49 protein-coding genes and 1 pseudogene (1 of these 50 running past the window's edge) are annotated in these 57,671 nt (G+C 59.5%); 32 read left to right on the top strand and 18 right to left on the bottom strand.

The features are described from left to right. From ASG35_RS09895 to ASG35_RS09885, 3 genes are all read left to right on the top strand, one after another. A protein-coding gene (locus ASG35_RS09895) for a 4-hydroxyproline epimerase (protein WP_056356059.1) crosses the window boundary here: on the top strand, positions 1 to 166 show its end. 788 nt of this gene lie to the left of the window's left edge; only the last 166 of its 954 coding nucleotides appear in the window; its start codon lies off the left edge, out of view; the stop codon is at positions 164 to 166. A 242-nt stretch (positions 167 to 408) separates the two neighbouring features. Continuing rightward, entirely contained in the window at positions 409 to 1,158 is a 750-nt protein-coding gene (locus tag ASG35_RS09890) for an AraC family transcriptional regulator (protein ID WP_056356098.1), read from the top strand. Between the two features lie 376 nt (positions 1,159 to 1,534). After that, positions 1,535 to 1,945: a response regulator gene (locus ASG35_RS09885; RefSeq protein ID WP_056356096.1), complete on the top strand. Its 411-nt coding sequence runs from the start codon at positions 1,535 to 1,537 to the stop codon at positions 1,943 to 1,945. A gap of 45 nt (positions 1,946 to 1,990) precedes the next feature. Here the strand turns inward: ASG35_RS09885 and ASG35_RS31900 are convergent, their stop codons facing one another. Next, positions 1,991 to 2,161: a hypothetical protein gene (locus tag ASG35_RS31900; RefSeq protein ID WP_162916082.1), complete on the bottom strand. Its 171-nt coding sequence runs from the start codon at positions 2,159 to 2,161 to the stop codon at positions 1,991 to 1,993. Positions 2,162 to 2,366: 205 nt separating this feature from the next. Between ASG35_RS31900 and ASG35_RS09875 the strand changes: the two genes are divergently transcribed. From ASG35_RS09875 to ASG35_RS09860, 4 genes are all read left to right on the top strand, one after another. Continuing rightward, a complete protein-coding gene (locus ASG35_RS09875) occupies positions 2,367 to 3,038 on the top strand; it encodes a glutathione S-transferase family protein (protein ID WP_056356055.1) in 672 nt (223 codons plus the stop codon). Between the two features lie 155 nt (positions 3,039 to 3,193). Then, positions 3,194 to 4,831 (top strand): ATP-binding domain-containing protein, encoded by a 1,638-nt coding sequence (locus ASG35_RS09870; protein WP_056356053.1) that lies wholly within the window; start codon positions 3,194 to 3,196, stop codon positions 4,829 to 4,831. Between the two features lie 4 nt (positions 4,832 to 4,835). Beyond that, entirely contained in the window at positions 4,836 to 5,336 is a 501-nt protein-coding gene (locus ASG35_RS09865; protein ID WP_056356095.1) for a molybdopterin-dependent oxidoreductase, read from the top strand. Then, complete coding sequence (locus ASG35_RS09860; protein WP_056356051.1) at positions 5,333 to 7,141, top strand: ATP-binding response regulator; 1,809 nt, start codon at positions 5,333 to 5,335, stop codon at positions 7,139 to 7,141. Before ASG35_RS09865 ends, ASG35_RS09860 begins: the two co-directional genes overlap by 4 nt. Positions 7,142 to 7,156: 15 nt before the next feature. On the opposite strand, the gene ASG35_RS09855 is transcribed toward ASG35_RS09860, so the two are convergent. Then, the gene (locus ASG35_RS09855) at positions 7,157 to 8,011 is read right to left on the bottom strand and encodes a helix-turn-helix domain-containing protein (protein WP_056356049.1); all 855 of its coding nucleotides are present in this window, start codon (positions 8,009 to 8,011) and stop codon (positions 7,157 to 7,159) included. A 349-nt stretch (positions 8,012 to 8,360) separates the two neighbouring features. On the opposite strand from ASG35_RS09855, the gene ASG35_RS09845 reads away from it, so the two are divergent. The 3 genes and pseudogenes from ASG35_RS09845 to ASG35_RS09835 form a co-directional block, all read left to right on the top strand. Then, the gene (locus ASG35_RS09845; protein ID WP_235527501.1) at positions 8,361 to 8,810 is read left to right on the top strand and encodes a hypothetical protein; all 450 of its coding nucleotides are present in this window, start codon (positions 8,361 to 8,363) and stop codon (positions 8,808 to 8,810) included. A 257-nt stretch (positions 8,811 to 9,067) separates the two neighbouring features. Then, positions 9,068 to 10,018: an agmatinase gene (gene speB, locus ASG35_RS09840; protein ID WP_056356045.1), complete on the top strand. Its 951-nt coding sequence runs from the start codon at positions 9,068 to 9,070 to the stop codon at positions 10,016 to 10,018. A gap of 22 nt (positions 10,019 to 10,040) precedes the next feature. Beyond that, a pseudogene (locus ASG35_RS09835) lies at positions 10,041 to 10,811 on the top strand (class II aldolase/adducin family protein); the annotation flags it as partial. Between the two features lie 6 nt (positions 10,812 to 10,817). On the opposite strand, the gene arsC reads toward ASG35_RS09835, so the two are convergent. Further along, positions 10,818 to 11,240 carry an arsenate reductase (glutaredoxin) gene (gene arsC / locus ASG35_RS09830; RefSeq protein WP_056356041.1) on the bottom strand — a complete coding sequence of 141 codons (423 nt, stop codon included), beginning with the start codon at positions 11,238 to 11,240 and terminating at the stop codon, positions 10,818 to 10,820. A gap of 227 nt (positions 11,241 to 11,467) precedes the next feature. On the opposite strand from arsC, the gene ASG35_RS09825 reads away from it, so the two are divergent. Then, on the top strand, positions 11,468 to 13,192 hold the full coding sequence (locus tag ASG35_RS09825) for a methyl-accepting chemotaxis protein (protein WP_082508306.1): 1,725 nt from the start codon (positions 11,468 to 11,470) through the stop codon (positions 13,190 to 13,192). Here the strand turns inward: ASG35_RS09825 and ASG35_RS09820 are convergent. Both ASG35_RS09820 and dinB read right to left on the bottom strand, forming a co-directional pair. Next, positions 13,189 to 13,782, bottom strand: coding sequence for an alpha-ketoglutarate-dependent dioxygenase AlkB family protein (locus tag ASG35_RS09820; RefSeq protein ID WP_056356039.1), 594 nt, complete (start codon positions 13,780 to 13,782; stop codon positions 13,189 to 13,191). The genes ASG35_RS09825 and ASG35_RS09820 overlap by 4 nt on opposite strands. A 6-nt stretch (positions 13,783 to 13,788) precedes the next feature. Beyond that, positions 13,789 to 14,943, bottom strand: coding sequence for a DNA polymerase IV (gene dinB, locus ASG35_RS09815; protein WP_268761114.1), 1,155 nt, complete (start codon positions 14,941 to 14,943; stop codon positions 13,789 to 13,791). 206 nt (positions 14,944 to 15,149) lie between these two features. Here dinB and ASG35_RS09810 point away from each other — a divergent pair, with 206 nt between their 5' ends. Both ASG35_RS09810 and ASG35_RS09805 read left to right on the top strand, forming a co-directional pair. Next, positions 15,150 to 17,066: a hybrid sensor histidine kinase/response regulator gene (locus ASG35_RS09810; RefSeq protein WP_056356036.1), complete on the top strand. Its 1,917-nt coding sequence runs from the start codon at positions 15,150 to 15,152 to the stop codon at positions 17,064 to 17,066. 15 nt (positions 17,067 to 17,081) lie between these two features. After that, positions 17,082 to 17,501: a hypothetical protein gene (locus ASG35_RS09805; RefSeq protein WP_056356089.1), complete on the top strand. Its 420-nt coding sequence runs from the start codon at positions 17,082 to 17,084 to the stop codon at positions 17,499 to 17,501. Here ASG35_RS09805 and ASG35_RS09800 read toward each other — a convergent pair. Further along, complete coding sequence (locus ASG35_RS09800; RefSeq protein ID WP_056356034.1) at positions 17,491 to 19,446, bottom strand: SMP-30/gluconolactonase/LRE family protein; 1,956 nt, start codon at positions 19,444 to 19,446, stop codon at positions 17,491 to 17,493. The genes ASG35_RS09805 and ASG35_RS09800 overlap by 11 nt on opposite strands. Here ASG35_RS09800 and ASG35_RS31250 point away from each other — a divergent pair. Then, on the top strand, positions 19,445 to 19,639 hold the full coding sequence (locus ASG35_RS31250) for a hypothetical protein (RefSeq protein ID WP_156393070.1): 195 nt from the start codon (positions 19,445 to 19,447) through the stop codon (positions 19,637 to 19,639). The genes ASG35_RS09800 and ASG35_RS31250 overlap by 2 nt on opposite strands. 114 nt (positions 19,640 to 19,753) lie before the next feature. Here ASG35_RS31250 and prpF read toward each other — a convergent pair whose 3' ends face one another. The 4 genes from prpF to ASG35_RS09780 form a co-directional block, all read right to left on the bottom strand. Beyond that, on the bottom strand, positions 19,754 to 20,974 hold the full coding sequence (prpF, locus tag ASG35_RS09795; protein ID WP_200945703.1) for a 2-methylaconitate cis-trans isomerase PrpF: 1,221 nt from the start codon (positions 20,972 to 20,974) through the stop codon (positions 19,754 to 19,756). Continuing rightward, positions 20,974 to 21,702, bottom strand: coding sequence for a Fic/DOC family protein (locus ASG35_RS09790; RefSeq protein ID WP_056356085.1), 729 nt, complete (start codon positions 21,700 to 21,702; stop codon positions 20,974 to 20,976). The genes prpF and ASG35_RS09790 overlap by 1 nt, the downstream gene beginning before the upstream one ends. Beyond that, positions 21,695 to 22,342 (bottom strand): hypothetical protein, encoded by a 648-nt coding sequence (locus tag ASG35_RS09785; RefSeq protein WP_056356032.1) that lies wholly within the window; start codon positions 22,340 to 22,342, stop codon positions 21,695 to 21,697. The genes ASG35_RS09790 and ASG35_RS09785 overlap by 8 nt, the downstream gene beginning before the upstream one ends. Positions 22,343 to 22,455: 113 nt before the next feature. Then, positions 22,456 to 23,367 (bottom strand): LysR substrate-binding domain-containing protein, encoded by a 912-nt coding sequence (locus ASG35_RS09780; protein WP_056356030.1) that lies wholly within the window; start codon positions 23,365 to 23,367, stop codon positions 22,456 to 22,458. A gap of 255 nt (positions 23,368 to 23,622) precedes the next feature. Between ASG35_RS09780 and ASG35_RS09775 the strand changes: the two genes are divergently transcribed. The 10 genes from ASG35_RS09775 to ASG35_RS09730 all read left to right on the top strand — a co-directional run bounded on the left by ASG35_RS09775 (position 23,623) and on the right by ASG35_RS09730 (position 34,852). After that, complete coding sequence (locus tag ASG35_RS09775; protein ID WP_442854822.1) at positions 23,623 to 24,570, top strand: DUF1338 domain-containing protein; 948 nt, start codon at positions 23,623 to 23,625, stop codon at positions 24,568 to 24,570. Further along, positions 24,567 to 25,802, top strand: a complete 1,236-nt coding sequence (locus ASG35_RS09770; protein WP_056356026.1) for an aminotransferase-like domain-containing protein — start codon at positions 24,567 to 24,569, stop codon at positions 25,800 to 25,802. Before ASG35_RS09775 ends, ASG35_RS09770 begins: the two co-directional genes overlap by 4 nt. A gap of 250 nt (positions 25,803 to 26,052) precedes the next feature. Continuing rightward, entirely contained in the window at positions 26,053 to 27,567 is a 1,515-nt protein-coding gene (gene amaB, locus ASG35_RS09765; RefSeq protein ID WP_056356024.1) for an L-piperidine-6-carboxylate dehydrogenase, read from the top strand. 188 nt (positions 27,568 to 27,755) lie between these two features. Next, positions 27,756 to 28,832 carry an ABC transporter ATP-binding protein gene (locus ASG35_RS09760; RefSeq protein ID WP_056356022.1) on the top strand — a complete coding sequence of 359 codons (1,077 nt, stop codon included), beginning with the start codon at positions 27,756 to 27,758 and terminating at the stop codon, positions 28,830 to 28,832. Then, positions 28,825 to 29,739 (top strand): ABC transporter permease, encoded by a 915-nt coding sequence (locus ASG35_RS09755; protein ID WP_056356021.1) that lies wholly within the window; start codon positions 28,825 to 28,827, stop codon positions 29,737 to 29,739. The genes ASG35_RS09760 and ASG35_RS09755 overlap by 8 nt, the downstream gene beginning before the upstream one ends. A gap of 10 nt (positions 29,740 to 29,749) precedes the next feature. Further along, positions 29,750 to 30,544 carry an ABC transporter permease gene (locus ASG35_RS09750; RefSeq protein WP_056356019.1) on the top strand — a complete coding sequence of 265 codons (795 nt, stop codon included), beginning with the start codon at positions 29,750 to 29,752 and terminating at the stop codon, positions 30,542 to 30,544. Positions 30,545 to 30,553: 9 nt separating this feature from the next. After that, on the top strand, positions 30,554 to 30,856 hold the full coding sequence (locus ASG35_RS09745; RefSeq protein ID WP_056356017.1) for a (2Fe-2S)-binding protein: 303 nt from the start codon (positions 30,554 to 30,556) through the stop codon (positions 30,854 to 30,856). Next, complete coding sequence (locus ASG35_RS09740) at positions 30,853 to 32,283, top strand: FAD/NAD(P)-dependent oxidoreductase (protein ID WP_056356015.1); 1,431 nt, start codon at positions 30,853 to 30,855, stop codon at positions 32,281 to 32,283. Before ASG35_RS09745 ends, ASG35_RS09740 begins: the two co-directional genes overlap by 4 nt. Continuing rightward, entirely contained in the window at positions 32,276 to 33,409 is a 1,134-nt protein-coding gene (locus tag ASG35_RS09735) for an NAD(P)/FAD-dependent oxidoreductase (RefSeq protein ID WP_056356013.1), read from the top strand. The genes ASG35_RS09740 and ASG35_RS09735 overlap by 8 nt, the downstream gene beginning before the upstream one ends. Before the next feature lie 393 nt (positions 33,410 to 33,802). Further along, positions 33,803 to 34,852, top strand: a complete 1,050-nt coding sequence (locus tag ASG35_RS09730; protein ID WP_056356011.1) for an ABC transporter substrate-binding protein — start codon at positions 33,803 to 33,805, stop codon at positions 34,850 to 34,852. Between the two features lie 59 nt (positions 34,853 to 34,911). Here the strand turns inward: ASG35_RS09730 and ASG35_RS09725 are convergent, their stop codons facing one another. The 5 genes from ASG35_RS09725 to argH form a co-directional block, all read right to left on the bottom strand. Beyond that, complete coding sequence (locus tag ASG35_RS09725) at positions 34,912 to 35,550, bottom strand: FMN-binding negative transcriptional regulator (protein WP_056356009.1); 639 nt, start codon at positions 35,548 to 35,550, stop codon at positions 34,912 to 34,914. Positions 35,551 to 35,680: 130 nt separating this feature from the next. Further along, a complete protein-coding gene (locus ASG35_RS09720; protein WP_056356006.1) occupies positions 35,681 to 36,517 on the bottom strand; it encodes an ABC transporter substrate-binding protein in 837 nt (278 codons plus the stop codon). A 53-nt stretch (positions 36,518 to 36,570) separates the two neighbouring features. After that, on the bottom strand, positions 36,571 to 37,335 hold the full coding sequence (locus ASG35_RS09715; protein WP_056356083.1) for an amino acid ABC transporter ATP-binding protein: 765 nt from the start codon (positions 37,333 to 37,335) through the stop codon (positions 36,571 to 36,573). A 28-nt stretch (positions 37,336 to 37,363) separates the two neighbouring features. Beyond that, on the bottom strand, positions 37,364 to 38,260 hold the full coding sequence (locus tag ASG35_RS09710) for an amino acid ABC transporter permease (protein ID WP_056356004.1): 897 nt from the start codon (positions 38,258 to 38,260) through the stop codon (positions 37,364 to 37,366). Beyond that, positions 38,254 to 39,687, bottom strand: a complete 1,434-nt coding sequence (gene argH / locus ASG35_RS09705) for an argininosuccinate lyase (protein WP_056356002.1) — start codon at positions 39,685 to 39,687, stop codon at positions 38,254 to 38,256. The genes ASG35_RS09710 and argH overlap by 7 nt, the downstream gene beginning before the upstream one ends. Before the next feature lie 125 nt (positions 39,688 to 39,812). Between argH and ASG35_RS09700 the strand changes: the two genes are divergently transcribed. Beyond that, complete coding sequence (locus tag ASG35_RS09700; protein ID WP_056356000.1) at positions 39,813 to 40,691, top strand: LysR substrate-binding domain-containing protein; 879 nt, start codon at positions 39,813 to 39,815, stop codon at positions 40,689 to 40,691. A gap of 23 nt (positions 40,692 to 40,714) precedes the next feature. Here the strand turns inward: ASG35_RS09700 and ASG35_RS09695 are convergent, their stop codons facing one another. Next, positions 40,715 to 42,562 carry a bifunctional diguanylate cyclase/phosphodiesterase gene (locus tag ASG35_RS09695; RefSeq protein ID WP_235527500.1) on the bottom strand — a complete coding sequence of 616 codons (1,848 nt, stop codon included), beginning with the start codon at positions 42,560 to 42,562 and terminating at the stop codon, positions 40,715 to 40,717. Between the two features lie 743 nt (positions 42,563 to 43,305). Here ASG35_RS09695 and ASG35_RS09690 point away from each other — a divergent pair. The 7 genes from ASG35_RS09690 to ASG35_RS09660 all read left to right on the top strand — a co-directional run bounded on the left by ASG35_RS09690 (position 43,306) and on the right by ASG35_RS09660 (position 54,660). After that, positions 43,306 to 44,886, top strand: coding sequence for a hypothetical protein (locus ASG35_RS09690; protein ID WP_056355996.1), 1,581 nt, complete (start codon positions 43,306 to 43,308; stop codon positions 44,884 to 44,886). A 209-nt stretch (positions 44,887 to 45,095) separates the two neighbouring features. Beyond that, positions 45,096 to 46,280, top strand: a complete 1,185-nt coding sequence (locus ASG35_RS09685) for a glycosyltransferase family 9 protein (RefSeq protein ID WP_056355994.1) — start codon at positions 45,096 to 45,098, stop codon at positions 46,278 to 46,280. Positions 46,281 to 46,543: 263 nt separating this feature from the next. Then, complete coding sequence (locus ASG35_RS09680) at positions 46,544 to 49,747, top strand: efflux RND transporter permease subunit (RefSeq protein WP_056355992.1); 3,204 nt, start codon at positions 46,544 to 46,546, stop codon at positions 49,745 to 49,747. A gap of 15 nt (positions 49,748 to 49,762) precedes the next feature. Next, entirely contained in the window at positions 49,763 to 50,986 is a 1,224-nt protein-coding gene (locus tag ASG35_RS09675; protein ID WP_056355990.1) for an efflux RND transporter periplasmic adaptor subunit, read from the top strand. Next, a complete protein-coding gene (locus tag ASG35_RS09670; protein ID WP_056355988.1) occupies positions 50,986 to 52,476 on the top strand; it encodes an efflux transporter outer membrane subunit in 1,491 nt (496 codons plus the stop codon). The genes ASG35_RS09675 and ASG35_RS09670 overlap by 1 nt, the downstream gene beginning before the upstream one ends. A gap of 49 nt (positions 52,477 to 52,525) precedes the next feature. Next, complete coding sequence (locus ASG35_RS09665; protein ID WP_056355986.1) at positions 52,526 to 53,212, top strand: heavy metal response regulator transcription factor; 687 nt, start codon at positions 52,526 to 52,528, stop codon at positions 53,210 to 53,212. Next, a complete protein-coding gene (locus ASG35_RS09660; protein WP_056355984.1) occupies positions 53,209 to 54,660 on the top strand; it encodes a heavy metal sensor histidine kinase in 1,452 nt (483 codons plus the stop codon). The genes ASG35_RS09665 and ASG35_RS09660 overlap by 4 nt, the downstream gene beginning before the upstream one ends. Positions 54,661 to 55,838: 1,178 nt before the next feature. Here ASG35_RS09660 and ASG35_RS31245 read toward each other — a convergent pair. Next, positions 55,839 to 56,423 carry a hypothetical protein gene (locus ASG35_RS31245; RefSeq protein ID WP_156393069.1) on the bottom strand — a complete coding sequence of 195 codons (585 nt, stop codon included), beginning with the start codon at positions 56,421 to 56,423 and terminating at the stop codon, positions 55,839 to 55,841. Then, the coding region (locus ASG35_RS31745) for a glycoside hydrolase family 19 protein (RefSeq protein ID WP_442854821.1) at positions 56,420 to 57,671 on the bottom strand (1,252 nt) is incomplete at its 5' end. The genes ASG35_RS31245 and ASG35_RS31745, both read right to left, overlap by 4 nt.

Raw genomic sequence — 57,671 nt, 5'->3', positions numbered from 1 at the left:
GGAAAGCATTATTGGCAGCGTGTTCGACGCGTGCTATCAGCGTGCAAACACGGATGAGAAAACGGCGGTAATTCCGGTCATTACGGGCCGCGCGCACATCATGGCGGAAGGTCGCCTTTGTTTCGACGATACCGATCCGTTCGCCAAAGGCATCCGGGCGGCTTGACGCGGCTTGCGGTCATTACCAATTTTGGCGCACGCGTGTCGCCTCTATAATCGGGCGCAACGCAATGCGCCTTGGGTTGAGTTGAAAACCCGGCGCAAATCGCGGACATCGACGACGCCAGCGAGACGCGAATGATCACTACGACGGACCGTCCGGCGCCACGCGCGCATGAGCAAGCGATCAACCGGGCCGGCCTGCATGCCGCGCTGCATTCGGCTGCGGGCGCCTCCACGCTCGACACCATGCTCGAGCATTTCAGGCTGCTTGAGCCGGTCTTCGATGCAATGCCTGACATCGTGTTCTTTGTCAAAGACGAAGAGGCGCGCTACGCGCTGGTGAACCGCGCGCTTGCTTCACGTTGCGGTCTGAAAGAAAAATCAGGGTTGTTGGGCAAGACCGCGGAAGAAGTTTTCCCGCAACGTTTCGGGCGCATTTATACGGCACAGGACCGCTCGGTCATTGCGCAAGGCAACGCGATGATCGACCAGCTGGAACTGCATCTTTATCCGGCACGCCAGCCCGGCTGGTGCATGACGTCGAAACAGCCGCTTCACGATGCACACGGCAACGTGGTGGGTCTTGCAGGAATTTCGCGCGACCTGCAAGCCGATGAAAGCACGCATCCTGCATATAGCAGGCTGGCCGCCGTGGTCCAGCATATCCAGTGCAATTTCGTGCAGCCGCTGAACATGCCGCATCTCGCGTCCATGGCGAACATGTCCATTGCGCAACTCGAGCGCTATTTCCACAAGGTGTTTCATCTGACGCCGCGGCAAGTGTTGCTCAAGACGCGGCTCGATGCAGCCACAGCGCTTCTCGTCACGCACGACAAGGTGACGGACGTGGCGGCGCTGTGCGGCTACACGGATCACAGCGCGTTCACGCGGCAATTCAAGGCGACCGTTGGCCTTACGCCGACCGAATACCGTGCGTTGCTGCGCTCGCATAATCCCGTCATAAAGAACGCCAGCGTTGCACGATCAAGCCAATAAATCTGATCTTTCGATGCAATTTGGTGCACCGAAAGTTACCCGCTTACCAGCGTGCTTATTGTCGTGATGTTTCATTTCAACAAAAGGTAAGACATGGCAAAGCCTTGTGTAGAAAGGCTCCCACCGCCGTTGCTCATGCACTTTCTGCGGTCGGTCTGTTTTTTGCTAAATGGTTGTTCGAAATCGATGAGGCATACTGCGCCCGTTGAAAAATTTGAACCGTGCAACGTTCGACACCGGCGTGCTCGGCTTATAACACGGTGCCGCATGGATCTCGCGCCGTAGTGCTGCAATTGGTAAGTGTTAGCAAAGAGTGAGAAGACGCAGCAGCGACATCGGCACCGAAATCCTGTTTGAGCTGTACGAAAAGATAATGATGAATGATGTAGCGAGACTGGGACATGCCCGGATCGTGCTGGTTGAAGACGATCTGGAAAGCAGGGAATCACTGCGTATGTTGTTGGAGGAAGAAGGCGCGGATGTGGTTGCCGTAGCCGACGCCGAAGAGGGCGCGGAAACCGCCATTCGCGTTCTGCCAGATGCAGTGATCTGCGATATCGACTTGCCGATGATGGACGGCTTCTACCTGATCCAACGTTTGCGCGACCATGAAATTCGAGGCAACTTGACGCCATCGATTGCAATTGCGCTCACAGGCCACGACGGCGACGAGTACCGATTGCGAAGTATCGGCGAAGGGTTCCAGCACTTCATGACCAAGCCCGCACATCCGGATGCATTGGTCACGTTGATCCAGCAGTCGCTGAGCGCGCGGGTTTTGTCGTAGGGCTATTCGAGCGGCGGCAAGCCTTGGCCAGCCGCCGCGATTCGCCTAAGACCGGTCGCGATTGCGTGCCCGGGTGGCACCCGTGATGACCGCGATTCCGAGCAGGATCACATCGACGATCAGGATGGTGTGCTGCGTCACGTGCATGGCGACGAGCGCCCACGAAACGCCACCGATCAAGATCAGCCAGCCGACGAGATAAATCACCAGGGTCATGAAATGTCCTTTGCGTGCGTGCGCGCGTGGTTGTTGGAATTGACATGTAAGCCGGAACATCGCCCACGCATAAAACGCGCCTGGTGCGCAATGCAGCGTAAACAAACCGAGGATCGACTCGGTTTTGCCAATGTCCCGCGCGGGCGCCGGTGTTGTATTCTTTGCGCGTTCGCGCCCGGACCTCAACCCTTATCGCAAAGCCTCCATGCTCATAGTTCACCACCTCAATAATTCCCGCTCACAACGCGTGCTCTGGATGCTGGAAGAATTGGGCGTCGAATACGACATCAAGCGTTATCAACGCGATCCAAATACCATGCTCGCGCCACCCGAACTGCGCGCGGTGCATCCGCTAGGCAAGTCACCGGTCATCACCGACGAAGGGCGCACGCTTGCCGAATCCGGCGCAATCCTGGCGTATCTGAACGAGCGTTATGGCGAGGGCCGCTTCGCGCCGCCGCACGGCATTTCGCCCGAGCGGCTGCGTTACGATTACTGGATGCACTACGCCGAGGGTTCGGCCATGCCGCCGCTGTTGCTCAAGCTCGTAGCGTTGCGCATCGGCAGCGCGCCCATGCCGTTTTTTGTGAAGCCGATCGCGCGCCGGATATCGCAGACCATGCAGGAAAGTTTTATCGATCCGCAATTGAAGCTGCACTTCGGTTATGTGGAAAACGAGTTGTCGAAGTCTGAGTGGTTTGCAGGCGATACCTTCAGCGCCGCCGACGTTCAAATGAGCTTTCCGCTCGAAGCCGCCAGCCAGCGCGCAGGCGCCAAATCCCTGCCGCGCATATCGGCATTTCTGCAGCGGATTCATGCGCGTCCCGCTTATCAGCGAGCACTCGAACGCGGCGGCAAATACGACTTTGCGGACTGATCCGGGAAACGGGCCGGGGACTCGCGCGGCTTGCGTACAATGGCCGCAGATTTCCCGAATCCGGCTTGATCCGGGCGATGTTGCGGCATGCCGAAGGCGCGCGGCGAACACGCTGAACCAAGCCCCGAATCCCGTATTTAGCGCGAAGGCGAAGCATGGCTCGAATCGTCCCCGACGACTGGAAAAACCTGGAAGCAACCGGCGCGGCCGCACGCGAGCTCGATACGCTCGCACTGCTCTCGAAGCTTCCCGACGACTACACCGTGTATCACGGCGTGCACTGGACGCGCATCAACGAAGGCTTTTCCGTTTTCGGGGAAGCGGATTTCGTCGTGGTCGCGCCTTCGGGCCGGGTGCTCGTGATCGAACAAAAGGCCGGGTTTCTGCGTGAGACGCCGGCCGGCCTGATGAAGGTCTACATGCAAAAGGAGCGCAACGTCGCCATTCAGCTGGCGCATACGCTCGAAAACCTGCATCGCCGATTCACGGCGGCGTTCGGCGCCGGCACGTATCGCATTGAAGAGCTGCTTTATTGCCCGGACTACACGGTCAAGGATGCCTCTATTGCGGGTGTTCCCGAATCGCGGATTGTCGATGCGAGCCGTAAATCCAGGCTGCCGTCGGTCGTGCTGGAAATCCTTCCGCCGGATGAACCGCGCTTCGAAGCATCCGCGCGGATTCACCATTTTCTCTCCGATGAACTCGCGCTCACGCCCGACACCAACGCGCTCGTCGGCCAGGCAGACATGCTCGTCACGCGGCTTTCTGGCGGTCTTGCAACCTGGGCGCGACGCCTCGAGTTCGAGCCGTTCAGGTTGCGCGTGATCGGCACGGCCGGTTCGGGCAAGACGCAACTTGCTGTACAGGTCATGCGCGACGCGGTGGCGAAGGGACGCAGCGTGCTCTACGTCTGCTTCAACCGGCCGCTCGCGGATCATATCCGGCTGGTGGCGCCGTCTGAAGCGCGCATTGCCAACTACCATCAGTTGAGCGCCGCGATCACACGCGACGCCGGCACGCCGCCTGACTTCAGCCAGCCGAACGTGTTCAGCACGTTGGAAGACCGCTTCGCAAAAATCGATATTGCCGAGCACTGGAAGTTCGACGTGTTGATCGTCGACGAAGGCCAGGATTTCCATGCGGTCTGGGTCGATGCGCTCGCGCGGCTGCTCAAACCGGAGGGCGCGTGGTGGTGGCTCGAAGACCCCATGCAAAACCTTTATTTCCGCGATCCCGTGCCGCTGCCGGGATGGACCACGTTGCGCGAGACCACGAACTATCGCAGCCCGCGTGATTTGCTTGCGTACATCCGCCGGATCGTGGGACGCGAAGTTCGGCTCGACGCAGGCAGTCCGTTCGATGGTTCCGAAGTGAGCTTGTCCACGTATGAAAACGGTCACCCCGATGAAGTGATCGAGGCGACCAAACGCGCGATCACGCAAGCGCTTGCGCTCGGTTACCGGAAGCAGGATATTGCGGTGCTGTCGTTTCGCGGGCGCGAGGGTTCCGTGCTGACGTCGGTCGAGCATCTCGGGCCGCATCGGCTGCGCAGTTTCACCGGGTCTTATGATTTGTTCGGGAATCCGGAATATCGCGAGGGCGACGTGCTGCTCGAATCCATTTATCGATTCAAGGGGCAATCGGCGCCGTGCGTGATCTTCACCGAAGTCGACTTCGACGCCTTCGACGAACAAGTCGCGCGCAAGTTTTTTGTCGGCGCAACGCGGGCGACCATGAAGCTGATTATCGTGGCTTCCGAACGTGCGGCTCGCGCCTTCGACGAACAACATTGACGCGATGAAAAGCTTCGACTTGATCCGTTGCGTAGTGCTCTTGTTAACGCTCGCCTGCGCGCCGCTCTTGGCGGTTGCAGCGCCGATGACGCTCGATGTAGAAGGCAAGATCGGCCGCACGAACGACCCCGACCGCACGGTGTATCGCATCAGCGAAGCCGAGTTGATGAAGTTGCCGCAGCACACCATCACGACATCGACCACATGGACGCCCAAGTCGGCGTTCACGGGTCCGCTGCTCTCCGATGTCCTGCGGCTCGTGGGCGCGCACGCCGATATGGTGGAGCTGCGCACGCTCGATGACTACGCCTACACCGTGCCGGTTTCCGAAGCCGAGCATTACGGTGCGATCCTCGCGTACAGCATGAACGGTACGCGTTTGAAGGTCAGCAACTTTGGTCCGCTGTTCCTGATCTATCCGCGCGATGCCTACCCGCAAGAATTGACCGGCTCCGTGGCGGACGCGAAATTCGTATGGCAGATCAAGGCGCTGGTCCTTAAATGATCGGTGCGCAGCTTCGTCGTCTGAAGGTTGCGTTGCTGCTCGCGGCAGCCATTGCGCCGCCGCTCGCAGGCGTGGGGTATCTGCTGTATTCCGCCTTGCTCGCGAACCAGAGCAACCAGGAACTCGGCATGCCGTACGACGGTTTCTACTGGGACGGCGCGCAATTCCAGATTGCCTATGGGCGCTTCGGAAACCAGATCCTGCTGTACCGCAGCGGTATTGATGCCAACGTCAGTGAAATCCAGCTGCGCTACGAGATCCTCGAATCGAAGCTCGCCATTGTCACTGCTTCCACGGCAATGCTCGCCGATCGCGAAGCGCTGCGCAGCCGGCAGCAGGAAATTCTCAGGCAACTCGATGCCGCGCTCGATTCCATCGAACCGGATATCGATGCGTTGAGCACCGACCGTTCGCGCACGTTGAGAATTATCGGCGTATTGCGGCAGAACCAGGATGCGGTGAACGAACTGGCGAACGGGCGGCGCGTGGTGGACATTGCAGAACGCGACTACATCGTGCGTGATTTTGTGTCCAAGCGCCGTTATCTGTTCGCGGGCGGCATGCTCCTCGCACTGCTTTCCATGGTCGCCACGGCCATGTTGCTACTCAATGGGTACAGGCGGTCGCGGCTGATCCATCAGCAGCGCGCAGCGCTCGAGGCGCAGCATCAGGCAACGCGCGCCGCGCGCGAGGCGTCGCAGGCGAAGGACGCGTTTCTCGGCATGATCAGCCATGAATTGCGCACGCCGCTGCACGCAATCGTTTCATCGGTGGAATTGCTCGAGCTGAACTTGCATAGCGAAAGCGATCGCAAGATCATCCAGCGGCTGGAAACCGGCGCGCGTCATCTCGAAGCGCAGATGCGCGACCTCACGGATTTCGCGCGGCTTGGCGCGGGCAAGCTCGAATTGCGCCTGACCGTGTTCGATCCTTTGGAACTGCTCGATTCCATTGTCGATGCAAACACGCCCGCCGCAAGCGCAAAAGGTCTAGTGCTGCGCGGCAAGTTCGCGGGCGAGGCGGGGTTGATCGAATCGGATCAGCATCGGTTGCGGCAGATCGTGACCAACCTGGTGACGAACGCGATCAAATACACGGATGCAGGTTCCATCGATGTCCGGTTCGAACGCACGCTGGAACGCCTCGACATCTCGGTGGTGGACACAGGCCCCGGCATTCCGCGCGAACAACTGCCGCTGATCTTCAAGGAATTCACGCAACTGGATTCATCGACCACCCGTCGGTTCGATGGCGCCGGCATGGGCCTCGCCGTGGTCCGCGGACTGGTCGAGCTGCTGGGCGGCGTGGTGAATGTATCGAGCGATCTTGGGGAAGGCGCGGCATTTCGCGTGAGCTTGCCGGCCACGCCCGTGGCGCATGTGCCCGAACGCGAACGCGCGCCGGCCGATCTGCCGCCGTTGAAAAAAGCGCGCGTGCTCGTGATCGACGACCACAATTCCATTCGTGAGTCGCTGTCGGAAATGCTCGCTCACCTGGGTTACACGAGCGTCGCAATGGGCGACGTGGACAGCGCGCTCGCGTGGCTGGAGACGAACCAGGCCGACGTGATCCTGGCGGATCTGCATATGCCGGGGAAGGACGGATATTCGTTCGTGAATGAATACCGGGCGCGGCGGGCGTCGGGCGCAAGTTTGCCCGTGATAGCGGTGAGCGCTTATGCGCCGGATCTCGTCGATCCAAGCGCGGCCATTCTATTCTTCGATTATTTGCTCAAGCCGGTGCGCTACGAGGTGCTGAAAAGTGCGCTGGCGCGGGCGTTATCGGCAACGCGCCGGATTCACTGAGATCCACTAGGTGCCCTAAGCCCTTAACAACCGCTTGGAAAGATCCGCGACGAGAATCGCCATGCGCGCGGGTTTCTCAAAACACGTCACGTTATAGCGCTGGATGATGTCGCTGATTTCCGATTCGCTGGCCTTGCCGGTCGTCAGCTCGCCCGTCAGCACGAACACGGGCGCATCCGGATTGTCCGAGTTGCGCACGGCGCGGATCGCTTCGGCCGAGGTATGCGCGCCGAACAACCAGTCGATAACCACTGCATCGAAGACCTGCGTCTGCAGTGCTTCCGCAAAACCTTCCAGGCCATACAGCGCCACCGCCGCAAAACCGCTGCGCTCCAGGTAATCGTGGAGGTTATCGGCGGACGTCTGGTCGTCGTCGACTACCGCGATCAGCGGCTTGTCCATGTCGGTGCGGCGCGGCTGGATCTCGATCTTGTGCACGTCGTGCGCGGCTTGCAGCAACACGCCTTCATGCGTGGTCACGAGCCACCGGCCGTTCATGTTCTGCGCGATGAAATCCGGCCGGCTGCCAGGTTCGAGCGCGTCGCCTATCCAGGCAACGCAAGCGATTTCGGCGGCGCCGAGCTTGAGAACGGCGTCATGCGCCGTGCCCGCGGTGTCATCGACGTCGGCGTTCTTGGCATCGAAAAGTTGGAGCGCGGGTTCGTCGAACGCTTCGGCCACGCGGCGGATCTGCGCGAGCGTCCAGGGACTGTTGCCACGTAACTTGCGATGCCCCTGGGAAAAACTCAGGTCGAGAATGCGGCATAGCTCGGCGGTCTGCTGCCGCTTGCCAATGCCGTGGCGGTTCATCAGGTCGCGCACGCGCTGGGCGACGGCGAGGGAGTCGGAGGATGAGGTTTCAGTGACCATGCTGCTGCTTACCGGTTAAAGCGCCTGGTTTAGACAGACTGAGAGGGGGGTATTGTAGGCGCAAGCGGGTGCCTCTTTGCAAAACTCTTGAACCGATAAAAGGCTTCGCCCACATGCCGGCGCGTTTTGATTTCGGATCGCCGGAAGCGCTCCGGGTTCATTCTTGCGGCAAGTTAAAAGATGCAAACGTTAGCGTGCTTTCGAAATCACGCGTTCCTGCGATGAACCCGAGGTGTGAGCGCCCGGCCACGTATCGGTTGGGCAATAAAACGGCCATGCGCGTACAGTCGGATTTTGTGACGGGAAGGAAATTGCCGCAGGACAATTTAATATCGAACATCGGGGGCCAATGATGCGTGTCACCAAGTCTCTAAGGACGGCGGCGGGATATGCGACCGTATTTTTCCTGCTGTCGCCAGTGCTCGCGCGCGCCGAGGCGATCGAGGAACAGCTCGATTGCAAATCATCGGGGCATACATTCATCAGCGCGCTTCTGGCAAGCGGCGAAATCCAGAACAAGCCGATGCGCGTGGAAGCGAACTCCGTGAACGCGTTCCGGCCGGCTCATGGCGTCAAGCTCACGGCGTACGACTACAAGGTGTTCGTGGTGCTGGGCTATCAGAAGGACGATCCTATTTTCGCGCAGGGAAAGGGCACGCCGATCGCGGATTCGGCTTACGGCGTGGTGGTGACAGGACCTACCGACGACGTCAAGGATCGCGTGCATCAGTCGGGAAGCAGCGCGATCGTGCATGAAATAACGCCTGTCACGACGGCGATTCTTTGCAAGTCCCAGTGACGGATTCAGATGGTGAACGGGTCGATGCGCCACAGGATCAGCGAGCTTATGGAGTTTTGCGAATGCGCAGCAGGCGCGCTTCCGGCAAGACTGTAGCCAAGACAAGAACTCCAGATAAACAAAGGCCAACGCGCCGATAGTTCAGAAATACCTGAACTAATTATTTTGCACCAGTAATTTGTCCGCTTGCCGCGCCGGTTAAAAATCGGACACATGCCGGTTCAATGAATCAAAACGAATCAATGCGAGGACGCGCCATGGAAAAGATCTTTCACCAGCCGCTGGGCGGTAACGAAATGCCGCGCTTCGGCGGTATCGCGACAATGTTGCGCTTGCCGCATCTGCAATCGGCGGAAGGGCTCGACGCCGCGTTCATAGGCGTTCCGCTCGATATAGGCACGTCGTTGCGCCCGGGCACGCGCTTCGGGCCGCGTGGAATCCGCGCTGAATCCGTGATGATCCGGCCGTACAACATGGCGACGGGCGCGGCGCCCTTCGATTCGCTGTCGGTGGCGGATATTGGCGACGTCGCCATCAATACGTTCAATCTGCTCGACGCGGTACGGATCATCGAGGAGCACTACGACAGCATCCTGAAACACGGCGTCAAACCGCTGACGCTTGGCGGCGACCACACCATCACGCTGCCCATCCTGCGTGCGCTTCACAAGAAGTACGGCAAGATCGGGCTCGTTCATGTCGATGCACACGCCGACGTCAACGACCACATGTTCGGCGAGAAGATCGCGCACGGCACGACGTTTCGCCGCGCGGTGGAGGAAGGGCTGCTCGATTGCGAGCGCGTGGTGCAGATCGGATTGCGCGCGCAGGGCTACACGGCCGACGATTTCAACTGGAGCCGCCGGCAGGGTTTTCGCGTTGTCCAGGCGGAAGAGTGCTGGCACAAATCGATGGACCCGCTTATGGCCGAGGTGCGGCGCAAGGTGGAAGGCGGACCGGTGTATCTGAGCTTTGATATCGACGGTATCGATCCCGCCTGGGCGCCGGGAACGGGCACGCCGGAAATCGGCGGCTTGACGACCATCCAGGGCATGGAAATCATCCGCGGATGTCACGGGCTGGATCTGATCGGATGTGATCTCGTGGAAGTTTCGCCGCCCTACGATACGACTGGCAACACGTCCTTGCTCGGCGCCAACCTGCTGTATGAAATGCTGTGCGTGCTGCCGGGCGTGATCAGGCGTTAAGCTTCCCGTCGGACGTTACAAAACAGAGGAGCCCACGATGGATACCGAGCAAAAAGTCCGCGAGGACCTGGCGGCGCTGTATCGGCTGGCGGCGCATTTCCGCATGACCGACATGATCGACACGCACATCACCGCGCGTTTGCCGGGTTCGGCGGACGAAAAACCCGCGTTTCTGATCAACCGGTATGGCGTGCTGTTCCACGAGATGCGGGCATCGGACCTGGTGAAGATCGATTATCAAGGCAACGTGATCGATGACCGCGCCCGCGACATGCCCGAGCTTTTCCGGGTCAACGCGGCGGGCTTCACCATCCACTCTGCCGTGCATATGGCGCGTCACGATCTGGCGTTCGTCGTGCACACGCATACGGCGGCGGGCACGGCGGTGTCCGCGCAGGAACAGGGCCTTTTGCCGATCAGCCAGCACGCGCTGAAGTTCTACGGCAAGCTCGGATATCACGATTACGAGGGCATCGCGCTGGATCTGGGCGAACGCGAACGTCTGGTCGCCGACCTGGGTTCCCACAAGGCGATGATCCTGCGCAATCACGGTTTGCTCGCTGGCGGCGCGACGGCCGCGCACGCATTTCACGAAATCTATTTCCTCGAGCGCGCGTGTCAGGCGCAGGTTCAGGCCATGGCGGGCGGCGCGCAACTGCGATTTCCGCCTGAACGCGTGCGTGAACTCACTGCGCGCCAGTTCGAATCCGAAGGCTCGGACGGCATCACCGAACTCGCGTGGCAGGCGGCGCTGCGTCTCATCGCCGATACCCAGCCGGACTACCGCACCTGAGCCTGGTCACCGGACCCGGTTGCCCTTTTCATCGATGATCCGTTCGCCGTCTTCCTTGGCGAACGCGCCTTTCTGCGCGGCAGAAAAAATCTCGAGAAGTTTCTCCGATGGACGGCACAAGCGCGTGCCCTCGGGCGTCACCACGAACGGACGATTGATCAGAATCGGATGCGCGAGCATGGCGTCGAGCAGCTGCTCGTCGGTCAGGGTTGCATCGGCGAGTTCGAGCTGAACGAACACCGCCTCCTTTTCACGAAGCGCATCGCGCACGCCGAGCCCTGCATCCTGAATCAGCCTGGTCAGCGTGGCGCGATCCGGCGGCGTCTTCAAATATTCGATCACCTTCGGTTCGATCCCGGCGTTGCGAATCAGCGCGAGCGTGTTGCGCGACGTGCCGCATAAAGGGTTGTGGTAGATCGTGACGTCCATCGTGCGTCTCCATAGCTTTGAAAGTGCGGCCGGTCGTCTTCATTCCCGCAATAGAAATGAAAGGCTTCGTCGTGGTCCTGCATAAGCAGATGCTATGACAGTTTACTCAAGTGACAGGTGAGATTGCCGTTAAAGGGTTCGGGTCAGGGAACATTCGCCCGCCCCGGTCGCGCGCTGGAATCCGGCGTGCGGCGCCGCTTGAATAACAGTGTTGAGAAAAGTGAGACATGAACATACTTTCGACGATCAAAGGCCGCCTCGGCATTGCCATGGCGTTTCTGGGCCTGCTGCTGGTGGTTATCGGCGGCCTCGGGTTGTGGGGCATGAGCCGCGGCAACGAGACCACGCGCGACCTTTTCACCAATGAAATGCCCAGCGCGGTAGCGGCCGGCAACGCGGAAATGTTCACGGCGCGTGAGCGGCTCAGCTTCGACCGCGCGGCCTTGCTCGTCGGCAAACCGGCTGCGGAAACGGCGATCGGGCGCGGCGCTTTGATGCGCGATCGCGCCGACAAGGAATGGGCGCGCTACGCCGCGTTGCCGCAAGGACCCGGCGAGCACGAGTTGGCTCAGTCATTCCAGACGAAGCGGCTCGAGCTGCAGAAAATGCTGGACGATGGTTACGCGAATATCCGCGCAAACGACGCCGACAAGATCGTTGCATCGGCGGAAGCCATGCAGGTGAAGTTCAACGAGCTGGCGACCGTCGGCGAATCGCTGCGCAAGTATCAGTTCGATTCGGCGAAAAGCGACTTCGAGTTGTCGCAGGAAAAATTCAGCGAATTCCGCACGACCAGCGTGGTGGCGATCGTCATCGGATTGCTTGCCGCCGCGTTCTCGTGGCTGTCGTTGCGCCGCGCAATCGGCCGTCCGCTCGACGAAGCGCTCGCGCAGTTTGACGCCATCGCGTCCGGCGATCTGCGCCGCGAGCTGGTCGTGACATCGCGCGACGAGATGGGCCAGTTGCTCAACGGCCTTGCGAAGATGCAGGCAAGTCTCGTCGATACCGTACGCTCGGTGCGCTCGGGCAGCGAGTCGATTGCATCGGCGACCAAGCAGATTGCGGCGGGCAATATCGATTTGTCGTCGCGTACCGAAGAGCAGGCGTCCGCGTTGCAACAAACGGCGTCGAGCATGGACGAGCTGACCGGCACGGTGAAGCAGAACGCCGAGAACGCGCGTCAGGCAAGTTCGCTTGCGGCGAACGCGTCGGAAATCGCGAACAAGGGCAGCACGGTCGTCTCGCAAGTCGTCGATACCATGGGCGACATCAACCAGAGTTCCACGAAGATCGCGGACATCATCACGATCATTGAAGGCATCGCGTTCCAGACGAACATCCTGGCGCTGAATGCGGCGGTGGAAGCCGCGCGCGCGGGCGAACAGGGACGCGGTTTCGCGGTCGTGGCGGCGGAAGTGCGCAGTCTCGCGCAACGTTCGTCGGCGGCGGCGAAGGAGATCAAGGAGCTGATCAATACCTCGGTTTCCCGTGTGCAAACGGGCACGACGCTGGTTGGCGACGCCGGCCGCACGATGTCCGAGATCATCGGCGCGGTGCAGCGCGTGACGGACATCATGGGCGAGATCGCGGCGGCTTCGCACGAGCAGAGCAGCGGGATCGAGCAGGTGGCGCTCGCCGTCACGCAGATGGACGAAGTCACGCAGCAGAACGCGGCGCTGGTGGAAGAAGCGGCGGCCGCGGCGCAATCGCTGGAAGATCAGGCGGGCGCGTTGAAGGCGGCGGTATCGGTGTTCCAGTTGAACGATGGCGGCATGGACCACGTCAAGCTTGCGGTGAAGCCGATGCATTCCGTGGCGACATCGCCGAAGACAGCGCCGACGACTCGCGCCGTTGCAAGCCAGCGGCTGGCCACGCTGAAAGCGCCACTCGCGGGCGTGGAAAAAGCGAAGCCGGTTGCATTGGCGGGCGCGGCCGACTGGGAAGCGTTTTAACTCGCCGCTTGATGCGTCAGACAGCGAAATGCCAGGCTGATGCGCGGGCCTGACACTTCGCTCAATTTCGGAATGCCGTGATTGTGCGTGAATTGCGACGCGTAACTCATCACGAGCACGCTCCCGGCATGCAGGTCCACGTTGAGCGTGCGACCTTTGCCTGATTTCGCGCGGATGCTCATGCGGCGCGTGGCGCCGAGCGAAAGAATGGCGATGGGCGCTTTCGGCACCAGACCCTTGGTGTGATCGTTGTGCGGTGCGACGCTGTCATTGCCATCGCGATACAAATTCAGCCCGACGCTGTTGAACGCCGCGCCCACGGTTGATCGAACCTGCTCGGCGGCCTGCAGCAGCGGCTTCGGCAAATCGGCCGCATCGAGCGAAAAATGCGCCATCAGACGCGGCACATCGACTTCGCGCTCATACATCATGCGGCGCTGGTTGTTCCAGATCACGCCGTCCAGCGCTTGCTCGAACCACGCTTCGGCCGTCGCGGCCGGAATCACGTCTGGCAGATAACGAATCCCGCACTCTGTGTCGTCGATGAGATCGAGCGGTGCGGGATCGAACAGATCGTTCTGATACACGATGCCTCCTCAATCCGCCGAGAACGGCAATTCGCCCTGAACGGCGACCGACCCGGCTATGTACGATCCCGCCGGAACCAGCGCCGTCACGCGCACGCCGAGCAACCGCAAACGCCGGTCGAGCGGCACGCGCCGCAGGCATTCGGTCGCGGCGCGGCGGATCTCCGTGGCGTCGGCGGTGGGCGCCGGCACCGTCAGGTCGCGCGTAACCGTGCTGAAATCGTTGTAGCGCAGCTTGATGCCGACCGTACGGCCTTCGTAGCCTTTACGCCGCAGGTCGTCCGCTACACGCGTGCATAAATCCGTGAACGCCGCCGACAACGTGCTGCGATCCTGGCGCGGATGCAGGTCGCGCTCGAACGTGGTTTCACGGCTCATCGACTTGGGCTCGGAACTGACGACGACCGGCCGTTCGTCCACGCCTTGCGCCACTTCCACGAGCCACGCCGAATAGCTTCGCCCGAAGGTGGCCTGAAGCAGTTCCGGATCGGCGCGCGCCAGGTCGCCGACGGTTTCTATACCGATCGACGCCAGCTTTTCCGTCGCTTTCGGCCCGATGCCATTGACCTTGCGTACCGCCAGCGGCCAGATCCGCAACGGGATATCGGCTTCGGTGAGGATGGTAAGGCCGTCAGGCTTGTCCAGTTCCGAGCCGATTTTCGCCAGCAGCTTGTTCGGCGCAACGCTGATCGAACATGACAGCGCGGTTGCGTCGCGCACAGCCTGCTTGATGCGCGCCGCAGTTTCGGCGGGATCGCCCGGAAGATCCGTCAGGTCGATATAGATTTCATCGATACCGCGGTTTTCGATTTGCGAGGTGAACGTGGCGACTGCCGCCTTGAAGAGCCGCGAATAATGCCGGTACGAATCGAAATCCGTGGGGAGCAGAATGGCGTCTGGCGCGAGCTGCGCGGCTTTCATCATGCCCATGGCCGAGAACACGCCGAACGCTCGTGCTTCATAGGTCGAGGTTGTCACCACGCCACGGCCAGCGTAGTCGCGCAGCCGGACGAAACGGCGGCTGCCGTCGGGCAGGGTTTCGGGCGTGGCGTTCCTTCCGCCGCCAATCACAACGGGCTGGCCGCGCAGTTCGGGATAACGCAACAGTTCGACGGACGCGTAGAACGCGTCCATGTCGAGATGCGCGATGTGGCGCGTGGTCAAGACAGCGCTCCAGAATCGGACATGACATCAATGACTGTATGGATATACAGTATCTTACATCGAAAACGGCGGGCGTGGCCTGAGCATCTTTGTAGACCACGGTGGCAGCCGATTTATAGGTCTATGATTACGCGTCTAACTTATGTCGATAGCCGGGCTCGGGCACAACGCGCTCCGCCAGATTCGTTCACCTGAAGATCCATCAAATGACAACCCAAGAAACCATCGGCGACTTTTCCGATGAAAGGCGCTTCGAGCTGCTGGTGAGCAACGTCAGCGACTACGCAATCTACATGCTCGACCTGAACGGCCGCATCAACAGCTGGAACGCGGGCGCGCAACGCTTCAAGGGCTACGCTGCGAGCGAGATCATCGGCCAGCACTTTTCTGTTTTCTATACACCGGAAGACCAGCAGTCGAACAAACCGCTTCGCGCGCTGCGCACGGCGCGCGAAGAAGGCCGGTTCGAGGACGAGGGTTGGCGCGTGCGCAAGGACGGCACGTGTTTCTGGGCGAACGTGGTGATCGATCCGATCCGCGATCCCGGAGGCAATCTGGTTGGTTATGCCAAGGTCACGCGCGATATCACCGAGCGCAAGGCGGCCGAGGAAGCCCTGCGCGGAAGCGAAGAACGATTCCGCCTGCTCGTGCAAGGCGTAACGGATTACGCCATCTACATGTTGTCGCCGCAGGGGCTGGTCACGAACTGGAATCCGGGCGCGGAGCGCATCAAGGGATATACGCACGACGAGATCGTGGGCAAGCACTTTTCCTGCTTTTATACGCCGGAAGATCGCGAAGCCGGGTTTCCCGCGCGAACGCTTTCGGTGGCGGCATCGGAGGGAAGATTCGAGCAGGAAAGCTGGCGCGTCAGGAAAGATGGCACGCGGTTCTGGGCGCATGTCGTGGTCGATGCAGTCCACGACGATCACCATCAACTGATCGGCTTCGCCAAGATCACACGCGATGTCACCGAGCGCAAGCTTGCAGCCGAAGCACTCGAGCGTGTCAACGCGGCGCTGTTCCAGTCGCAAAAGATGGAAGCGGTCGGGCAGCTGACCGGCGGTATTGCGCATGATTTCAATAATCTGCTGACGGTTTTATCGAGCAGCATGGATATCCTGACCATGCGTTTGAGCAATCCGTCGGACGTCCGGATTCTCGATACGATGCGCCGCGCCGTCGAACGCGGGGCAACGCTCACGCAGCAGCTTTTGTCGTTTGCGCGCAAGCAGCCGCTGCAGGTCCAGAATTGCGATCTGAATGTGGTGATCGCAGGTTTCGAAGCCGTGCTCAAGCGTGCGGGTAATTCGGGTATTGAAATCGACTTTGCTTATGCGCCAGACTTGCGGATGGTCGCAATCGATGTCGCGCGCTTCGAGGCCGCATTGCTGAACCTGGTGGTCAACGCGCGCGATGCAATGCCCGATGGCGGGAAGATCGTCGTCTCGGCGAACAACGTCGATTTGAAGGACGGCGACGTGGGCGCGCTGAAAGCCGGCGAATTCGTCGTGGTCAACGTGACGGATACTGGATCGGGCATGTCGGACACGGTGATTTCGCGTGCGTTCGAGCCGTTCTTCACAACCAAGGAAATCGGCAAAGGGTCGGGACTCGGCTTGAGCCAGGTGTATGGTTTCATTGCGCAGTCGGGCGGCGAAGTGCGGATCGACAGCAAGGAAGGGCGCGGCACGACAATCCGGCTGTATCTGCCGGCCATCGCGCATGACGCTGCAGAGTCGAAAGGCGCGCTGGCGGCATCGCAAGAGATGATTCTCATGGTCGATGACGAACCGGACGTGCTCGATATCGGCGCGGAGTTGTGCAGGTCGATCGGGTATCAGGTTTTGACGGCGAACAACGCCAAGGAAGCGCTGGAACTGCTTAACCGGAGCAGTAATATTTCGATTCTGTTCACCGACGTCGTGATGCCGCAAGGCATGCACGGCGTAGAGCTTGCGCGCACGGCACGTGCGCTTTTGCCCCGGTTGAAGGTCGTGCTGGCTTCGGGTTATCCGCTGCCCATGCTGAAAGAACAACATGGCTCGACCGATGCGTTCACGTTCATCACCAAGCCGTATCGGCTGGCCGACCTTGCCCAGGTTTTGCGCACGGCAACTTGAATGAAGCGAGGAAACATGAGCGACACATGGCTGTACCAGGTCCGGATCAACGTTTCATCCGAACTCGCCACGACCTTGCGCGACGATCCGCAGAACACGCCCGCGTCTTTACATGACGTGTTGCGCCGGCACAATGCATCTTTGATGTGCCAATACGACGCGTTTGCCGGCTACGTGGAAGAAGCGGAAAAACTCGGCCGCGATAACTATCCGCTGTACCAGTGGACCAAGGACACGATCGAGAATCCGGAGAAAAAGGCCAAATATCTGCGATCGTTCACGGTGTATGTGGACGGCGCGGATGTCTATGCCGCGCAAATCGCCGACTCGTTGCAATCGGGATTATCGGCGCTTGCGGATGAGCCTGGCATCGAGCGTGTCGTCAAGATCGACACCAATCCGGCAAACAATCCGCAGCCGCCGGCTAAGGTTTAGCGGCGTTCGCAACGGCCCCCGGCGTCCATCTATAAACAATGATGCTCGACTCGTTGTAGTTGTCCTTGGTCACGACGTACTCGCCGGTCGAGCGCAAATACGCCCTCAGGCCATACATGGAATCCACGTCGTTGCCCACGTCCACGTTACCGGGATTGCTGTTGGTGAATGTCATGTCGAGGCTGCCGGTCGAGAGATTGAACGCGTCGATGTTCGGCACCGAATGCACATATCCGACGAACAGGTAATTGCCTGCGGCCGCGATTGATTTGGGATTTGCGGTCGTGAGCGTGATTACCGGGCTCGGCGCTTTTTGATTGCCCGCGCGCCAGCCGTGATAGACCTCGATACGCGTACCTATGGATGTCCAGTCCGCGCTGCCAATGATGCCTTGCGCGAGGATCAAGGTGTCGCTGTCGGCGAGATAGATGATTCGAGTAAGCGGCAGGACGGACCTCGGCGTGGCGTACGCAAAGCCCGGTCCCCACGAGGGTTTGCCGTCGGCATTGAAGCCGGTCAGCGGATAAAAATAAATGCGGTTCGTCCTGTCCGGACCTGCCCACACGTTCGCGTTGCTATCGAGGGAAAAACCGCCCGTGATCAATGTGCTCGAATTGAACAGCGCGCCGGGCAGCGATCCATCCGGAATCGCGATGTAACCATTCGCCGCGTTGAAATGATAGAAATTGAACACGCCCGGATTCTGGCCTGCCGCGACCATGATCCTGTTGGCTCCAACGGTTGCGAGTTGCGCGAAATGCTGGCCGCGTTGGGTATCGTTGATATCGATCCGCGGGTCGGCCGGATAGTCGAACGGATTCACCGTGTTGGCCACGAACGTACCTCCGGCCGTGCCGGTGTAGACGTTGAAACCGCCATAGAGATAAGCGCCGTCCGTGCCCGGGTCCGGCGCGCCGTTGCCCTCGAAGTTGAGCGCTTGAAGTCTCCATCGCAGGATGCTCGACGCGTCGTAGACGTAGATATCCGTGTTGCCATTGCGCGCGAGGTCCCAGGTTCCGCCCCACGGATTGCTGAGGACGTAGAGGTTGCCGGCTGCGTCTTTTCCAATTCCCACCACGCGCGTGAATCGCCGGTCGCCGACCTGGCCTTTGATGCCCGAGGTGGTGTCCAGATAACCGCCCTGAATGCCGAACGTGCCGGATTGAACGGGGCTGCCCGATGTCTGGTAGAGCTTGATGTTCATGTCGGGACCCTGATCGCCGACCATGAGTTGTCCGTTGGTTGGATCGAAATAAAGCGCTGACGGACGCGACGTCGCGGCCATCTGGATCGTGTTCATCGTGGCGCCGGTAGGACTGAACTCCAGAATGACGCCCGCGTTTTTCTGCGCGACCCACAGGTTGCCGGCGGTATCGATGGCAAGCGCGCCCGGGCCCGTCACGTTGATATCGCGTTGCCAGACGCCGTCGATGGTGAACACGCGCACGCGATTGCCGGGGAAGTCGCTCGCGTAGAGCAGGGCGCCGGCGGTGGCGAGTCCCGTGATGACATCGGCACGCTTTTCGGTCGTGGTCGCGCTGACGGCGATCGTGAAGTCCTGGGTCTTGGTCGTGCGGTTGTATCGGCCAACGTAGCCGCTGCCTTTGTTCCGGTCGTATTGCATCGCTGCAAAAATCGAGGTCGCGTTGCCAGTGATCGCACTGCCTTGGAACTCGTTGTGTATGCCGATGGAACCCGCATTCTGGCGATTTTGGTAGATCGCAATTCCGCCTTCGTTCTCATCCCAGAGCGATGCCGTATAAACGATGCCTTCGGACGCGATCCACATGGATCGGGCGCCGTTGCCTACGTACGTAGAGCCTGTTCCATAGGTATTCGCGACCCAGTCGATCGAGTACTGCGCGGCAGCCGGGCGCGCAATCGAGGCGAGCAGCACGAGCGCAGTGAAAAGGACGCGGACGGTGCGAAGGCGTGTTATGACCATGAGCGATATTTTCCTGGGCGTTGCAGAGGGATCAAGCAGGAAACGCGCGTTTAGCGAGCGATTTGCCTTGGGCGGCGTCGGGCGGGGGATTGAACGAGTCGATGCCTCAACCACGCTATGGCTGATCGTAAGAGGAAAATATTGGAAAGCGCCGCCGATAAAAATCAAAAATAAATGGCGCGGTTTTAATTGATGTTATCGGCATGGGGCGATGCCGGAGATCTTCGTGTAGACGACGTAGATCAGGTAATTAGGTAATGCTTAGGCAACCTAATGGTGAAAGGATGACCGGATTTTGAGGCGTCGTTCATGCACTGAAGACAGTAGAAGGGACAAACACAAACCCTTCCATCAACCTGCGCGCGCTGCGGCTCATGATCGCTTTTGTCACAATCCAGTCATCGTTGATTTGTCTGGTTTCCGCACCGACCGCAAGGCTTCCCGATGGATGCCCGAAACGGATCGACCCGTGCGAATCCGGCACGAGCCGGTTGACCATCGTGCCGGGAATGGCAGCCGCGACCGCGATGGCGACTGCGCCGGTTCCGGTCATTGCGTGGTGCAGCTTGCCCATCGAAAAAATGCGCGCGTTGATGTCGAGCGTGGCTGCGTCAATGTGCTTGCCGCTCGACGCCACATAGCTGGCCGGCTTCGCGATGAACGCAAGTTTTGGCGTGTGCGGCCGTGACTGAGTGGCTTCGCCGGCGGTCGCTGCAAGGCCCATGCGGACCGCCGCGTGCGAGCGAATCGCCTCGGCTTTTTGAAGCAACGCGGCGTTGCCGTTCACGTCGCGCTGGAGTTCGTTTCCGGCCAGGCCCAAGGCCGCGGCATCGATGAAAATGGCTGGATTGCCCGCGTTGATCATCGTCATTTCCACGTCGCCGACGTCCGGTATGTTCAACACGTCCGAAGCGTTTCCTGTTGGGAACATGGCGTTATCCGGGCTTTCGCCATCGCCTGCCGGGTCCAGGAATTCAATGCGGATTTCAGCTGCCGGAAACGTCACGCCATCGAGTTCGAAATCGCCTTCTTCCACGACTTCGCCGTCGCGCATGGGGACGTGGGCGATGATCTTTGCGTTGATGTTGGCCTGCCAGATCCGGACGATGGCGAAGCCGTCGCGCGGGGCATCGACGAGACCTTGCGCTATCGCGAACGGACCCACGGCCGATGTCAGGTTCCCGCAGTTGCCGGACCAGTCGACGACGGGTTTATCGATGGCGACCTGCCCGAACCGGTAATCGACGTCGCAATCTTCACGCGACGATGGCCCGATGATCACGACCTTACTGGTGCTGGACGTGGCGCCGCCCATGCCGTCGATATGCTGGCCGTAAGGGTCGGGACTGCCGATCACGCGCATGAGGATGCGGTCTCGTAAAGCGGGGTCTTCGGGCAACCAGTCGTGACGGAAAAACACGCCCTTGCTCGTGCCGCCACGCATGTAGACAGCGGGGATTTTTGTTTGCGCCAAGGTGTGTCTCCGGTGAGTGGGCGGTGCGTAACGATTGAACGTAGTTTGCAGCATCACCCTTTCAGTTCATAACCTCGCTGACGTTCGAACTGCCGATACTGCGCGATAACCGCCGGATCGCTGAAATCACCGCCGATCTGATCCGGCGCTCTGCCGCCATCCAGTCCCTGAAGTGCATTCGCCGACCGAAGCCATCCTTCCTTCTCTTGCACTTCGCCGACAAACTGCAACAGGTAGGCATCGAGCGGACGTTCTGCCGGCGATGCAATCTCCAGAGTCAGCGCACGCAGATAAGCAGCCTTGCTCGTGTTTTGCCAGAGAATGGAGAAGCCGGCGCGCCGGCATAACTCGGCGTGCACGAGCAGCATTGTTCTTCCGTTACCGTCTAGGAAGGGATGACCGAACGCAAATAGGCCCATCACTTCGCCCGGCCGGGCGCGCATGCTCGGAGCATCTTGCCCCAAACGAAGTCCGTGCGTCACGGCTCTGACCGCGTCGGGCGGGCTGGCAAATACGGTTTCGCCCTTGTTGATCGAACGGTCTGGAGCTATCTGGATTCGGTCCTTGCCCGCCCAAGGATAGAAGCCCTTGAACAGAATCTCGTGAACCTTGAGAAAGTCCGGGTACGTGATGATCTTTCGCCGTACCAGGTAGCCCACCGCGTCCGGCAAGTTGGCGCGGAACAACTCGTGTTCGGCCATTTTCACGATGTCGGGATCTTTCTCTCCCGCGAAATTACGCAGGTAACCCGCGGTATGGAAATCTCTGAATGGATCAAACACGGCGCTTTTCACGCAGATGATTGATCAGCAGCGCGGCCATTTCATGGTCGGTCAATTTGCGGGCGCGTTTGAGCGCAACGAGAAGATTGCTGGTCTCGTCAGATTGAACGGTGTCGTCGGACAGTTTTGTGATTGTTTCGGCCCATTCGTCGCCGGCGGTGCGTTGATAGCTGATCCGATGCTCAAGCGCAAGGCTCGCAACAAATTGGGCCACACCCTTGGTTGGAATCTGCCGCGTCGAACTCGTTGTCAGCAGCCGATTACCAGGCCGCTGATGAACGTAAATGACTGGCCTTCCCGCAATGGACAACCGCCGGTTGATGCGGTGCGAACCAATATCCACTTCAATTGCGTTGGGCGAACCGTTTTGGGTGACGCGCACGGTCACGCCCAACTTTTGAAAGACCTCCGCCGCAATGTCCTCCGCGGTGGCAATTATTCTGACTTCTCCAGTGTCGGGGTTCTTTACGGATTTGGCGTAGATCCCGTTGCCAATCCGCGCGATGACCCCTTTGTCAAGTAGCGCTTTGATCGATTCGGAAACTTGGGAAGCGCTCCCCAGACCTGCAACGTCACGCCGCAACACCACGCTGCTGGCGCGGTGTTTGATTGAGGAAAGCATGCGCGTTTCGAGCTTCATGGGAGGAGTTTTTACGGGAATGTATCAGTATAGCAAAACCGTCAATTGTGCTGCTAAATCAAACGTTTGTAGGAACAAGAAATGCCGGTGAGCCGGCAGGATTTGTTGCACATTCAAACTACCACTTCCTCCGCCCGCGGCACAATCGAACTCAGCCATTCCGACAGCGCTGCGAACGGTTCATCTTGCGCGATTTCATCGGGGGCGACGAGGTAATAGCCGGATGTCCCGGTCATGGGTTTATCGAGCGGCACGACGAGCCTTCCCGACGATAATTCATCCGCCAGCAGAATTTCCGGCAGCAACGCGACGCCCAGACCCGCCTGCGCCGCGCTCGTGAGCATGGTGAACAATTCGTATCGCGCGCCGCGCACCGCACGGACATCGTGTTCGAGTCCATTCAGCCGGAACCACGCGCGCCACGCGTCCGGTCTCGTCGATAAATGCAGCAGCGGCAAATCCGTCAGTTGTTCCAGCGATACCGGCGCCGTGCCCGCCAGCAATGACGGACTGCACACGGGCACGACCTTTCCTTCTCGAAACAGCAGCTTGCCTTGCGTACCGGGCCACACTGAATCGCCGAAGTACAACGCGGCATCGAAGGGAGAATCGCTGAAAAGGAACGGTTCCGTGCGAATAGAGAGATTCACCGTGATGTCAGGACGCAGCGCACGGAATTGCGGCAAGCGCGGAATCAGCCACTGGCTCGCAAGCGTTGGCACGACGGCGATTTCGAGAATGCGCCCGACTCCGCGCTGCGCCATGAGTTCAAGCGTATCGCGTTCTATCCGGTCGAGATTCTTGCGCACGAGCGCCGCGTACTGCCTGCCATGCGTGGTCAGCACAATGCGTTTCTTGATTCGCAGGAACAACGCAACGCCAAGCCGGCTCTCCAGCGACGCCACCTGCCTGCATACGGCGCTTTGCGTCAGCGCGAGTTCGTTGGCGGCGCGGGTGAAGCTTTCGTGGCGCGCGGCAGCTTCGAAAATCTGCAGCGCGACCAGATTGGGAATGCCTTTTCTCATGTCTTGCCCATGTCGCCAAAGCCCGATAAAAATCTTACTTGGTGCATTTCCAGAACCAACTGATGAGCTTATATCAATTGCGTGGCTTTTTGACGCGCTCCAGAATCGGCTCGTATTGACTTTGCTTACAGCGCTGATCGAGCCTGAAGCGTTTGCCTTACTGGATCAGCCGGAAACTAATTAATGAATCCCAATCTCGCCGCATTGCTCGCCACGGTCGTTCCCGACGCAAAAGTTGCGGGTTTAGTGCAATTGATGAACTTGCCCGTCGCAATGAATATGTTCACGCCTGGAACGGTCACCCGGGCGGAACTGGCTCAGGCGATGAACATGGCGCTGTTTGCAGGCCTGCTCGATCGGGTGCCGAGCGGCCGCGCGTACACGGACGATCTGCGGCACACGCAAACCCGCGTTCAGTTCGATCATGGCGCGTTGCGCACTGTGCGCTGGAGCGAATCGGGCGGCTTGCCGCCGGGCGAGGCCGCGTTCACGCGAATTCTCCGGCCGCTCGGTTTCGTTTTGAACGGCACGTATCCGCTCGATCGAATCAAGATGACGGGTCGTTCATACAAACATCTCGATGCGCCCGATGACATCGCCCAGTATTTTGTCAGCGAGTTGCATCCTGACCGATTCGGCACGGAATTCCAGCAGGCGGTGACGCGTGTGATCGGCGAAAGCGTGGATCCGCTGACGCCGCAAGCGGTGGCATCGCTTGCCGAACTCGAGCGCGACGGCTCGCTGCCACTCGCCATCGCACTCGATCTGCTGCCGGTGATCGTCCATTGTTTCGAGCGCCAGCACGCCGCTCCGCATCTTGCGGATTACGAAACGCTGCGCGCCGAATCGGCGGAAATGGCCTGGATCGCAACCGAAGGCAACGCGTTCAATCACGCGACGGACCGCGTGGACGACGTGTTCGCCGTCGCCGAAACCCAGCGCGCACTCGGCCGTCCGATCAAGGATTCGGTCGAGATATCGAAATCGGGCCGCGTGCGTCAGACGGCGTTCCGCGCGGATCCGGTGCGCCGCGTGTTTATCGATAAAACCGGTGCGCGGGTCGAGCGCGACGTGCCCGGTTCGTTCTATGAATTCATCAGCCGCGATACGGTTCTCGATAACGCCACCGGCCGCAGTGTGCTCGATCTCGGTTTCGATGCCGGCAACGCAACGGGCATCTTCAAGATGACGGCGGCCGCGTGAACACCAACGCCGAGTCCGATCTCTACGAGTTCACGGAGCCGTTCAAGGCGCCGCGGGGCTCCGCCATCCGCGAACTTTTCAAATACCTCGGCCGGCCGGGAATGATTTCGTTCGCTGGCGGTTATCCATCGAAGGATCTGTTCGACCGCGTGGGAATCGGCCACGCAATTGAAGAAGCCTACCGCGCGGACCCGGTTGCGTGCCTGCAATACGGCGACACGGCCGGCTCGCCCGCGCTGCGCCGCGCCATTGTGCGTTTGATGAACGAACGCGGCGTGTCGCGCGAAATCGACGACCTGATCGTGACCACCGGCTCGCAGCAAGGTCTCGATCTGCTGATCAAGATTCTGGTCGCGCCGGGCGACGCCGTGCTGATCGAAGAACCTGCTTATCCCGCCGCGATCCAGGCGCTGCGTCTCGCGGGCGCGAAGCTGATCCCGGTGCGCACGGACGCGCAGGGCATCGACGTCGACGCGCTCACCGAACAGCTCGAAGCGCTTGAATTACTCGACCCGGGCGCGCGGCCGAAGCTGCTCTATACCGTGCCGACTTTCGCGAACCCGACCGGTACGACGTTGCCCGTGGCACGCCGCGAGGCGCTCGCACGCCTTGCAGTGCGGTTCCGTTTCGTGCTGATCGAAGACGATCCCTACGGCGAATTGCGTTTCACCGGCGATCCGGTGAAACCAGTCATTGCGCTCGCCGACGCCATTCCCGGCGCGCGCGACTGGGTCGTCTATTTCGGCAGCCTCTCGAAGATCGTTGCGCCCGGCCTGCGGATCGGCTGGTCGATCGCGCCGCCCGCCATCACGCGCCGCATGCTGGTCGCCAAGCAAACCAGCGATCTCTGCACCTCGCCGCTCGCGCAGGAAACGGCGCGGTGCTATCTGGAAAGCGGACGGCTGGCGGAGCATGTGCCGGTCATCGTGCAGACTTACAAGAAGCGCTACGAGGCGCTCGCCAGTGCGTTGCGGCAATTCGTGCCCAACGACATCGACTACGTCGTGCCGCAAGGCGGCATGTTCGTCTGGGCGCGGCTGAATGGCGGGCGTCAATCGGCGGAGGTGCTCAAGCGCGCAATCGAGCAGAACGTGATTTACGTGCCGGGTCCCGCCTTTTATGTCCACAATGCCGACGAATCCAGCATGCGGTTGTCTTTCGCCGCTGCGCCAGGGGAAGCTGAAGTCTTCGAGGGCGTGCGCCGTCTCAAGCTCGCGCTGGCCAGCCGGTAACTGAACGTCTCGCCAGATGCGGCAAAACGCGTTCTAATCGCATGAGCCGGCCTGTTGGATGAACCGAGTCGGTTCGTCCAGCGCACCAAGTCATACCGATTAATCATTTGCAACGGTATTTTTAAGCCCTGAAACTCTGTGCCGTCGTGTAGGCATTTACATGCCGGCGCAAGTCCAGAGCAGTGTTGATGTCATGGCGGCACGCCGCGCACAACGCCCCGGCAGTAACCCGACATAAAGAGAGGAAGTGATGCAACTGAACGATATTCTTGACGCACTCGGCGTTGACCTCGGCCAATGGAAGGGCGATGCCCTCGCGGCGCGCTCGCCGCTCGATGGCGCGCTGCTCGCCAAACTCGCCGTCGATACACCTGAGACCGCTGCCCGCAAGATCGATGCAGCGCATGCCGCGTTCCTCGAATGGCGCACCGTGCCGGCGCCGCAGCGCGGCGAACTCATCCGCGTGTTCGGCAACGTGCTGCGTGAACATAAGGCCGCGCTCGGCAGCCTCGTGACGCTGGAAGCCGGCAAGATCACGTCCGAAGGCCTCGGCGAAGTGCAGGAAATGATCGATATCTGCGACTTCGCAGTTGGTCTCTCGCGCCAGCTTTACGGCCTGACCATCGCGTCCGAACGTCCGGGGCATCGGATGATGGAAACGTGGCATCCGCTCGGCGTTGTCGGCGTGATTTCGGCGTTCAACTTCCCGGTTGCAGTGTGGTCGTGGAATACGGCTCTGGCGATCGTTTGCGGCGACGCAGTCGTGTGGAAGCCATCGGAGAAGACGCCTTTGACGGCCATCGCGTGTCATGCGCTGTTCGAAAAAGCGCTGCGCGAATTCGATAAAACCCATCCCGGCGTTGCGCCCGAAGGCCTGAGCCAGCTGCTGCTCGGCGAACGAGATATTGGCCAGGCGCTGACCGAATCCACGAAGGTGCCGCTCGTCAGCGCGACCGGCAGCGTGCGCATGGGCATGGAAGTGGCGCAAGTGCTGGCGAAGCGCCTTGGCCGCAGCATTCTGGAACTCGGCGGCAATAACGCGGTAATCGTGGCGCCCAGTGCGGATCTGGATCTCGTGGTGCGCGGCGTGACGTTCTCGGCGGTGGGTACGGCGGGTCAGCGTTGCACGACGTTGCGTCGGCTCGTGGTTCACAGCAGCGTGGTCGACAAATTGTTGCCGCGGCTTGAGAAGGCATTTGCGTCGGTAAAGGTGGGCAGTCCGCTTGAAAGCGATACGCTGGTCGGTCCGCTGGTCGACCGCGCCGCATTCGATGCCATGCAAAAAGCATTGCGCGATGCACGCGAGCAAGGCGGCGACGTGAAGGGCGGGGAACGCGTGGAAATCGGCGGCCATGCCGATGCCTATTACGTCCGTCCCGCATTCGTGCGCATGCCCGCGCAAACGGCCGTGGTGGAACGCGAGACCTTCGCGCCGATCCTCTACGTCCTGACCTACGACGATTTCGCCGATGCCTTGCAATTGCAGAACGGCGTGCCGCAAGGTTTGTCGTCGGCGATCTTCACTAACGACATTCGCGAAGCCGAACAGTTCATGTCGGCTGCGGGCAGCGATTGCGGCATCGTGAACGTGAACATCGGCACGAGCGGCGCGGAAATCGGCGGCGCGTTCGGCGGCGAAAAGGAAACCGGCGGTGGCCGCGAATCGGGTTCGGACGCTTGGAAAGGCTATATGCGCCGGGCGACCAACACGATCAACTACAGCCGCGAATTGCCGCTCGCGCAAGGCGTCAAGTTCGACGTCTGATCGGTACAAGCGGTACAAGAAGGCTAAGACGCCATACCCTGGCGTCGACCCCGCTGACTGCGGCGCGCTGACCGCCGTGTCGATCGGGCGGCGGAATTTCCCGTTTGTTCCAACGCGAGCCGTTTGATTGACGGTCGCATCGACTGTCTGATTGCTCAACTGTTTTCCGGAAGACCCTGGAGGCCACCGTGTCGTTTCTCGTGCTGGACAAACTGACAAAAGCCTACGGCGATCTGCACGCCGTCAGCGACGTGAGCCTCTCGGTCGAAAAAGGCGAGTTCGTCTCGCTGCTCGGACCCTCGGGCTGCGGCAAGACCACGACGCTGCAAATGATTGCGGGTTTTATCGATGTGACGCGCGGCCGTATTTCACTCGATGGCAAGGACATCACGAACGTCCGCCCGAACAAGCGCGGCCTGGGCGTGGTGTTTCAGAGCTACGCGCTTTTTCCGCACATGACGGTCACGCAGAACGTGGGTTTCGGCCTCGAGATGCGCGGCGTGAGCAAGGCCGAATGCACCGAGCGGATTCGCGAGACGCTGTCGCTCGTGCGGCTCGACGCATTCGCCGCGCGTTATCCGCGTGAGCTTTCGGGCGGCCAGCGCCAGCGTGTGGCGATCGCGCGTGCGCTCGTGATCAAGCCGCCGGTCTTGCTGCTCGATGAACCCATGTCCAACCTCGACGCCAAGCTGCGCGAAGAGATGCAGTTCGAATTGCGCACCATCCAGCGCAAGGTCGGCACGACTACCGTGATGGTCACGCACGATCAATCCGAAGCCTTGTCGATCAGCGATCGCGTGGTGGTGATGGAAGCCGGCCGCGTGACGCAGGTGGACTCGCCGTATCGCGCGTATGAGCGGCCCGAGAATCGCTTCGTGTCGCAGTTTATCGGCAAGGCGAACATGCTTGCGGGCAAGGTGACCGAAGCGCGTCCCGACGAAGTGCATGTGGACCTCGGACATGATCTGACGGGCATTGCGTGCATCGATGCCGGCACGGTCTGGCGCGAAGGCGATACCGTGACCTTGTGCATTCGTCCGGAGAAACTGCACTTGTGCAAGGTAGGAACGGGACGGTTGTCGGCGACCGTGACGAGCCGCTTCTTTTTGGGCAGCCAATGGTTGTATCGCGTCGATACCGCGCTCGGCGAAGTCCTCGTTTGCAGCCAGAACGAGGGCACGGAACCCATAGCGGAAGGCGAGGCCGTGGGTATCGACTGGCATCGCGATTCAGTGCGTCTGATTCAGGAAGCGAGTCATGGCTAGCACGCTCGAATCCACCGATCCATCCGCAAAGGGCGAGCTCAACAAGCCCCGCGCGCCATGGCATGCCTTCGTGCCGCCGTGGCTCATGAGCATGCCCGCGTTCATTTTATTCGCGGTGCTGGTGCTTACGCCGCTCGCAATGACGATCGTGCTCACCTTCTACAAGTTCGATCCGGCCAGCGGCCCCGTTGCTGCGTTCCAGTTCGGCAACTACGCCGAAGTGCTCACGGACAGCTACTACCAGACCATCTTCGCGCGGACCTTCGGCATTGCGATCCTGACCACGTTGTTGTGCGTTGCGATCGGCGCGCCCGAGGCTTACGTGTTGTACCGGATGCGCGATCCATGGCGTTCGATGTTTCTGCTCGTAATACTCGCGCCCTTGCTCGTTTCCGTGGTCGTGCGCGCGTTCGGCTGGAGCATGTTGCTCAATACCGGCGGCATTGTGAATCAGTTCTTCGGCTTGTTGGGCATGGGTCCGTACAAACTCGAATACACGACGTTCGCAATCGTGATCGCGCTCGTGCACGTGATGTTGCCGTTCATGGTGATTCCGGTCTGGACCTCGTTGCAAAAGCTCGATCCGCAAGTGGAGAACGCAGCGCTTTCGCTGATGGCGTCGCCGGCTACGACGCTTCGGCGCATCGTATTGCCGCAAGTCGCGCCCGGCATTCTCTCGGGCAGCCTGATGGTGTTCGGATTATCGGCGAGCGCGTTTGCAATTCCCGGTCTGCTCGGCGGACGTCGGCTGAAAGTCGCGGCGACGGCTGTCTACGATGAATTCCTCGGATCGCTCAACTGGCCGCTCGGCGCGACCATCGCCATCTTGTTGCTGATCGCGAACCTGATCATCATGATCACCTACTACAGGGTTCTGGAGCGTCGTTACTCCAGAAGCCTCGGCTAAGGAGGCCGCCATGCGAAAGAACGGCCTCATTGCGCTGAGTTTTCATACGCTCGTGATCCTGTTCGTGCTTGCGCCGCTGGTGATCGTGGTGCTGGTCGCGTTCACGCCGGAGCAGACGCTCACATTGCCTACGCACGGATTGTCGCTGCGCTGGTTCCGCGCGATTCTCGACTATCCGGATTTCATCTCGGCATTCGCGAACAGCATCAAGCTTGCGTTTGCATCGGCGACGTTATCGCTTGCACTTGCCTTGCCCGCAGCGCTTGCCATAGGACGTGAACGGTTTCCCGGACGCGAATTTCTCAACGGCCTGTTCCTCTCGCCGCTTGTGATTCCGAGCCTCGTGCTTGGCATTGCATTCCTGCGTTTCTTCGCGATGATCGGCGCGACCGGATCGTTCACGTGGCTCGTCGCGGCGCACATGATCATCATCACGCCGTTCGTGATGCGGCTCGTGCTGGCTTCGGTGAGCGGCATGGATCGCAGCATTGAACATGCGGCGCAGTCGCTCGGCGCTGACCGGTGGACGTCGTTTCGCCGTATCACGTTGCCGATGATCTTGCCGGGCATCACCGGCGGCTGGCTGCTTGCGTTCATCAACAGTTTCGATGAACTGACCATGTCCATTTTCGTGACGTCGCCGCAAACGGTGACGTTGCCCGTGCGCATGTATATGTATGCCACGGAATCCATCGATCCGATGATGGCGTCGGTCTCGGCACTCGTGATCTTCATCACCGCAGGCGCGATGATCCTGCTGGATCGTGTGTATGGACTGAACCGCATTCTGATCGGTTCGCATTGATTCGAGCCCATGACAAGAGATTCGCAACCGCAGTTCGTTCGCTTGACGGAGACAGATCGCCGACCGGTGAATTTTGTACTGGATGGTACATCTGCAACCGCGTTGACTGGCGACACTGTTCTGAGCGCAATCCTGCTGACCACGCGGCGCGTTCGGAACACTGAATTCAGCGGTGAACCGCGTGCGGGTTTTTGCCTGATGGGCGCGTGCCAGGATTGCTGGGTTCAACTGGAAGACGGCACGCGAATCCGGGCGTGTTCAACGATCATCGAGGACGGCATGCGTATTCACACGCGGCCCATTGAAGCATGAGCGATCCCGAGCGCATTGTGATTGTCGGCGCAGGGCCAGCAGGGGTGCGCGCGGCCGGGACGCTGGTGAAGGCTGGCCTGAAGCCGGTTGTTATCGATGAAGCGTTGCGTGCTGGTGGGCAGATTTATCGCCAGCCGCCTGCCGATGCAGGTTTCGTCCGCGCCAAGCGTGCGCTCTATGGAATGGAAGCGCGCAAGGCCGACGCCGTGCACTCGACCATGGCGAGCCTGATGTCGAAGCTCGACTACCGGCCCGATACTCTGGTCTGGGGATGCGGCGCGGGGCGGCTCGACACGTTTCATGCGGGACGTCAGCGCTCGGTGCCGTACTCGCATCTGATCATTGCGACCGGCGCGACCGATCGTATCCTGCCGTTTGCCGGATGGACGCTGCCGGGCGTTTATACGCTGGGTGCATCGCAGATTGCGTTGAAGGCGCAAGGCTGTGCGATCGGGCGGCGCGTGGTGTTTGCGGGAACCGGGCCGCTGCTTTATCTCGTCGCTTATCAATACGCAAAGGCCGGCGCGCAAGTCGAAGCAATACTCGATACCAATCCCTTCTCCCGGCAATTTGCCGCCACGCCGCGTTTGTTGAAACAACCGTCGACGTTCGCGAAGGGTTTGTATTACGTCGGCTGGCTTGCGGCGCATGGCGTGCGCATCGAGCGCGGCGTGGATATCGTGCGTGCCGAAGGACACGGCGCTGTTCAGGGCATCACGTTCAGTGACGGCGCGCGCGAGATGACGATTCCCTGCGATGCCATCGGCTTTGGATATGGCTTGCGTTCCGAGACGCAGCTTGCCGATCTCGCCGGTTGCCGCTTCCGTTTCGACGCGCTCAATCGCGCGTGGTTGCCCGAGCGCGATGCCGCTGGCCGCAGCTCGGTGCCGGGCATTTATCTAGCTGGCGATGGCGCCGGAATCGCCGGCGCGGACGCCGCTGAATTAGCTGGAACGCGCGCCGCGCTGGCGCTGCTCGAAGACCTTCGTCATCCTGCTGCGAACGCCGGGGAAGCATCGAAAATCGACAGGCAGCTGGCCAGCATTGCGCAGTTTCGCGTGGGACTGGAGCAGGCCTTTGCGCCGCCGTTGGATTGTTCGCCGGCGTGGCCCGACGACATGACCGTATGCCGTTGCGAGGAAGTCACGGCAGGCACATTGCGTCGATGCATCCGCGACGGCGAAGCGAGCGAGATCAACCGGCTCAAGGCGCTGACGCGGGTTGGCATGGGCCGATGCCAGGGGCGCATGTGCGGCGCGGCCGCCGCCGAATTGCTGAGCGCCGAGACGGGCAAGAACATCGCGGATATTGGCCGTTTGCGTGGACAGGCGCCGATCAAGCCGGTGCCTTTATCGATTGCGTTGATGGCCGACATGAGCGACGAAGACGATCTCACCCCGATCCCGGAGCACGCCCGCGATGAATGAAAGCTTGCGCTTCGACGTGATGGTTGTGGGCGGCGGCCTGGTCGGGTCATCGGCGGCGCTGATGCTTGCGCGACGCGGATTGAAGGTAGGACTTTTCGAGCGCCGGTATTGTGGCGCGCAGGCGAGCGGCGTGAACTATGGCGGCGTGCGTCGGCAGGGGCGGCCTGCCACGCAGTTGCCGCTGGCTGTGCGTGCGCGTGCGATTTGGGATCGGTTGCCGGAACTGGTTGGTACGGATGGCGAATTTGTTGTATCGGGTCATTTGCGGCTTGCTCGCAGCGAGGCCGATCTCGCGGCGCTCGACGCATATGCGCAGCTAGCCAATCCGTACGGCCTTGATCTGGAGGTGATGAGCGGACCATCCTTTCGTCGTCGATATCCGTGGCTGGGTCCGGCGGCGCTTGGCGGGTCCTTATGTCCAGGCGATGGCCATGCAAATCCACGCGTTGTATCGCCTGCATTTGCGCGTGCGGCGCGCGCTGCGGGAGCCGACGTTCGCGAGCAGACCCAAGTAACCGGCATCGAGCGAGATGGCGAACGATTCGTGATCCAGGCGCGCCATGATTCGGGTACGACGATTGAGGCGCGAGCTGACTGGCTGATCAATTCGGCGGGTGCTTGGGGCAACACGGTGGCGGGATTTTTCGGCGAGTCTATTCCTATGGAGCCGATTTATCCGAACATGTGGGTGACAGAGCCGCTGCCGTTTTTCATCGATCACAACCTGGGCGTCTATGGTGGCGGAATTTACGCGCGCCAGGTATCGCGTGGAAATGTGGTGATTGGCGGTGGTCGGGGATTAGGAGATGGAGAATACGCGCAGCCGCTGACAGAGACCACGCGCAAGGTAATGCGGGCCGCCTGCGAGTTATTACCGAGACTAGAAAACGCTTTATTGTTGCGAACCTGGACTGGCGTAGAGGGTGCCACCTCCGACGACAACCCTGTGATTGGATTCAGCCAGACAACGCCCAGGCTTTTGCATGCATTCGGTTTTTCTGGCGGTGGATTTCTGCTTGCGCCGGGAGTTGGCGAGGTCCTTTCGGATTTGGTGATAGATGGAAACACGAGTACGCCGATAGATAGTTTCTCGATCAAAAGATGGCCGGCGGCGGCAGCCGCCTAACCCCTAACGCGCCGACAAACCAGGTTTCCGGGTTAACGGCTACTCACACGGGTGGCGAAGCGTGTGGGTATCTGATAACGGAGGAGGAGGGTTTCAGCCGGACGTGGTTATGCGCTAAGGGTACTTCTTGCGTGCCAAGCGGTTAAGCATGCACGCTGTGGACACTTACGAGCCCTCGTTTGAGAGGCGTTTTCTTTGCTTCGTTTCTTTTTCGCCGTTGGAAAAAGAAATGAAGTCCCGCCACGGACAGTGGCTAACAGTGCGAAAGAGAGCATTTAGAACGAAACTTGCCCGAGCATAAAAAGCACCAACCCGGCAAAGACCCAGCGCAAAAAGACAAAAAGAAAATAGAAAAGAGACCAAAAAAACCCCTGTAACCAAGGAGCACGTCCAATGAAAAAAGCATTAGCGAGTCTCACGAGCGCCCTATTCACAGCAGGCCTCCTAGCCGCAGCCCAGTCGCATGCAGAAACCAAAACCGTATACATCGGCATGAACGGCGGCCCGATGGAAAAGGCTTACACCAGCGAAGTCCTACCCGAATTCGAAAAAGCCAACAACGTCAAGGTGGTGATAGTCCCGGGCACGTCCTCCGACATCCTGGCGAAGCTCCTGGCGAATAAAGCAAAACCACAAATCCACGTAGTGTTCCTCGACGATGGCGTCATGGCCCGCGCTGTCAGCATGGGCGTATGCCAAAAAATGTCTGCCGGCCCAGAAATCCAGCAGCTTTATCCCTTCGCGCGCATGAAGGACGACATTGGCGCGGGCGTGCAGCTCGGCATGACCGGAATTGCATACAACACGAAGCTGTTCAAAGAAAAAGGCTGGGCGCCCCCAACCTCGTGGATGGATTTCGCGGATCCAAAATACAAGGACAAAGTGGTGTTCCAGTCGGCATCGAGCAGCACGTTCGGCCTGCATGGTTTCCTGATGATCAACCGTCTTGAAGGCGGCACTGAAAAGAACGTGGAACCGGGCTTTACGAAGTGGCAAAGCACCGTGGGCAAGAACGTGATCGAGTACATTCCGAACTCGGCGAAGATCTCCGAGATGGTGCAAACCGGCCAGGCGGGCCTGTTCCCGCTAACCCCGACGGCTGCCGGCGACCTGCAAACGAAGGGCATTCCGGTTGCGTACGTGAACCCGAAGGAAGGTCCGGTGCTGTTGCTCGTGGATGAATGCGTGGTCGCGAATAACCCTGATCCCGAACTCGCGCAAAAACTCGCGGCGTTCTTGATTTCGGCATCGGCGCAGACTAAAGCAGCAAGCGCCGGCCGTCAGATTCCAACGAACCGCCAGGCGAAGATGACCGATGCCATGCAGCAGCAACTCGGCAATCTCGATGACCTCGTGAAGAAGGTCAACACGGTGGATTGGGATGTGGTCAACGCGAACCGTCCGCAGTGGGACGCGCGCTGGAATCGTCAAATCGAGCGTTGATTGAAGCTTGGTTGAAACGTAATTGAACAAAGGGCGTTGCCGGAGCAACGCCCTTTGCATCATTCCGGTTTGGCGGCGAGCGCCATGGACATGGCGTCGGCGAGTGGTTGCTCGCTGTTGGTCCGCAAGCCGTCGATTGCACCTTGAATGTCGCGCCGTTCCTTGTTCTGGCCGAGCTTCGATTTCCCGACAAGACGGGTAATTTCGATTTCGATGCCAACAATGGCCTGCAGCATCGAATCAATAAAATCACGCGCCGAATCGCCCATTTTCCAGGGCTTTTCCTCGCCGGCCTCATGCACGCGCGTGAGCCGTCCAACCAGACCGCGAAGGAATTTTTCGTCGTCGCGAATCGTGATTTTTCCATGCGCATGGACGACCTGATAGTTCCAGGTCGGAACCTGCCGGTGCGCTTCGTGTTTGCTCGGATACCAGTTCGGCGAAATGTAATGCTCGGGTCCACGAAAGATCACCAGCACTTCCGCGCCGTCCGCCACTTCTTTCCAGACCGGATTCGCCCGCGCAACGTGCGCTCGCAGCACGCCTTGGCTGCCCGCCGATGCATCCAGCTCGAACGGCACATGGTTTGCATCGAGTCCGTCGGGGCCGTTCGTGACGAGCGCGGCGAGCGGGTACTCATTTATCAGCCGATGAAGCTCGTCAACGCGAGTCTCGGCAAAGTGGGCGGGCAAATACATTCGGGCTCCTGTTTCCGTGGCGGCATAAGTTCGTTCCGGGGAGCGATCCCCGATGCCAACACGCAATCATGCGCCAAAACTGACGCACGGAAACAGGGCCAATTTCAAAGAATTCGCCGGGCCACTTTTGTTATTCCTGCGAGTTGACCACCACTTTCGATACCGCATGCTCCTGCAAGCCCCATTTCGCCAGGATCTTCTTGTAGGTGCCATCGGCGAGCAGTTTTCCGAACGCTTGCGTCATGGCATCGCTCAAAGCCGTGTTGTCCTTCGCCATGCCGATCGCCGTGTATTGCGTAAGGAAGGGCTGGCCGATCGGCGCGTACGCATCCTTTTCCAGCGTGTTCTGATACGGCAGGGTCTCGCCGCCTTGCACGGCTGCGTCAAGCCTGCCTTGACGCAATTGCAGGCGGGCATCGGCGGAACCGTCCGTGCCGACCACCACGATCGCGGGCTTGCCGGCTTTCACGCAATGCTCGTCGCTCCATCTTTTGGTGTCGTCGGGAAACGATGTACGGCGGCTCGATCCCACGCGTTTGCCGCAGACGGCTTCCATGGAAGCATACTGCGCACCGTTTGCCTTCAGCGTGTAGAACTGCGGTCCGGTCTTGATGTAGTCGAGGAAGTTCACCGACTCGCGCCGCGCGGGCAAGTCGGTCATGCCCGACAAGATTGCGTCCACACGATGCGTGGTGAGCGCGCTCATCATCTGGTCGAAACTGGTTTCTTCCCACTTGAGCTTGACGCCCATCTTCGCGGCCAGCGCGTTGCCGAGGTCGACGTCGAAACCAGTGAGTTCGTCGGTGGCGGGGTCCTTGTATTCGAACGGCGGATAGTTCGGCACGATGGCGGCCGTAAGCGTGCCTTTGCCGCCGACCGGCGTTTGAGCGTGTGCAAACGATGCAGTCAGCGCCACTGCGCCGAACAGAAAACCGCCAACGGTGCGCCGGAACAAGGAGTCGATCATGGGTAGTCGCCTGAGCTAAAAGTTGAGTTGCACTGCGGTCAATACAATAAAAATCAAGAAAGCACCGCCGATATGAAGTCTTGCGTACGCTGCTGTTGCGGATGGGACAGCACGTGTTCCGGCGTCCCCGTTTCCACAATCCTGCCTTGATCCATGAATACGACGCGGTTCGCCACCTCGCGCGCGAAGCCGAGCTCGTGCGTGACGACGATCATCGTCATGCCGCTTTTGGCGAGGTCGCGCATCACGCTCAGCACTTCACCGACGAGTTCGGGATCGAGCGCGGAAGTGGGTTCATCGAAAAGCATGAGTTGCGGATGCATTGCCAATGCGCGCGCGATGGCGACGCGCTGCTGCTGGCCGCCGGACAGCTCGACGGGAAACGCATCGCACTTATGGCCGAGTCCCACGCGTGTCAACAACGCACGCGCTTCCTCCACGGCTTCGGATTTTTTCTTCTTCAGCACGTGCACCGGCCCTTCGATCACATTTTCCAGCGCCGTCATATGCGGGAACAGATTGAAGCGCTGAAACACCATGCCGGTCGAGAGCCGTTGCCGCGCCATCTGTTTCTCCGATAGCGGGTACAGCTTGTTCTCGACACGCCGATACCCAACCAATTCGCCGTTCACCCACAACGCGCCGCCGCTGATGGTTTCGAGCTGGTTGATGCAGCGCAGGAACGTGCTTTTGCCCGAACCCGATGGTCCGATAATGCAAAGCACTTCGCCTTTCTCGACATCGAGATGAACGTCGTGAAGTGCCTGGAACTCGCCATATGACTTCTGCAGATCGACGGCTTTGACTAATGGGTTCATGGCTTGGTTTTCCCCGCGTTCTGTCGCGTCATTGCTTGGCCGATGCCCGGCCCGCGCCGCGCGCAAACCGGAGTTCCACGCGCGACTGCAGCATGGAAAGCACCGTGACGATCACGAGATACCAGACGCCCGCGACCATCAGCAACTCGATCACCCGCGCGTTCGCGTAGTAGATGTTCTCGGCGTTGTGCAGCATCTCGGCATACTGGATCACGCTTGCCAGCGACGTCAGCTTCGCCATGCCGATCAGTTCATTGCCAATAGGCGGCACGATCACGCGCATGGCTTGCGGCAGGATGATTCGGCGCAGCGCCTGCAACCTCGGCATGCCGATGGACTTCGCGGCTTCGTACTGGCCCGTATCGACGGAAAGGAGACCTGCACGCACCACCTCCGACGTATAAGCGCCCTGATTGATTCCAAGCCCGAGCAACGCGGCGAGGAACGGCGTCATGATGTCGACGGTACGGAATTCGAACAATCCGGGAATGCCCATGACCGGGAAGACCAGTGCCAGGTTGAACCACAAAAGCAGTTGCAGGATCACCGGCGTGCCGCGAAACAACCACACGTACGCATGCGCGACGCTGCGCAGGACCGGGTTGGTCGAAAGACGCATGATCGCCACGATCACGCCGAGCACGATGCCGAGCGCCATCGCGAGGATGGTCATGATGATGGTGTTGGCGAGGCCGTTCAGGATCGACTTGGCCGTGAGGAAACGCGCGACGACCGCCCATTCGATTTGCCCGCGCGCGAATGCCACGACAATATATCCGACTATCGCGAGGATCACGGCCGAGGCCACGTAGCGTCCGTAATAACGTCGCGGAACGTGTTCGAAATGCGAGATATCGGCGAAGGCGCCGGCGCTGTCCTGCGCCTGGCCGTTGTTCGATGCCCGGTCGTTCGATGCACTCAGCATGAAGGTCCCTTGTAGTCGGCCGCCCACGCGGCCTGTTTGTCTATTGCTGCGCGCAGCCGCGTGATCTGCTCCTTCACGCGAACCGGCGCGGTGCCGCCGTGACCGCTGCGCGCCGCGACCGCGGCGTCCAGCGTGACGTGATCGAGGACGGCGGGTTCAAGCCGTGCATCGACTAGAGCGAGCGTCGCAATCGACACATCGCCGAGTTCAATGCCTTGCTGTTCGCACGCGCGCACCAGCGCACCGGTGATCTCGTGCGCCTCGCTGAACGGCACGCCGCGCAGCGCGAGCCAATCGGCGACTTCGGTTGCAAGCGTAAACCCGAGCGGCGCCTGCGCGCGCATTTCAGCCACGTTCACGCGCATTGTGCGGATCATACCGGCCATGGCGGGGAGAACGAGTTCGAGTGTATCGATGCTGTCGAACGCCGCGATCTTGTCTTCGGCCAGGTCGCGGTTATACGCAAGCGGCAACGACTTCAGCGTGGCGAGCAAGCCGCTCAGATTGCCGATCAGACGACCGGCTTTCCCGCGCGTCAGTTCTGCTATGTCCGAGTTCTTTTTCTGCGGCATGATCGAGCTGCCGGTGGCATGGGCATCGTCGAGTTCGACCCAGCGGAACTGGCGCGATGTCCACAAGATCACTTCTTCCGAAAGCCGCGACAGGTTCACCGACAGCATGCTCAGGACGAACGTGAACTCGGCGACGTGGTCGCGTGACGCGACGGCATCGATCGAGTTTTCGCACGGCCCGTCATAGCCGAGTTCCAGCGCGGAAAGGTCGGCGCGCAGGCAGATGGCGGAACCTGCGAGCGCCGCCGCGCCCAGCGGCGAACGCGCGGAACGCCGGTCCCAGTCGACCAGACGATCGACATCGCGATAAATCGATTGCGCGTGCGCCAGCAACTGATGCGCGAATACGATCGGCTGGGCGGGCTGCAAATGCGTGAAGCCGGCCGTGATGGTTTCCACGTGCGCATTCGCTTGTTCAATCAACGCGTCCTGCAGTTCATTCACCGCGATTGCGAGCTTGCGCGCCTTGTCCCGCAGATACAAACGCAAGTCGTTCGCCGCCTGGTCGTTGCGCGAACGTCCAGCGCGCAGTTTGCCGCCGACCGCCTTCAGCCGCTGCGTCAACTCGCGTTCGAGGAACGTGTGGACGTCTTCATCGGCGAGGATGGGCGAAAGTTCGCCCGCGGTGAATTCCTTCTCGATCTGGTCCATGGTGGCGAGCAATTGCTCGAGCTCGGCGGCGTTCAGGATTCCCGCGCGTTCGAGTTCGTTGGCGTGCGCGCGTGAGCCGGCGAGATCGTAGGGCGCGAGACGGAAAAAGCTCGGGTCCGATCGCGACAGGTTTTCCAGCGCGAGCGAGGGTCCGGACTTGAAGCGGCCGCCCCAAAGGCGTTCGGTTGCTGCGGTCGTGTTCATGCGATTTCCTGTTCGTAAAAGCATTGTGCTCATTACGTACAGCTTAAGCATTCAAATTTTCTGCTTGTACAGAGAATTTAATTCGCATCAAATGAAATTTTTCTCAGCATCTCCGGGGCTTCGCCATGCGTCAAAGATTGCCGCCGCTCAACCCGCTGCGCGCGTTTGAAGCCACCGCGCGGCACGGCACCGTTGTTGCCGCCGCCGACGAACTCAGCGTCACCGCGAGCGCTGTCAGTCATCAGGTGCGCGTGCTGGAAAGCACGTTGGGCGTGGCGTTGTTTATCCGTTCGAGGGCGCGCGTCAAGCTGACACCCGCAGGCGAGGCCTTGCTCCAGCCCGTCAAGACCGCGTTCGACATGATCGCCACTGCGGTCGTGAAGCTCGATTCTCCGGCGATTGCGGGAAATCTGGTGGTATCGGCTCCAATGTTGTTCACGTCGCGCTGGCTCGCGCGGCATATCGGCGATTTCCTCGAGCAGTTTCCAGCGGTGAACCTCAAGCTGATTCCGTCGAACGAAGACAAGGAAATCTATTCCTCCGACGTCGACCTGTGCATTCGATACGGCGAAGGCCGCTGGCGTGATCGCGATATGAAGCTCATCACGCATCCGGTCTTGTTCCCCGTGGTGAGCCCGGCGTTGATGAACGGTCCGCGCACGTTGCGAACGGTGCAGGATCTGGCGAACCGGACTTTGTTCTGCGAACACGCCGGTTCATGGACGCGATGGCTCGCGGCGGCATCGGCGGACAAGCTCGGCGGCTTGCGCATTCTCGAGATCGGCATTGCGCATGTGGGGATTGAAGCGGCGGTGCGCGGGCAAGGCGTGGCGCTGGGTGACAGCGTCTCGGTACGCGACGATCTCGACGACGGCACCCTGATCCGCCCGTTTCGCGTCACGGTGCCGGCGAAACATGCGTACTACTGGGTGTGTCGGAACGAGTTGATGGAAGCGCCGCTGATCGCGGCGTTCATGTCATGGGTCGATGAAAAGCTGCGGTAGAAAACGCGCAGCCGTGGTTCACGCTACGCGCGCGGAGTGTCCGCGGTCAGGCTAAGCCGTTCCGCTTCCGCCTGTTCGATCCGGATATGCGGATCGCGTGCAAACCGGAAGCCGTTGCGGCCCTTGCGCTTGGCTTCATACATTGCACCGTCCGCGCTGCTGATGAGCTCGTCGCTGGATGTGTGGCTGGCGTCGGTACACATTGTGATGCCCACGCTGGTACTGATTTCGACGGTCACGCCCGGCAGGACGAACGGGCGTGTCAGCGCGCGGCAGATGTCCTGCGCAATTCGGCTGCACGCGCTGGCGGTCGTGATACCGCGGCTCAGGATGATGAATTCGTCGCCGGCCAGACGGCTGACGACGTCGTTCTGGCGAACGATTTTCTTCAGCCGCTTGCCCACTTCAATGAGCAGTGCGTCGCCGGCGTCGTGCCCGTAGGTATCGTTGACAGTCTTGAAGCCGTCGAGATCGAGGAAAAACAACGCGAACGGCACGCCTTCGCGTTTGCCATGGTCAACCGCTTGCACCAGTTCTTCATGCAACGCGCGCCGGTTCGGCAATCCCGTCAACGGGTCGAGCATGGCCTTGGCCAGAAGCGCTTTCTCCGCGTGCTTCCGGTCGGTGATGTCCTGGCTCATGATGTAGAAACCCACCACCTTGTCGCCACGAAAATCGGGAATGTAGGTGGCGCTCCAGATCCGGTCTTGCTGGCAGGCGTAGCGGATGTTGTCGTAGGTAACCCGTTCGCCCGCCAGCGCGCGCTCGAAATAAGGACGAAGCTCTTCGAAAAGCGCGCAACCCAGCGTCTCCTCGAGCGATTTCCCGTACAGGCTGCGCGGTTCCACGCCAAACACGTCCCGGAACACGTCGTTGTTGAACTGGTACAGCAGGTTGGCGTCGACATGGCCGATAAGAATCGGCAGGTTGTTGGTGATCGTCTGCAGGGTTTCCCGGCTCTGCGTCAATTCGGCCGTGCGTTCGGTGACGCGTTGTTCGAGTTCATGCTGATAGTCGCGCAGAAATTTCTCGCTGTCCTTGCGCGCTGAAATGTCCTGTATGACGCTGATGAAGTGCAAGGGCTCGCCGTTTTCATCGCGTACGAGCGCCACGCTCAGGTCGACCCAGACAATCGTGCCGTCCCGTCGCTTGTATCGCTTCTCCAGCGAATACGTCTTCCTCCGGCCGAACAGCAGGTCGGCGACGAGTTGCAGATCCATCGGCAAATCCGCTTCCACCGTGATTTCCAGGAACGTCAGGCTGAGAAGCTGTTCGGCGGTATATCCAATGATTTCGCAGAGCTTCGAATTGACATCGATAAACTTGCCGCTCAAATCGACGATAGCTTTTCCGGTCGGCGTCTGCCGGAAAATCGTCTCGAAGCGAGAGGCGCTCAACGCGAGATTGCGCCGGTCGTATTCCTGCACGGCGCGGCCAACGCGCACCGTTTCTTTATGCAGCAGTTCCCGTTCGACCGTGCGAGCCAGGTCACGCAATGCGCTGATTGCGGAAGCAGTGAGCGTGCGGGGTTTTGTATCGATGGCGCATAGCGTGCCGAGGACAAGTCCTTCCGGCGAACGCAGCGGAACGCCCGCATAGAAGCGGATACTCGGTTCACCCGTTACCAGCGGATTGTCGGCGAAGCGCGGGTCTTCCAGTGCGTCCTCGACCAGCAAGATATCTTCGACGCTCAACGCGTGCGCACAGAAAGCCAGGTCGCGACTTGTTTCGCAAACGTCGATTCCCACCCGCGATTTGAACCATTGGCGATATTCATCGACCAGTGAAACCAGTGCGATAGGCACCTGCAACAACTCGGCAGCAATTCGGGTGACGCGGTCGAAGGCTTCGTCGGCGGGTGTATCGAGCACTTCCAACCCTTGCAGAAGGCGAAGTCGGGCTGCTTCATTTGCTGGTACAGGCGCTTTCGACATAGACCTTTTAGTGGTTGGAAGCAGGTGATTGGTTAGTCCGTAGTATCGACCTGCCAATCCGGAACTTTATGGCTTTTGCCAAGAAAAAAACGTTTGCGTGGACAACAAGACGAAAAAATTACCGTAAATTCGAGAGATCAAAATTCGTCGCGCTGACGAAAAACCCTTAAGGCATTCCGAAATCCCGGTCGTACCCGAAAAGAAGTTCTGCTTTGCACAAATTATCGAACAATATATTCCTCTGACTAGAAAGAGCGACCGACACCTCGCTACAAACAAACGATTTTCGGAAAATTCCGGCTTTTTTCTTCTGATGTAACCAAATGTATTTGATTGTCACTAATCTCGCGTATCATTTACTCATACCAAATGCATAAGGCATCTTTTACCGTTTCGCCATCTGGTGCTTTTGTTTAAACGTTTGCGTCAGAACCCAATCGGCGAGCGACACGAAGCGAAATGAACGAGCGGTTCAAGTTTCAATTTCTCTTACCGTTAATTCATTAGCGTGCATTAGATATCCTAAGCAATCGGTCGTAGAGGAATTACCTGTTTAAGAATTTAGGATCACAAAGTTAATTTGCAGGGGCCGTTTTTATCGGCGGCCCTTCTCGTTCGCATTTCAAAAAAATGACCAACCTTTTTTATGCCGGGCTTTGCCCGGCAGGGGAAAACTCGCCATGTTGAAACGACGTCAATTTCTTGGCGGCCTCGCCGCTGTCAGTGGCAGCTATCTTTTGGCCGCATGCGGTGGTGGTTCGAGCGCGAGTGCTGGCGGCGCGGCCGTTAGTGCTGCTGCAAATGTCCAGGCGCTGCAAAATGCGGCTGTGGGCGGAAGCGCATCGGCAAATGGAGCGACCATTCCGCCGGCCTCTTCGCTTACCGACAGCAACGGCGCTGTCTGGACGCTCTCCGGTGGCGTGGTCTACAAGAACGGCGTGGTTGCCGGGATCAACTACGACGTGTCGCTGGTACTGTGGTTCAGCAACACGATCTACCACGAGAATTCGTCCGGGAAGTTTTATGCGTGGTCGGGTTCGGGATGGTCCGCGTGTCTCGATCCGCGTTCTGCCCGAGGCACTTCGCCCAACGGCACGACCATTCCGACCGGCACGTATATCAACGATGCAGTCGGCAGGCAGTGGACGGTCACGAACGGCGTGGTGTATCGCGACGGGGCGATCGCCGGCATCAACTACGACGTCGCCTTGCTCCTGTGGTACGGCGGCATGATGTGGCACAAGAACACCAGCGGGCAGTTCTATGTATGGGCCGACGTGGGCAGCGCGGGCTGGCTGCATGCCACCGACCCGCGCATTGCGACCGCGCCGGTTGCCGGAAGCTTCTACGGCATCAACGGGCATTTCGACTACACCTATTCGCCTGCGCAGGTTGTAGCGATGCTGAAGGGTCTCGGCATGTCGACCTATCGTGTCGGCGTCAGTGACGATCCCACGCAGCTCAACGCCGTGGCCGCGCTCGCCAAGGCGTTCCAGTCGGCTGGAATGACGCTCTTTGTCCTGATCAACCAGGGAATGACCGACGCGTCCGGGAATGTCCTGAGCGGCGAGCAAGTGGCATACAACCAGGCGTTCATGGTTGGATCGACCGTTGCAAACCGGCTGAAGCAATACGGCGTGACCATGTACGAATGCGGCAACGAGCTGACCCGGCAGAATTCGACGATTCTCGATTTCAATCAGGCGGGCAATACGGCGAAAGACTTCAACAACGCGAACTGGCCTGCCATGCGCGGCGTGATGCGTGGGATGCTTGATGGCGTGAGGTCGGTCCAGTCGAACGCCAAGTGCGGCATCAATTTCTGCGCTGCCGATATCGGCGCTGCGGACGCGTTGTGGGAAGGTTCGCAACCTGATGGGACCACGGGACACCCGATCGTGCGCTGGGATATCACGACGTGGCACAACTACGAGGTCTACGGCGACATCTTCAACATTGGCACGGACGGCGCGGGCCCGGGCTTCGACTTGCCGACGTATTGCAAGGCCCGTTATGGTGTGCCGTTCATGATCACCGAGTGGAACACGGGTCCCGAGCAGACGCAGGCTTATCGTGCGAACTACATCACGACTCAGTTGACGAACCTGTATCAGGCGCGGAAAACCCACAACATTCAGTCGACGATGTATTACGTTCTCGACAGCGGCAACAACACCTTCGGGATCGTTACCGCCGGCGTGAAGTCGATCCTGCCGTACGCCGCGTTTGCAACGTTCATTGCAACCAACGCCGACGTTTGAACGTTGCATCCGAAGCATGATTGACGGGCCGCGCTTTCTGCATTGCAGCAGGGAGCGCGGCCCGTTTGTGCATTTCCGTTTGGCCGGCCACATATCGCATTGACGCGACGAAGCACAATCGCCTGATGAACGGCACTGCTCGGACTCTAGGTGGTTCGAGCGAGTTCCAGCGAATTTCCAGCGATAGTCAATGCGATATTGGAGAAACAATGGGTTCGAAAAACCTGCTCATCGAAGCGCCCGTCTGGTTGATCAGCCAGTTTTACCGCCCGCGATTCGACCCGAACCGGCAAACGCCACGCGAGATTCTCGTGTTGCGACCGAATGATTTCGGCGAGCTGCTCACCACCACTCCGCTTTTCGAGGCGCTGCGCAAGCGCTTCCCGACCACGCGCCTGATTGCCGGTGTTGGAAGCTGGGGGCGTCCGGTTCTGGAAAACAATCCGTTCGTCGATGAAATCGTCGAGATCGATGCGCCTTGGAACAACAAGCTCGTCGATGACCGGTCGCATCGCAATGTGATGCGATTCCTGTGGCGCTCGCCGCAAGTCGCCGCGTTGCGGTCGCGAGGCGGTTTCGATGTCGGTATCGACGTGCTCGGCAGCTACATGGGCGCGGTGCTGATGATGCGCGCGGGCGTGAAGTACCGCATCGGCGTGCGCGGATATCGCGGCGGCTGGAGCGGCTGCCAGGATTACATCGAATTTTCGCGGCGCCAATGCGGACGCGCCGCGCTCGGGCAAGCCGAATTGCTTGGCGCCAGGACGTTGCCTGAGGCGCGTCCGCAACTGTTTCTGACCGACGACGAACGCCTGCAAGCGGCGCATGTATGGAGTGCGGGCGAGGCTGCGAGCCGCCGCACGGTGCGGATAGTCGCCGGTGTTGGCGCTGGCGTTGCCAGCAAGGCCTGGGATGCGCGGCTGGTCGGGGACGCGCTAACCCGAATTGCGAATGCAGTCGAAAAAGCCGGTAATGCATGCAATATCGTGATCGTCGGTAGCGACGCCGACAGGTCGCGCGCGAACGAAGCGATCGCGGCCGCGGGCCCGGGCATGCAAATCCGTTCGATGGCGGGAGAGGTATCGATGCGCGTCATGTTTGCGCTGGTCGAAAAGGCCGACGTGGTGCTGACGAATTCCTCCATGCTGCTGCACGTTGCCGCCGCGTTCCGGCGTCCGACGGTTGCTGTTCTTGGCGGCAGCGTGACGCGGCCTGAAGTTCACGACGCCATCTGGGGTTATCCGCCGCCTTACAGGAGCGTGGCGCCCGAACGGTATGTTCCCGGCGAGCACGCGCGGAACTGGCCGAGCGTCGAACGGGTCGTGCAAGCCATGGTCGAGTCGATTGAAGCGCAGCACGCGCACGGCGACAACCGCGTCGAGCCCGTTGCGTAGTAGAGGTTGCTTGCTCAGGATTTGTTTGCGCCTGCGCCCGGCGAAAGGATTTTCCACTAAAGCAGATGCAAAAGGAGCGCGCGTAGTTTCCTGACAGTTTTGCCATTTTGGCGCCATGTAGGCGTTGGCGCCTTGCCGCTAAGATGCGGGCGTCGGCGGATTGCGCGCGGGCGGGTGGGTCCTGACGATCAGGCTCGCCGAATGCGTGTGATCCGGCACAGGCTCAGTCACTTTCTTTTCCTGCTTTTTTCGAGCGCGTCTTAATGTGGATCGTCAACGTTGCGCTGAAGCGGCCCTACACATTCATTGTGATGGCCATCATGATCCTGTTGGCAACGCCGTTCGCGCTCCTGACAACGCCCGTCGACGTCCTGCCGGAAATCAATATTCCGGTGGTCAGCATCATCTGGACGTACACGGGTTTGTCGGCGGAGGACATGGCGAACCGGATCGCCCAGGTCAACGAGCGTAGCCTCACGACCACGGTCAACGATATCGAGCATATCGAGTCGCAGTCGCTGCCGGGCATCGCCATCCTGAAGGTCTTCCTGCAGCCGAATGCGAACATCCAGACCGCGATTGCGCAAACGGTGGCCGTTGAACAAGCGCAATTGAAGCAGATGCCGCCTGGCGCCACGCCACCGCTCGTGCTGAGTTATTCGGCGTCGAGCATTCCCGTGATCCAACTGGGTTTGTCGAGCCAGACGCTTTCCGAACAAGACCTGAACGACTCGGCGCTGAACTTCCTGCGGCCGCAGCTGGTGACCATTCCGGGCGCGTCGGTGCCTTATCCGTATGGCGGCAAGAGCCGCCTGATCTCGGTGGACCTGAATACGCGTGCGCTGCTGGCGAAGGGCCTTACGCCTTCGGATGTCGTCAGCGCTTTCAACGCGCAAAACCTGATCTTGCCGACGGGCACGGCGAAAATCGGCCCGAAGGAATACACGATCAACATGAACGGTTCGCCGGCGACCATCGCCGCGTTGAACGAGATCCCCGTGCGCACGGTGAACGGTGCGACTACTTACTTGCGTGAAGTCGCGCACGTTCGCGACGGCTTTTCTCCGCAGACGAATATCGTGCGGCAAAACGGACAGCGCGGCGTGCTGATTTCGGTGATGAAAAACGGTAGCGCTTCTACGCTGTCGATCGTCAATTCGTTGCGCGCCATCTTGCCGAACGCGAAGGCCTCGTTGCCCGAGGACCTGACGATCACCGCGCTCTTCGATCAGTCCGTGTTCGTGAAAGCGGCCGTGCAGGGCGTGATCAAGGAAGCGCTCATTGCCGCTGCGCTGACGGCCGCGATGATCCTGCTGTTCCTCGGCAACTGGCGCAGCACCTGCATCATCGCAATCTCGATCCCGCTTTCCATTCTGTCCTCGCTGCTGGCGCTTCACGCGCTTGGCCAGACCATCAACATCATGACGCTGGGAGGACTCGCGCTCGCGGTGGGTATCCTGGTCGACGACGCGACGGTGACCATCGAAAATATCGAGCGGCATTTGCACATGGGCACGGACCTGCACGAGGCCATCCTGGAAGGCGCGGGCGAAATCGCGATTCCCGCGCTTGTGTCCACGCTGTGCATTTGTATTGTGTTCGTGCCGATGTTCTTTCTCACCGGCGTTGCCAAGTTCCTGTTCGTGCCGCTTGCTGAGGCCGTGGTGTTCGCGATGCTCGCGTCGTACGTGCTTTCTCGAACGCTCGTGCCGACGCTCGCCATGCTGTTGATGGGCCACGCGCACAAGCCGAAGAAGGACGCGAAGCCGAATCTGTTCATGCGTTTGTATCATCGTTTCGATGCCGGTTTCGAACGGATGCGCGCCACGTACATTGTGATCCTGAGCACGTTGCTGGTACGCCGCCGCGTGTTCGCCGCGGGCTTCCTGGGCTTTTGTATTTTGTCGGTCGGGCTCGTATTCGTGCTCGGCGAGGACTTTTTCCCAAGCGTCGATTCCGGCAACATCCGCCTTCACATGCGCGCGCCGACAGGAACGCGCATTGAAGAAACGGCACGGCTTGCTGACGACGTTGAACGCGTCGTGCGTCAGGTCGTTCCTGCCAGCCAACTCGTCACCATTCTCGATAACCTCGGCTTGCCGTACAGCGGTATCAATCTCTCGTACAGCAACGCAGGAACCATCGGCACGCTCGATGGCGAAATCCAGGTCGCATTGAAGCCGGACCACGATCCGACGGCGGGTTTCGTGGACAAGCTGCGCACCATCCTGCCGCAACAATTCCCGGGCGTGGACTTCTTTTTCCAGCCGGCGGATATCGTTACGCAGATCCTGAATTTTGGTCTGCCGGCGGCTGTGGACGTGCAGATTTCCGGTGCGAATCAGCGCGGTAATTTCGAAGTTGCGTCGGCCCTGATGAAGTCGATTCGCGAGATCCCCGGCACCGTCGATACCCATATCCAGCAGAAGTTCGACCAGCCCGCGCTCAACCTGCAGATGGACCGCACGCGCTTGCAGCAGCTCAACCTGACGGCGAACAACGTCGCGCAGAACGTGCTGGTGTCGCTCTCTGGCAGCTCGCAGACGTCGCCAGGATTCTGGTTCAACAACAAGAACGGCGTGGAGTATCAGGTCGCGGTGCAGACGCCGCAATACCAGATTTCTTCCATCGACGAACTGTTGCGCACGCCGGTTTCCGGCAGCGCGACCGGTCCGACGCAACTGCTCGGCAACCTCGTGCGCGTCTCGCCGCAAAGCCAGTTCGCCGTGGTGTCGCGCTACAACATCAAGCCGGTCATCGATGTATTCGTGAGCGTCGAAGGTCGCGATCTCGGCAGCGTGGCGACGCAGGTGGACAAGCTCGTCGACCAGGCGCGCGCCAAGTTGCCGCGCGGCAGCGAGATCACCGTGCGCGGCCAGGTCGCGACCATGCGGTCGTCGTTCTTCGGCCTTGGCGTGGGTGTCGCGATGGCCATCGTGCTCGTGTATTTGCTGATCGTGGTGAACTTCCAGTCGTGGGTCGATCCGCTGATCATCATCAGCGCGTTGCCCGCCGCGTTGGCCGGCATTGTGTGGATGCTGTTCCTCACCGGCACGCACCTGAGCGTTCCGGCGCTCACCGGCGCGATCATGACGATGGGCGTCGCGACCGCGAACAGTATTTTGATGGTCTCGTTCGCAAGACAGCGCTTGCAGGCTGGCGCGCCGCCGCTCACCGCCGCGCTCGAAGCGGGCGCCAGCCGTATCCGGCCGGTCCTGATGACGGCGTTTGCCATGATCATCGGCATGATTCCCATGGCGCTCGGTCTGGGCGAGGGCGCCGAACAGAATGCGCCGCTCGGACGCGCGGTGATCGGCGGCTTGCTGTTTGCAACGGTATCCACTCTTTTCTTCGTGCCGCTTATTTTCGCGGGTATCCATAGCCGGCTGGCCCGGCGGCGCGAGCGTTCGGAAGGTGACCACGACGATCACGATGGTCACGGCACGCCCGAACATGCACCAAGTTAAAACTGGCTGAACGATATGACCGAAAAAACTCATGCATCGCTGGCAATTCCCGTGAGGGAAACCGAGGACGGCCACGCGTTGCCACCCCGGGGCCGCGAATGGAAGCGCGCAAAGATCGCGGTGGTGGTGGTGCTGATCGTGCTGGCCGTGGGCGCCGTGCGCACGGTGGTATCGAACGTGTCGGAGAGCCATGCGGCGGCCGAGACTTCGCAACAGAACGCCAAGGTATACGTCAACGTGATCTCGCCCAAACCCGCGGAAGGCGGCGGCGAGACCTTGTTGCCGGGCACCTTGCGCGGTTATGTGGAGTCGCCAATTTATGCGCGCGCGACGGGTTATCTGCTGCATTGGTACGCGGATATCGGCGTGAGGGTGAAGCAGGGACAACTGCTCGCCACGCTCGATACACCCGAGATCGATCAGGAACTCGCGCAGGCGGTGGCGCAGCGCGACCAGACAGCGTCGAGCCTCGTGCTTGCAAAGAGCTCGTTCACGCGCTGGCAGCAGTTGCGTCAACGCGATGCCGTCTCCCAGCAAGAGCTCGATGAACGCCAGAGCACCTATAACCAGGGCGTTGCCAATCTCGCGGCGGCAAACGCGAACGTGCAGCGCCTGAAGCAGCTCGAGTCGTTCAAGCGCATCGTGGCGCCGTTCACGGGCGTGGTGACGCAGCGCAACGTGGACGTAGGCGATCTTATCGATGCAGGCAGCGGCGCGAGCCGCGCGCTCTTCGCCATGGCGCAGTCCGATCCCCTACGCGTGTATGTGCAGCTTCCGCAAGCGTATGCGCAAAACGTGAAGCCCGGACAGGACGTGCTCGTGACGCAGGCGGAACTGCCGGGTCAGCAATTCCATGGCAGCATCGCGAATATTTCCGGTGCAATCGATGTCCCCACGCGGTCGCTGCAAGTCGAAGTGCGCCTGCCGAATCCGGACAACAAGTTGCGGCCGGGCGCTTATGTTCAGGTGGCGTTGCCGGGCGTTGCACGCGCACCGCTCGTGGTGCCGGGCAACGTGCTGCTGTTCCGTGCGGAAGGGCCGCGGGTTGCCGTTGTCGATCAGAACGGCAAGGTCGTGTTGCGCAAGATCGTGATTGCGCAGGACCTCGGGCGATCGCTGGAAATCGAAAGCGGCATAGAACAAAGCGATAAGATCATCGTCAATCCGAGCGATTCCATCGCGGACGGCGACCCGGTGCAGATCGCGCCGGTCAAGCCCGCGAAGAAGGGGACGTCGTGATGGGCGCGCATCGCGTCATGCGGCTGGGCGCGCTGGCGGCAGGGGCGATGATCCTGTCCGCCTGCACGGTCGGGCCGGACTACAAGCAGCCGTTGGCCCAGACGCCGCCCGAGTGGCGCACGGATTCTTACTGGCACGTCGCGGAACCTTCGCATGCGCCGCTCAGCGCCAGCTGGTGGACGAGCTATGGCGACGCCACGCTCAACGGTTTCGAAGACCAGGCGCTCGCGCAGAACCAGACGCTCGCCGCCGCGGCCGCGCACTATGCGCAAGCGCGTGCGACGCTCGCCAACAACACGGCGCAACGGCTGCCCGAAGTCGATTTCGGCGCGACCGGCGCACGCGCGCGCATTTCGCAGAACCGGCCGCGCACGAACTACGGCACGCCGACGCAATCGACGGTTCAGAACGATATCCGGATTGGTCCGAGCATCGATTACGACACGGATCTGTTCGGCCGAATTCGTCGTGAGATCGAAAGCGCGACGGCTTCCGCGCAACAATCCGCCGACGATCTGGCGAACGCGCGCCTCGTGCTCGCGACCGACCTCGCCAACGATTATTTTTCGATGCGCGAACTCGACGCCGAGATCGACGTCCTCAACCGTTCGGTCGTGCTGCAACAAAAGGCGCTGGATTACGTGACGACGCAGCATGACCTTGGTTCGGTTTCCGGGCTTGACGTGCTGCAGCAAAAATCGGAACTCGATACCACTCGCGTGCAAGCCCGCCTGCTGCTCAATCAGCGCGCGCAATACGAACACGCGATCGCCGCGTTGATCGGCGTGCCGGCGCCGCAGTTTGCAATCGCACCGAAAGTGATCGATGCAAGCGTGCCCGTCATTCCCCTTGGTCTGCCGAGCGATCTGCTGCAGCGGCGTCCCGATATTGCATCGGCGGAACGCGCGATGGCCGCCGCCAACGCGCAGATCGGCGTGGCGAAAGCCGCATATTTCCCGAGCCTTTCATTGACGCCGGGTATCGGCTGGGAAAGCACGCAGTTCGCGAGCTTGCTGAGCGCGCCGACCCTGATGTGGACGCTGGGCGCGAGCCTCGGTCAGGTCATATTCGATGGCGGGCGGCGCGCGGCCAATGTCGATTTCGCGAGCGCGGGTTACCAGGTCGCCCAGGCGAATTACCGGCAAACGGTGCTCAATGCATTCCAGCAGGTTCAGGACGGCGTGACGGGTTTATCGGTGCTCGATGCGGCGGCGAAGGAGTCCCAGGCAGCCGTTACCGATGCACGGCGTTTGTTGACGCTCGCCAACGACCGTTATTCAGGCGGTCTGGTCGCGTTTCTCGATGTGATCACCGCGCAGCAGTCGCTCCTCACGAGCGAGCGGCAGGACGTGCAGATCCACGGGCAGCAACTGACGTTGTCGGTATCGCTGGTGAAGGCGCTGGGCGGCGGCTGGGACGTGAACGATCCCGTGGCTGCGTCACCCGCATCCGGCAGTACGATGGCGGCCAATCCGCCGTCATCACAGTGATAGAGCCATTACGTTTCCTATAATGGAACAACGTACATAAGAAGGCGCCATGAAACTGCTGATCGTTGAAGACGAACACAAGGTAGTCGATTATCTGCGCTCCGGGCTCACCGAGCAGGGCTGGATAGTCGATGTCGCCATGGACGGCGAGGAGGGCACGCATCTCGCGATCGAGTTCGATTACGACGTGATCGTGCTCGACGTGATGCTGCCCAAGCGCGACGGTTTCAGCGTGCTCAAGGCACTGCGCGCGCACAAGGCCACGCCCGTGATCATGCTCACCGCGCGCGACCAGATCAACGACCGCGTACGCGGCCTGCGCGAAGGCGCGGACGATTACCTTACGAAACCCTTTTCGTTCCTCGAACTCGTTGAGCGCCTGCATGCGCTGGCGCGGCGAACGCGCGCGCAGGAATCCACGTTGATCGCGCTGGGCGATCTGTACGTGGACCTGATCGGCAGGCGGGCAACACGCGACGGCGTTCGCCTCGACCTGACCGCGAAGGAGTTCCAGTTGCTGAGCGTGCTGGCACGCCGGCAAGGGGATATCCTGTCGAAAACCGCCATCACGGAACTGGTGTGGGAAGTGAATTTCGATAGCCATACGAACGTTGTGGAAACCGCCATCAAACGATTACGCGCGAAGCTCGACGGCCCGTTCCGGACCAAGCTGCTGCATACGGTGCGCGGCATGGGATACGTGCTCGAGGTCCGCGACGACGCGGCCGCATCATGAACCGCTCCATCTCGCGTCGCCTGGCATTCATGTTCGCGGCGGTCGCGTTGTTCGTGTTCACGCTCGTGGGCACGGGACTTTTTTTGGTGCTGCGCACGCAGCTCGAACAGCATTTGCGCGAATCGCTCGATGACCGCAGCGAGATCGCCAAGATCATCGTCTATCACGCAATGACGCCCGAGAAGTGGAAGCTCGCGCGCGAACGTCTCGCCGACATGACCCCGCGCGATGGCTACACACGCTATTCAGTGACAAGCGACAATCCGGCGTTCAATATCGGCCAGCCGGTGACGGGGCAAGTGGTCGATCGCTGGCCGGGCGGTTATGAGCGCCTCAAGACCAATGACGGCAAATGCGACATGCTCGTCAATACCATCGAGATTCCGTCGTATGGCGTCAGGCCGGCCGTGAGGCTACAGGTGGGCGCAGGTTATGCCGCGAACACGCGGACCATGCGCGCGTTCGGGTTCGCGCTTGCGGCGTTATCGGCGCTGGGAAGTCTCGGCGTTCTTTTGCTCAGTTACTCGGTCACGCGCATTGGCCTTGCACCGCTCACGCGGCTTACGCGCGACGCCTCCGCCGTCAGTCCGAACAATCGCTCGCAGCGGCTCAACACGAGTTCGCTGCCGCTCGAACTGAGCGATCTCGCCAACTCGTTCAACGGCGCGCTGGAACGCCTCGACGCCGCGTATGGACGGCTCGAATCCTTCAACGCCGATGTCGCGCACGAGCTGCGCACGCCGGTCACTATTCTTATCGGCCAGACTGAGGTTGCGTTGACCCGCAACCGCTCGGTGGACGACTTGCGCCAGACGCTGCAATCCAATCTGGAAGAATTCGGGCGCATGCGGGCGATCATCAACGACATGCTGTTTCTCGCGCGCGCCGATCAGGGCGAGCGGGCGACGGGTCTCGTCGATACCTCCCTTGCCGCCGAAGTCGCGCACACGCTGGAGTTTCTCGAGATTCCGCTGGAGGAGGCGCAGGTCCACGCGATTGCTTCCGGCGATGCGTTTGTGCGCGTCAATAAATCGCTATTTGGCCGCGCGTGCATCAACTTGCTGATGAACGCGATTCAGCATTGCGAGGCGGGATCGATCATCAGCGTATCGATCAAGCGCGAAGGCGGTCAGGTGCGCGTGGCGGTTGCAAACCCGGGAAAAGCGATCGAGCCTGCGGTGCTCGATCATCTGTTCGACCGGTTTTATCGGGCGGAGGTATCGCGTACGAATAGCCGGGAGAATCACGGGCTGGGACTGGCGATTGTTAAAGCGACCGCGGAAATGCACGGCGGGAAGGTGTTCGCGACGAGCGTAGGCGGGATCAATACGTTCGGGTTTTCGGTGGAAGCGTCGGAGATCGTGGAGCAAACCCAGATTCCCGCCGATGCAAGAGTGCAGGAGCCGCACGCCGAAAGCGCAATGCAGACGGCATCGATCGGGCGGTAGGTCGGGTAGTTCACACCTTTGGCGGTTCCAAGGTGGCGCCTGTTTGTCTATCGCCAGTGGAAACGGTCGGTGTAAGGCTCTCGACCGCAGAAAACCGGCGCCTCCTTGACGGATTGGAGAATCGGCACCGGTCACCAGACTGGATGCAATTCCAACCTGAATGCCATTCCAACGAAATCATGTAGGCCCTTGCGTTACCGGCTTCTGACCGCTTCGACCTCTTTAGATCGATGTTTTGAAGCCTAGGGAAATCACAAATGGCAAGCATAAGCTCAGCAAACGCTCATTCACACCTTTCAACCTCGATCGTGGTGGGTTCTGATAGCGACCGTAATTCGGTTCTTCGGGATCGGATATTTGCAACGAAATCGCCGAATCTTGTATCGGCTATAACGTATTGATGGTCTTTGCTGAAATTCACTCCGTATATTCCACCGCCGAGATGTCGCCTCATATAAAGTTTCGGTTTTGAAAAGTTTTTATAAATCGAGATTGTCATTAATTGCGGATTGTCGTTATTCAGATTTAACGGCGATCCGTACACGACGAATGTAGAGGTATGCGTGTCGATCGCGCCTCCATACACTTCATGTTCGATTTTAAGTTTTACGTCGCGCTTATTTTGATTCTTTACAATTAATTCACCTGAGCTACCTTGACTAATGAAGTGTTTACGGTCACACGAGATAATCTTAACGTCTTTCGCGTAAAGCGAGAGCGGCAAGATTAACAACACAAAAGAAATTATTAAATTTTTCATGGGATTCCGACGACATTATTGGATTCTTGAGTGCCTTACCATCGTTTAGTGATGCAGATCGCAAATATCGAAAAAAAATGCCGAAAGCACGGTCAGCAATTTTGACTTGGTAATCACTTAGGATCCTTGACCGGTAAATTAATATTCATACTTATGCCGTCGCTATTAAAGGTTCGCGCTGCATCCATATTGCGGCTGGAAGTACTATACCGTTCGGACGACAAAAAATTTGCATGAGGCAGACGGCTGCTAGCCGGTACCAATTAGCAAAATCTAAATTAATCGTTCGCTTTCTTTCTATCAATATAGAACAACAGATTTTCATCGCAACATACATTCCATTGCTTTCGACCATAACGTGTGCGAAATAGGATCAATTGTAGTTTTCGATATCTAAAGAGGTTTGATGATGAATCGGCTATTCCGCAGACCGAATAATTCTTTGATACAAGTCAAGCTGTGGTTTATATGCATTTTTTAACCGAGAAGCGCCGACGTTGGGTCCAACAACACCATTTAACGAAATCGTTTTTTTGCCGTTGGAAACTACTGCTACGTAGCACTGACCGCCATACTGAGACGAAACGCCGCGATTATCAATCCATGCACATATAGGGAAGGCCTCATAACCAGAACCAAATCTCGTCACAAACGAGAACAGCTTTTCCGTCGGATTAAATAACACAAGACGGCCCGACGCTTCCTCTATCCAATAGGGCTTATCAAACTCCTCACGTGATGCGCAGTCCATTATTCCGTCGTTACAAATAGTTATAGAATCAACGACATTTTGTCTTTTCTTCTTGATGTTGACTACAGTGGACTTATCCAAACCATTAACCGACCGGGGACTTTCGATCTGAGGAGCCCAATATATAGATGATGGATAGGAGAAGGTTATTTGATCGTTATGGAACATTTGCCAGTCGGAAGACGATCTAGCGTGAGCGCAAATCAAGAAAGATGAAACCATAACCATTATTATATTTTTAACATTTTTCATTCTTCATCTCCGATAATTTTATATATACGCCGTGTGTGATACTCACGGTTTTCAATTGCGGTAATAGCACCGTTGATATTTTTGGTCACTGACTGGACGGATGATAAATCCACCCTTCCTCTGTCGGCTACCATGTTCAGAGTACTTTGAGAATGAGGGAGCCCTCGGTTTGGAGTTGCTTCCCAATACCACGCTCCGACGTCTATAGTGGCAAAATCATCCGACAATATTAAGCTTGGATTATCTATAGTAGGTGCGGTTGCTTTTTTGTTGTCCCACCACGAATCTTGGAAATCAACATTTCTCTTTATCCATCCTCGGTATGTCCAGTACTCTGCGTAATTATATTTACCGGTTAGTTGTTTTAGCCCTCTTCCCCGAAACTTGTATCCGTCACCGCGCAAATCGTTGCCGTTCTTACCGCCATAAAGCTTGTTGCAGCTTTCCTCCGACCGCCGCTCATCCATCCACGTTAAGGTCCGAGACTCCTCTGCACCTTGACCTAAAAAGTGGGCCATCCGAGCAGGCGATAGCACCAGGTGCTTATTCATTGCTTTATTTAAGATATGACGATACCGCTCGCGGACTGTGTTGCTAAGTGCACGCAAGGCTGTCTCCGTTTTTTGGCTGGTTTCGCGCGTATATGTATCAGGATAAATTAATTCGAAATCGCGATTGTCCAACCAGCCACATTTCTTAAACTGACCAATGAACTTCAACGGGTGAAAATGCCAGACCTTCGTCGGCAGTCCTGTTGTATCCCAGAACTGAAACTTCTCGACGAACTGAAGAAACTCGTCCAGCCCTTCCGGGTTGCCCTCGTAGTGCTCGCCTGCCTGCGTCAGTCGATCAAAGCGCTTGTGGTTAGTACTTTTATCCCATTCAGTCGGCGCCTCACAAATCAAGCCGCGCAACTTCTGCCGTACTTCTTCGTGATCGCGTAGGTACAAAGCCAGGCGATCCAGACTTGCGCCTGCTTTAGGCCCATCAACGCCATTCGCTTCCTGAAGCAGATCGAGGATGACTTTCGAATCGCACAACCCATCGTCGGACAATGCACCAGCACCTTCACTGACCTTTGTCCAACCCATGAACCAAGGAAAATCAGCATCGGACAATTTATAAACGCGAGCATCGCTCAGGTTGATGTAACCCGAGTGCTGCGCCGCGAAGGAGACAGACTGCCAGTTCGCAGATTTATCAGCCAGATCGCAGCGGAAGAATCGTTCGAGTTCGGCACGCCCGAAG

The sequence above is a fragment of the Burkholderia sp. Leaf177 genome (genome assembly GCF_001424345.1).
Taxonomy (GTDB): domain Bacteria; phylum Pseudomonadota; class Gammaproteobacteria; order Burkholderiales; family Burkholderiaceae; genus Caballeronia.
This window is presented reverse-complemented; position numbering and strand designations above follow the sequence as displayed.

Bases quoted from the DNA above. Each gene is read 5' to 3' on its own strand.
- ASG35_RS09890 (WP_056356098.1), top strand. From the start codon at position 409: ATGCTCGAGCATTTCAGGCTGCTTGAGCCGGTCTTCGATGCAATGCCT.
- ASG35_RS09885 (WP_056356096.1), top strand. From the start codon at position 1,535: ATGAATGATGTAGCGAGACTGGGACATGCCCGGATCGTGCTGGTTGAA.
- ASG35_RS31900 (WP_162916082.1), bottom strand. From the start codon at position 2,161: ATGACCCTGGTGATTTATCTCGTCGGCTGGCTGATCTTGATCGGTGGC.
- ASG35_RS09875 (WP_056356055.1), top strand. From the start codon at position 2,367: ATGCTCATAGTTCACCACCTCAATAATTCCCGCTCACAACGCGTGCTC.
- ASG35_RS09870 (WP_056356053.1), top strand. From the start codon at position 3,194: ATGGCTCGAATCGTCCCCGACGACTGGAAAAACCTGGAAGCAACCGGC.
- ASG35_RS09865 (WP_056356095.1), top strand. From the start codon at position 4,836: ATGAAAAGCTTCGACTTGATCCGTTGCGTAGTGCTCTTGTTAACGCTC.
- ASG35_RS09860 (WP_056356051.1), top strand. From the start codon at position 5,333: ATGATCGGTGCGCAGCTTCGTCGTCTGAAGGTTGCGTTGCTGCTCGCG.
- ASG35_RS09855 (WP_056356049.1), bottom strand. From the start codon at position 8,011: ATGGTCACTGAAACCTCATCCTCCGACTCCCTCGCCGTCGCCCAGCGC.
- ASG35_RS09845 (WP_235527501.1), top strand. From the start codon at position 8,361: ATGATGCGTGTCACCAAGTCTCTAAGGACGGCGGCGGGATATGCGACC.
- speB (WP_056356045.1), top strand. From the start codon at position 9,068: ATGGAAAAGATCTTTCACCAGCCGCTGGGCGGTAACGAAATGCCGCGC.
- arsC (WP_056356041.1), bottom strand. From the start codon at position 11,240: ATGGACGTCACGATCTACCACAACCCTTTATGCGGCACGTCGCGCAAC.
- ASG35_RS09825 (WP_082508306.1), top strand. From the start codon at position 11,468: ATGAACATACTTTCGACGATCAAAGGCCGCCTCGGCATTGCCATGGCG.
- ASG35_RS09810 (WP_056356036.1), top strand. From the start codon at position 15,150: ATGACAACCCAAGAAACCATCGGCGACTTTTCCGATGAAAGGCGCTTC.
- ASG35_RS09805 (WP_056356089.1), top strand. From the start codon at position 17,082: ATGAGCGACACATGGCTGTACCAGGTCCGGATCAACGTTTCATCCGAA.
- ASG35_RS31250 (WP_156393070.1), top strand. From the start codon at position 19,445: ATGAGCGATATTTTCCTGGGCGTTGCAGAGGGATCAAGCAGGAAACGC.
- ASG35_RS09800 (WP_056356034.1), bottom strand. From the start codon at position 19,446: ATGGTCATAACACGCCTTCGCACCGTCCGCGTCCTTTTCACTGCGCTC.
- prpF (WP_200945703.1), bottom strand. From the start codon at position 20,974: ATGCTGCAAACTACGTTCAATCGTTACGCACCGCCCACTCACCGGAGA.
- ASG35_RS09785 (WP_056356032.1), bottom strand. From the start codon at position 22,342: ATGAAGCTCGAAACGCGCATGCTTTCCTCAATCAAACACCGCGCCAGC.
- ASG35_RS09780 (WP_056356030.1), bottom strand. From the start codon at position 23,367: ATGAGAAAAGGCATTCCCAATCTGGTCGCGCTGCAGATTTTCGAAGCT.
- ASG35_RS09775 (WP_442854822.1), top strand. From the start codon at position 23,623: ATGAACTTGCCCGTCGCAATGAATATGTTCACGCCTGGAACGGTCACC.
- amaB (WP_056356024.1), top strand. From the start codon at position 26,053: ATGCAACTGAACGATATTCTTGACGCACTCGGCGTTGACCTCGGCCAA.
- ASG35_RS09755 (WP_056356021.1), top strand. From the start codon at position 28,825: ATGGCTAGCACGCTCGAATCCACCGATCCATCCGCAAAGGGCGAGCTC.
- ASG35_RS09750 (WP_056356019.1), top strand. From the start codon at position 29,750: ATGCGAAAGAACGGCCTCATTGCGCTGAGTTTTCATACGCTCGTGATC.
- ASG35_RS09745 (WP_056356017.1), top strand. From the start codon at position 30,554: ATGACAAGAGATTCGCAACCGCAGTTCGTTCGCTTGACGGAGACAGAT.
- ASG35_RS09740 (WP_056356015.1), top strand. From the start codon at position 30,853: ATGAGCGATCCCGAGCGCATTGTGATTGTCGGCGCAGGGCCAGCAGGG.
- ASG35_RS09735 (WP_056356013.1), top strand. From the start codon at position 32,276: ATGAATGAAAGCTTGCGCTTCGACGTGATGGTTGTGGGCGGCGGCCTG.
- ASG35_RS09730 (WP_056356011.1), top strand. From the start codon at position 33,803: ATGAAAAAAGCATTAGCGAGTCTCACGAGCGCCCTATTCACAGCAGGC.
- ASG35_RS09725 (WP_056356009.1), bottom strand. From the start codon at position 35,550: ATGTATTTGCCCGCCCACTTTGCCGAGACTCGCGTTGACGAGCTTCAT.
- ASG35_RS09720 (WP_056356006.1), bottom strand. From the start codon at position 36,517: ATGATCGACTCCTTGTTCCGGCGCACCGTTGGCGGTTTTCTGTTCGGC.
- ASG35_RS09715 (WP_056356083.1), bottom strand. From the start codon at position 37,335: ATGAACCCATTAGTCAAAGCCGTCGATCTGCAGAAGTCATATGGCGAG.
- ASG35_RS09710 (WP_056356004.1), bottom strand. From the start codon at position 38,260: ATGCTGAGTGCATCGAACGACCGGGCATCGAACAACGGCCAGGCGCAG.
- argH (WP_056356002.1), bottom strand. From the start codon at position 39,687: ATGAACACGACCGCAGCAACCGAACGCCTTTGGGGCGGCCGCTTCAAG.
- ASG35_RS09700 (WP_056356000.1), top strand. From the start codon at position 39,813: ATGCGTCAAAGATTGCCGCCGCTCAACCCGCTGCGCGCGTTTGAAGCC.
- ASG35_RS09690 (WP_056355996.1), top strand. From the start codon at position 43,306: ATGTTGAAACGACGTCAATTTCTTGGCGGCCTCGCCGCTGTCAGTGGC.
- ASG35_RS09685 (WP_056355994.1), top strand. From the start codon at position 45,096: ATGGGTTCGAAAAACCTGCTCATCGAAGCGCCCGTCTGGTTGATCAGC.
- ASG35_RS09680 (WP_056355992.1), top strand. From the start codon at position 46,544: ATGTGGATCGTCAACGTTGCGCTGAAGCGGCCCTACACATTCATTGTG.
- ASG35_RS09675 (WP_056355990.1), top strand. From the start codon at position 49,763: ATGACCGAAAAAACTCATGCATCGCTGGCAATTCCCGTGAGGGAAACC.
- ASG35_RS09670 (WP_056355988.1), top strand. From the start codon at position 50,986: ATGGGCGCGCATCGCGTCATGCGGCTGGGCGCGCTGGCGGCAGGGGCG.
- ASG35_RS09665 (WP_056355986.1), top strand. From the start codon at position 52,526: ATGAAACTGCTGATCGTTGAAGACGAACACAAGGTAGTCGATTATCTG.
- ASG35_RS09660 (WP_056355984.1), top strand. From the start codon at position 53,209: ATGAACCGCTCCATCTCGCGTCGCCTGGCATTCATGTTCGCGGCGGTC.
- ASG35_RS31245 (WP_156393069.1), bottom strand. From the start codon at position 56,423: ATGAAAAATGTTAAAAATATAATAATGGTTATGGTTTCATCTTTCTTG.